At 64.0% G+C, this 54,735-nt stretch carries 55 protein-coding genes, 2 tRNA genes and 1 pseudogene (2 of these 58 cut by a window edge); 16 read left to right on the top strand and 42 right to left on the bottom strand.

Annotated elements, in window-relative coordinates; all coding sequences use genetic code 11:
* The 9 genes from ACVW1C_RS39270 to ACVW1C_RS39230 all read right to left on the bottom strand — a co-directional run.
* On the bottom strand, positions 1-1,093 hold the 5' portion of the coding sequence (locus ACVW1C_RS39270) for a lipoprotein-releasing ABC transporter permease subunit (RefSeq protein WP_092114619.1). Its footprint begins 188 nt before the window's first position; the window shows 1,093 of its 1,281 coding nt (coding positions 1-1,093); the start codon lies at positions 1,091-1,093; its stop codon lies beyond the left edge, outside the window.
* A 72-nt stretch (positions 1,094-1,165) separates the two neighbouring features.
* On the bottom strand, positions 1,166-2,485 hold the full coding sequence (proS, locus tag ACVW1C_RS39265; RefSeq protein WP_456762797.1) for a proline--tRNA ligase: 1,320 nt from the start codon (positions 2,483-2,485) through the stop codon (positions 1,166-1,168).
* 164 nt (positions 2,486-2,649) lie between these two features.
* A complete protein-coding gene (locus ACVW1C_RS39260) occupies positions 2,650-4,227 on the bottom strand; it encodes a copper resistance CopC/CopD family protein (RefSeq protein WP_456762796.1) in 1,578 nt (525 codons plus the stop codon).
* A gap of 3 nt (positions 4,228-4,230) precedes the next feature.
* Positions 4,231-4,758: a YcnI family copper-binding membrane protein gene (locus ACVW1C_RS39255; RefSeq protein WP_456762795.1), complete on the bottom strand. Its 528-nt coding sequence runs from the start codon at positions 4,756-4,758 to the stop codon at positions 4,231-4,233.
* 7 nt (positions 4,759-4,765) lie between these two features.
* Entirely contained in the window at positions 4,766-5,290 is a 525-nt protein-coding gene (locus ACVW1C_RS39250; RefSeq protein ID WP_456762794.1) for a copper chaperone PCu(A)C, read from the bottom strand.
* 34 nt (positions 5,291-5,324) lie between these two features.
* On the bottom strand, positions 5,325-5,822 hold the full coding sequence (locus ACVW1C_RS39245; RefSeq protein WP_456762793.1) for a TlpA family protein disulfide reductase: 498 nt from the start codon (positions 5,820-5,822) through the stop codon (positions 5,325-5,327).
* The gene (locus tag ACVW1C_RS39240; RefSeq protein ID WP_456762792.1) at positions 5,819-7,045 is read right to left on the bottom strand and encodes a sialidase family protein; all 1,227 of its coding nucleotides are present in this window, start codon (positions 7,043-7,045) and stop codon (positions 5,819-5,821) included. The genes ACVW1C_RS39245 and ACVW1C_RS39240 overlap by 4 nt, the downstream gene beginning before the upstream one ends.
* A gap of 11 nt (positions 7,046-7,056) precedes the next feature.
* On the bottom strand, positions 7,057-9,375 hold the full coding sequence (locus ACVW1C_RS39235) for a TonB-dependent receptor family protein (RefSeq protein WP_456762791.1): 2,319 nt from the start codon (positions 9,373-9,375) through the stop codon (positions 7,057-7,059).
* 144 nt (positions 9,376-9,519) lie between these two features.
* The gene (locus ACVW1C_RS39230) at positions 9,520-10,140 is read right to left on the bottom strand and encodes a DUF2946 domain-containing protein (RefSeq protein WP_456762790.1); all 621 of its coding nucleotides are present in this window, start codon (positions 10,138-10,140) and stop codon (positions 9,520-9,522) included.
* A 209-nt stretch (positions 10,141-10,349) separates the two neighbouring features.
* On the opposite strand from ACVW1C_RS39230, the gene ACVW1C_RS39225 reads away from it, so the two are divergent.
* The 4 genes from ACVW1C_RS39225 to ACVW1C_RS39210 all read left to right on the top strand — a co-directional run bounded on the left by ACVW1C_RS39225 (position 10,350) and on the right by ACVW1C_RS39210 (position 14,457).
* Positions 10,350-10,748 carry a globin gene (locus ACVW1C_RS39225; RefSeq protein ID WP_456762789.1) on the top strand — a complete coding sequence of 133 codons (399 nt, stop codon included), beginning with the start codon at positions 10,350-10,352 and terminating at the stop codon, positions 10,746-10,748.
* A 115-nt stretch (positions 10,749-10,863) separates the two neighbouring features.
* Entirely contained in the window at positions 10,864-11,898 is a 1,035-nt protein-coding gene (locus tag ACVW1C_RS39220; protein WP_420964200.1) for a sugar ABC transporter substrate-binding protein, read from the top strand.
* Positions 11,899-11,907: 9 nt separating this feature from the next.
* Positions 11,908-13,410, top strand: coding sequence for a sugar ABC transporter ATP-binding protein (locus ACVW1C_RS39215; protein WP_456762788.1), 1,503 nt, complete (start codon positions 11,908-11,910; stop codon positions 13,408-13,410).
* A gap of 12 nt (positions 13,411-13,422) precedes the next feature.
* Complete coding sequence (locus tag ACVW1C_RS39210) at positions 13,423-14,457, top strand: ABC transporter permease (protein WP_456762787.1); 1,035 nt, start codon at positions 13,423-13,425, stop codon at positions 14,455-14,457.
* Positions 14,458-14,799: 342 nt separating this feature from the next.
* Here ACVW1C_RS39210 and mtnK read toward each other — a convergent pair whose 3' ends face one another.
* The 21 genes from mtnK to ACVW1C_RS39105 all read right to left on the bottom strand — a co-directional run bounded on the left by mtnK (position 14,800) and on the right by ACVW1C_RS39105 (position 34,925).
* Positions 14,800-16,104: an S-methyl-5-thioribose kinase gene (gene mtnK, locus ACVW1C_RS39205; RefSeq protein ID WP_456762786.1), complete on the bottom strand. Its 1,305-nt coding sequence runs from the start codon at positions 16,102-16,104 to the stop codon at positions 14,800-14,802.
* Between the two features lie 76 nt (positions 16,105-16,180).
* A complete protein-coding gene (locus ACVW1C_RS39200) occupies positions 16,181-16,465 on the bottom strand; it encodes a DUF1467 family protein (protein ID WP_456762785.1) in 285 nt (94 codons plus the stop codon).
* Between the two features lie 6 nt (positions 16,466-16,471).
* Positions 16,472-16,876, bottom strand: a complete 405-nt coding sequence (mce, locus tag ACVW1C_RS39195) for a methylmalonyl-CoA epimerase (protein ID WP_456762784.1) — start codon at positions 16,874-16,876, stop codon at positions 16,472-16,474.
* A gap of 42 nt (positions 16,877-16,918) precedes the next feature.
* A complete protein-coding gene (locus tag ACVW1C_RS39190) occupies positions 16,919-18,589 on the bottom strand; it encodes a ribonuclease J (RefSeq protein WP_456762783.1) in 1,671 nt (556 codons plus the stop codon).
* Positions 18,589-19,395 (bottom strand): biotin--[acetyl-CoA-carboxylase] ligase, encoded by an 807-nt coding sequence (locus ACVW1C_RS39185; protein WP_456762782.1) that lies wholly within the window; start codon positions 19,393-19,395, stop codon positions 18,589-18,591. The genes ACVW1C_RS39190 and ACVW1C_RS39185 overlap by 1 nt, the downstream gene beginning before the upstream one ends.
* A gap of 144 nt (positions 19,396-19,539) precedes the next feature.
* Positions 19,540-20,976 (bottom strand): NADH-quinone oxidoreductase subunit NuoN, encoded by a 1,437-nt coding sequence (gene nuoN / locus ACVW1C_RS39180; RefSeq protein ID WP_456762781.1) that lies wholly within the window; start codon positions 20,974-20,976, stop codon positions 19,540-19,542.
* Between the two features lie 11 nt (positions 20,977-20,987).
* Complete coding sequence (locus ACVW1C_RS39175) at positions 20,988-22,502, bottom strand: NADH-quinone oxidoreductase subunit M (protein ID WP_456762780.1); 1,515 nt, start codon at positions 22,500-22,502, stop codon at positions 20,988-20,990.
* A complete protein-coding gene (gene nuoL, locus ACVW1C_RS39170) occupies positions 22,503-24,590 on the bottom strand; it encodes an NADH-quinone oxidoreductase subunit L (protein ID WP_456762779.1) in 2,088 nt (695 codons plus the stop codon).
* Between the two features lie 7 nt (positions 24,591-24,597).
* Positions 24,598-24,906, bottom strand: coding sequence for an NADH-quinone oxidoreductase subunit NuoK (gene nuoK, locus ACVW1C_RS39165; protein WP_027537255.1), 309 nt, complete (start codon positions 24,904-24,906; stop codon positions 24,598-24,600).
* Complete coding sequence (locus ACVW1C_RS39160) at positions 24,903-25,541, bottom strand: NADH-quinone oxidoreductase subunit J (RefSeq protein ID WP_456762778.1); 639 nt, start codon at positions 25,539-25,541, stop codon at positions 24,903-24,905. Before ACVW1C_RS39160 ends, nuoK begins: the two co-directional genes overlap by 4 nt.
* A 9-nt stretch (positions 25,542-25,550) precedes the next feature.
* A complete protein-coding gene (nuoI, locus tag ACVW1C_RS39155) occupies positions 25,551-26,045 on the bottom strand; it encodes an NADH-quinone oxidoreductase subunit NuoI (protein WP_097673576.1) in 495 nt (164 codons plus the stop codon).
* A 7-nt stretch (positions 26,046-26,052) separates the two neighbouring features.
* A complete protein-coding gene (nuoH, locus tag ACVW1C_RS39150; RefSeq protein WP_456762777.1) occupies positions 26,053-27,123 on the bottom strand; it encodes an NADH-quinone oxidoreductase subunit NuoH in 1,071 nt (356 codons plus the stop codon).
* 10 nt (positions 27,124-27,133) lie between these two features.
* Positions 27,134-29,209, bottom strand: coding sequence for an NADH-quinone oxidoreductase subunit NuoG (nuoG, locus tag ACVW1C_RS39145; protein WP_456762776.1), 2,076 nt, complete (start codon positions 29,207-29,209; stop codon positions 27,134-27,136).
* A 9-nt stretch (positions 29,210-29,218) separates the two neighbouring features.
* Positions 29,219-30,544 carry an NADH-quinone oxidoreductase subunit NuoF gene (gene nuoF, locus ACVW1C_RS39140; protein WP_456762775.1) on the bottom strand — a complete coding sequence of 442 codons (1,326 nt, stop codon included), beginning with the start codon at positions 30,542-30,544 and terminating at the stop codon, positions 29,219-29,221.
* A 19-nt stretch (positions 30,545-30,563) separates the two neighbouring features.
* Positions 30,564-30,776, bottom strand: a complete 213-nt coding sequence (locus ACVW1C_RS39135; protein WP_456762774.1) for a hypothetical protein — start codon at positions 30,774-30,776, stop codon at positions 30,564-30,566.
* Complete coding sequence (nuoE, locus tag ACVW1C_RS39130; RefSeq protein ID WP_029080758.1) at positions 30,776-31,387, bottom strand: NADH-quinone oxidoreductase subunit NuoE; 612 nt, start codon at positions 31,385-31,387, stop codon at positions 30,776-30,778. The genes ACVW1C_RS39135 and nuoE overlap by 1 nt, the downstream gene beginning before the upstream one ends.
* A 41-nt stretch (positions 31,388-31,428) precedes the next feature.
* Complete coding sequence (locus tag ACVW1C_RS39125; RefSeq protein WP_456762773.1) at positions 31,429-32,619, bottom strand: NADH-quinone oxidoreductase subunit D; 1,191 nt, start codon at positions 32,617-32,619, stop codon at positions 31,429-31,431.
* Between the two features lie 2 nt (positions 32,620-32,621).
* Complete coding sequence (locus tag ACVW1C_RS39120) at positions 32,622-33,239, bottom strand: NADH-quinone oxidoreductase subunit C (protein WP_456762772.1); 618 nt, start codon at positions 33,237-33,239, stop codon at positions 32,622-32,624.
* A gap of 10 nt (positions 33,240-33,249) precedes the next feature.
* Positions 33,250-33,840, bottom strand: coding sequence for a NuoB/complex I 20 kDa subunit family protein (locus ACVW1C_RS39115; protein WP_050402390.1), 591 nt, complete (start codon positions 33,838-33,840; stop codon positions 33,250-33,252).
* Positions 33,831-34,196 carry an NADH-quinone oxidoreductase subunit A gene (locus ACVW1C_RS39110; RefSeq protein WP_018271860.1) on the bottom strand — a complete coding sequence of 122 codons (366 nt, stop codon included), beginning with the start codon at positions 34,194-34,196 and terminating at the stop codon, positions 33,831-33,833. Before ACVW1C_RS39110 ends, ACVW1C_RS39115 begins: the two co-directional genes overlap by 10 nt.
* A 213-nt stretch (positions 34,197-34,409) precedes the next feature.
* A complete protein-coding gene (locus ACVW1C_RS39105) occupies positions 34,410-34,925 on the bottom strand; it encodes a MarR family winged helix-turn-helix transcriptional regulator (protein ID WP_456762771.1) in 516 nt (171 codons plus the stop codon).
* A gap of 132 nt (positions 34,926-35,057) precedes the next feature.
* On the opposite strand from ACVW1C_RS39105, the gene ACVW1C_RS39100 reads away from it, so the two are divergent.
* Positions 35,058-36,248, top strand: a complete 1,191-nt coding sequence (locus ACVW1C_RS39100; protein WP_456762770.1) for a Rieske 2Fe-2S domain-containing protein — start codon at positions 35,058-35,060, stop codon at positions 36,246-36,248.
* Positions 36,249-36,301: 53 nt separating this feature from the next.
* Entirely contained in the window at positions 36,302-37,594 is a 1,293-nt protein-coding gene (locus ACVW1C_RS39095) for a spinster family MFS transporter (protein ID WP_456762769.1), read from the top strand.
* On the opposite strand, the gene ACVW1C_RS39090 is transcribed toward ACVW1C_RS39095, so the two are convergent.
* Together ACVW1C_RS39090 and ACVW1C_RS39085 are read right to left on the bottom strand one after the other, a co-directional pair.
* Positions 37,591-38,409 carry an alpha/beta fold hydrolase gene (locus tag ACVW1C_RS39090; RefSeq protein ID WP_456762768.1) on the bottom strand — a complete coding sequence of 273 codons (819 nt, stop codon included), beginning with the start codon at positions 38,407-38,409 and terminating at the stop codon, positions 37,591-37,593. The genes ACVW1C_RS39095 and ACVW1C_RS39090 overlap by 4 nt on opposite strands.
* Before the next feature lie 139 nt (positions 38,410-38,548).
* A pseudogene (locus ACVW1C_RS39085) lies at positions 38,549-39,641 on the bottom strand (autotransporter outer membrane beta-barrel domain-containing protein); the annotation flags it as partial.
* Between ACVW1C_RS39085 and ACVW1C_RS39080 the strand changes: the two are divergent.
* Positions 39,608-39,964, top strand: a complete 357-nt coding sequence (locus tag ACVW1C_RS39080) for an autotransporter-associated beta strand repeat-containing protein (RefSeq protein WP_456763285.1) — start codon at positions 39,608-39,610, stop codon at positions 39,962-39,964. The pseudogene ACVW1C_RS39085 and the gene ACVW1C_RS39080 overlap by 34 nt on opposite strands.
* Before the next feature lie 37 nt (positions 39,965-40,001).
* On the opposite strand, the gene ACVW1C_RS39075 is transcribed toward ACVW1C_RS39080, so the two are convergent.
* Positions 40,002-40,958 carry a TRAP transporter substrate-binding protein gene (locus ACVW1C_RS39075; RefSeq protein ID WP_456763284.1) on the bottom strand — a complete coding sequence of 319 codons (957 nt, stop codon included), beginning with the start codon at positions 40,956-40,958 and terminating at the stop codon, positions 40,002-40,004.
* 256 nt (positions 40,959-41,214) lie between these two features.
* On the opposite strand from ACVW1C_RS39075, the gene ACVW1C_RS39070 reads away from it, so the two are divergent.
* The 5 genes from ACVW1C_RS39070 (at position 41,215) to ACVW1C_RS39050 (ending at position 43,693) form a co-directional block, all read left to right on the top strand.
* Positions 41,215-41,418: a hypothetical protein gene (locus tag ACVW1C_RS39070; RefSeq protein ID WP_173642773.1), complete on the top strand. Its 204-nt coding sequence runs from the start codon at positions 41,215-41,217 to the stop codon at positions 41,416-41,418.
* 162 nt (positions 41,419-41,580) lie between these two features.
* Positions 41,581-41,721, top strand: coding sequence for a hypothetical protein (locus ACVW1C_RS39065; RefSeq protein WP_456762767.1), 141 nt, complete (start codon positions 41,581-41,583; stop codon positions 41,719-41,721).
* A 99-nt stretch (positions 41,722-41,820) separates the two neighbouring features.
* A complete protein-coding gene (locus tag ACVW1C_RS39060) occupies positions 41,821-42,021 on the top strand; it encodes a hypothetical protein (protein ID WP_050405629.1) in 201 nt (66 codons plus the stop codon).
* 38 nt (positions 42,022-42,059) lie between these two features.
* A complete protein-coding gene (locus tag ACVW1C_RS39055; protein WP_456762766.1) occupies positions 42,060-42,227 on the top strand; it encodes a hypothetical protein in 168 nt (55 codons plus the stop codon).
* Between the two features lie 164 nt (positions 42,228-42,391).
* Complete coding sequence (locus tag ACVW1C_RS39050; RefSeq protein ID WP_456762765.1) at positions 42,392-43,693, top strand: hypothetical protein; 1,302 nt, start codon at positions 42,392-42,394, stop codon at positions 43,691-43,693.
* Positions 43,694-43,776: 83 nt separating this feature from the next.
* On the opposite strand, the gene ACVW1C_RS39045 is transcribed toward ACVW1C_RS39050, so the two are convergent.
* Together ACVW1C_RS39045 and ACVW1C_RS39040 are read right to left on the bottom strand one after the other, a co-directional pair.
* Positions 43,777-44,655, bottom strand: a complete 879-nt coding sequence (locus ACVW1C_RS39045; RefSeq protein ID WP_456763283.1) for a class I SAM-dependent methyltransferase — start codon at positions 44,653-44,655, stop codon at positions 43,777-43,779.
* 464 nt (positions 44,656-45,119) lie between these two features.
* Positions 45,120-45,196 (bottom strand) — tRNA-Asp (locus ACVW1C_RS39040).
* A 307-nt stretch (positions 45,197-45,503) separates the two neighbouring features.
* Here ACVW1C_RS39040 and ACVW1C_RS39035 point away from each other — a divergent pair.
* On the top strand, positions 45,504-45,827 hold the full coding sequence (locus ACVW1C_RS39035) for an HU family DNA-binding protein (RefSeq protein ID WP_456763282.1): 324 nt from the start codon (positions 45,504-45,506) through the stop codon (positions 45,825-45,827).
* 162 nt (positions 45,828-45,989) lie between these two features.
* Positions 45,990-47,246 (top strand): peptidase T, encoded by a 1,257-nt coding sequence (gene pepT / locus ACVW1C_RS39030; protein WP_456762764.1) that lies wholly within the window; start codon positions 45,990-45,992, stop codon positions 47,244-47,246.
* A gap of 131 nt (positions 47,247-47,377) precedes the next feature.
* Here the strand turns inward: pepT and ACVW1C_RS39025 are convergent, their stop codons facing one another.
* From ACVW1C_RS39025 to ACVW1C_RS39005, 5 genes are all read right to left on the bottom strand, one after another.
* Complete coding sequence (locus ACVW1C_RS39025) at positions 47,378-48,229, bottom strand: class I SAM-dependent methyltransferase (RefSeq protein ID WP_456762763.1); 852 nt, start codon at positions 48,227-48,229, stop codon at positions 47,378-47,380.
* A 34-nt stretch (positions 48,230-48,263) separates the two neighbouring features.
* Positions 48,264-48,569: a YciI family protein gene (locus tag ACVW1C_RS39020; protein ID WP_456762762.1), complete on the bottom strand. Its 306-nt coding sequence runs from the start codon at positions 48,567-48,569 to the stop codon at positions 48,264-48,266.
* Between the two features lie 22 nt (positions 48,570-48,591).
* Positions 48,592-48,888 (bottom strand): hypothetical protein, encoded by a 297-nt coding sequence (locus ACVW1C_RS39015; RefSeq protein WP_456762761.1) that lies wholly within the window; start codon positions 48,886-48,888, stop codon positions 48,592-48,594.
* 261 nt (positions 48,889-49,149) lie between these two features.
* A tRNA-Val gene (locus ACVW1C_RS39010) sits at positions 49,150-49,226 on the bottom strand.
* A gap of 92 nt (positions 49,227-49,318) precedes the next feature.
* Positions 49,319-49,723 (bottom strand): GFA family protein, encoded by a 405-nt coding sequence (locus ACVW1C_RS39005; RefSeq protein WP_456762760.1) that lies wholly within the window; start codon positions 49,721-49,723, stop codon positions 49,319-49,321.
* Positions 49,724-49,913: 190 nt separating this feature from the next.
* Here ACVW1C_RS39005 and ACVW1C_RS39000 point away from each other — a divergent pair, with 190 nt between their 5' ends.
* Both ACVW1C_RS39000 and ACVW1C_RS38995 read left to right on the top strand, forming a co-directional pair.
* Complete coding sequence (locus ACVW1C_RS39000) at positions 49,914-50,582, top strand: GntR family transcriptional regulator (protein WP_456762759.1); 669 nt, start codon at positions 49,914-49,916, stop codon at positions 50,580-50,582.
* 1 nt (position 50,583) lies between these two features.
* Entirely contained in the window at positions 50,584-51,795 is a 1,212-nt protein-coding gene (locus ACVW1C_RS38995; RefSeq protein ID WP_456762758.1) for an MFS transporter, read from the top strand.
* Between the two features lie 78 nt (positions 51,796-51,873).
* Here the strand turns inward: ACVW1C_RS38995 and lon are convergent, their stop codons facing one another.
* Positions 51,874-54,303 carry an endopeptidase La gene (lon, locus tag ACVW1C_RS38990; protein ID WP_176530994.1) on the bottom strand — a complete coding sequence of 810 codons (2,430 nt, stop codon included), beginning with the start codon at positions 54,301-54,303 and terminating at the stop codon, positions 51,874-51,876.
* Positions 54,304-54,622: 319 nt separating this feature from the next.
* A protein-coding gene (gene clpX / locus ACVW1C_RS38985) for an ATP-dependent Clp protease ATP-binding subunit ClpX (RefSeq protein WP_018271869.1) crosses the window boundary here: on the bottom strand, positions 54,623-54,735 show its 3' portion. 1,162 nt of this gene lie beyond the right edge of the window; only the last 113 of its 1,275 coding nucleotides appear in the window; its start codon lies off the right edge, out of view; it ends in the stop codon at positions 54,623-54,625.

The following is a 54,735-nucleotide window of genomic DNA, read 5'->3' as shown; positions in this document are numbered from 1 at the left end:
ACAGGAACTGCCTGATCGATTCGATGTTCAGGCAGATCAGCATGCCGACCGCAAAGCCGGTCAGCGTTCCCACCACGCCGATCGAGGCCCCCGTGATCAGGAATATCCGCATGATCGAGCCTTGCGAGGCGCCCATGGTACGCAGGATCGCGATATCCTGTCCCTTGTCCTTCACCAGCATGATCAGCCCGGAGACGATGTTGAGCGCCGCGACCAGCACGATCATGGTCAGGATCAGGAACATCACGTTGCGTTCGACCTGCAGCGCGTTGAAGAACGTCGAATTGCGCTGCCGCCAATCGACCAGGAAGACCGGGCGCCCGGCCGCCTCCGTCACCAGCTTGCGGTAGGTGTCGATCTTGTCCGGATTGGTGGTGAACACCTCGATCGAGGACACGTCGTTGTTGCGGTTGAAATAGGCCTGCGCCTCGGCCAGCGGCATGAACACGAAGGTCGAGTCGTATTCCGACATGCCGATCTCGAACACCGCCGTGATCTTGTAGGGCTTGATGCGCGGCGTCGTGCCCATCGGCGTCACCGCGCCCTTCGGCGAAACCAGCGTGATCATGTCACCGGCATGCAGCGAGAGCTGATCGGCAAGCCGGCGGCCAATCGCAACCCCCTGCCCCTCGTCGAAGCCTTCGAGCGTGCCCTGCTTGATGTTCTTGGCGATCGAGGTGAGGTTGTTGAGATCGTCGGCGCGAATACCGCGGATGAAGACGCCGGCCGCGTTGAACGGCGATGAGCCGAGCCCCTGTCCGTCCACGACGGGCGCGGCCAGACGGATGCCCTGCACCTGGCTGATGCGGTCGGCGACGTCTTTCCAGTCGGTCAGCGGCGATTCCAATGGCTGCACCAGAAGGTGGCCGTTGAGGCCGAGGATCTTGTCGAGCAGTTCCTTGCGGAAGCCGTTCATGACGGCCATCACCACGATCAGCGTGGCAACGCCGAGCATGATACCGAGGAACGAGAAGCCGGCGATGACCGAGATGAACCCTTCCTTGCGGCGCGCGCGCAGATAGCGTCCGGACAGCAGCCATTCGAATGGCGCAAAAGGCGGGGTACGGACTGGCTCGTTCATGGTCTCATCCATCTCTCGATAATCCCATGATTCGGGTCAAATGTGGCCGGATTACCCCGCCGATAGATACGGCGTGAATAAACTTTAACCCGCGAGCTTCGCGACCACGTCCGCAGGGCTCATGTTCTCGCGTGAACCGTCGCTGCGGCGCTTCACCTCGACCTTGCCTTCCGCGAGCCCCTTGGGCCCAACGAGAATCTGCCAGGGGATACCGATCAGATCGGCCGCGGCGAACTTGGCGCCGGCGCGCTGATCGGTGTCGTCGTAGAGCACATCGACGCCCTTCGCCGAGAGCTCGCGATAAAGCTGCTCGCAGGCACCGTCGACCGCGGCATCGCCCTGCTTGAGGTTGAGGATCGCAGCGCGGAACGGCGCGACCGCCTCGGGCCACTTGATGCCCGCGTCATCGTGACAGGCTTCGATGATCGCACCAACCAGGCGCGACACGCCGACACCGTAGGAGCCGCCATGGATCGGCACGTCGACGCCGTCGGGCCCCGCCACCATCGCCTTCATGGTGTCGGAATATTTGGTGCCGAAATAGAAGATCTGGCCGACCTCGATGCCGCGGGTGTTCAGCCGTTTTGCTTCCGGCACTTCCTGCTCGAAGCGCGCAGCCTCGTGGACGTCCTCGGTCGCCGCATAGACCGAGGTCCACTGCTTGATGATCGGCGTGAGATCGCCATCATAGTCGACGTCCTCGCCCGGCACCGGCAGGTCCAGCACGTCGCGGTTGATGTAGACGCCGGACTCGCCGGTCTCCGCCAGCACGATGAATTCGTGGCTGAGGTCGCCGCCGATCGGGCCGGTCTCGGCCCGCATCGGGATTGCCTTCAGGCCCATCCGCGCAAAGGTGCGCAGATAAGCCACGAACATCTTGTTGTAGGAGCGCCGCGCGCCGGCCTCGTCGAGGTCGAACGAATAGGCGTCCTTCATCAGGAATTCGCGGCCGCGCATCACGCCGAAACGCGGACGCTGCTCGTCGCGGAACTTCCACTGGATGTGGTAGAGGTTGAGCGGCAGGTTCTTGTAGGACTTGACGTAGGAGCGGAAGATCTCCGTGATCATTTCCTCGTTGGTCGGTCCGTACAACAGCTCGCGCTTGTGACGATCGAGGATGCGCAGCATCTCGGGGCCATAGGCGTCGTAGCGGCCGCTTTCACGCCAGAGATCGGCAAGCTGCAGCGTCGGCATCAAGAGCTCGAGCGCACCGGCACGGTCCTGCTCCTCGCGAACGATCTGCTCGATCTTCTTCAGCACCCGGAAGCCGAGCGGCAGCCAGGCATAGATGCCGGCCGCCTCCTGCCGCATCATGCCCGCGCGCAGCATCAGCCGATGCGAGACAATCTCCGCCTCTTTCGGGTTTTCTTTCAGGATGGGCAGGAAAAACCGCGACAATCGCATGGCGTTACTCGGGAATCAGGAAATCGTGGGAAGAGCAGCAGTGAAACCGGATCGGCTGTGAAAACACAAGGCCGCCAAATGACAAAAGCCCTTCAAATCAGGCTATTTTCCGCCATTTGAGCGATTTGCGTCCCGCCGACGTGCCCGGCGCGCTGATCGTGCGTTTACCTGACCTCGAAATCGTCTTCCAGCGTCACTTTCCTGAAATCGGTCACCAGGGCGTCGATCTGCATGTGCCAGCGGCCCGGGACCGGCAACGGCACCTTCTTCACGTGCCAATAGCCGTCGGGACCCAGCGCGGCGCTGCGTTCCAAGGGCTCGATGCCGCGATCCGGCAGGCTCAACGTCAGTGTCGCCTCCTTGGCCGCGAACGGGCTGGCATCGCCGTTCATCAGCTGCAGCACGAAGTCATTCTGCCCGACCTTGCCCGGCGCGATCAGCACCTGGAACATCGCGGCATCGGTATGGATGTGGACCGCGAGCGGAACGTCGTCTGACATTGCCAGCGCGCGCGGCGGCGGCGTGAAGCGCCACAGCGCGACGAGACCGAGGATTGCGATCATCAGCACGAACTCGAGCGCGATCGAGCGCTGGAGCGGCCGCGTGCGGTGAAATTCGTGCGCGATGGCCGGCGTGAACACCAGCCGGTTCAGCGCAGCGAGCGTGAGCAACAGCGACACCAGCGCAAGTTTCGCGAGGAGGATGTTGCCGTATCCGGTGTCGATCAGTGCGCCAAAGCTTTCGAGCTGAACGACAGCGAGTACCAGGCCGGACAAGGCGATCAACGCGACGACCGGCACGGCAAGCGTCGAAAAGCGCCCGAGCACCCGCAGCAGCGAGTCCTTGCGCTGCCAGGCCAGCACGGCCAGCGGCGCGAGCGCACCCATCCAGAAGGCGAGGCCAACGCCATGGATGAACAGCGCGGTCCGCGTCAGCCATTGCGGTGACGCGGTGGCGGCATGGCCGCTGACCGAAAGCGACAGCCCGACACAGATCATTGCGATCGCGGTACCGATCAAGGCCGCGCTGAACGACGGACTGCGCCAGCCGATCGCCGCGATCAACATCGCAGCGATCGCGAGCAGCAGTGCAGGAAACAGGCCGGTGCCGGCCGCGCTGGCCCACGCTGCCCATGTCAGGACGCCCGTGATCGGCAGGTTCAGCAGGTCGACGCCCTGCAAGCCGAGCGAGGCAATCGCGCCGATGAGGCCGATCGCCAGCGACCACATGATCAGCCGTTCGCCAGCCGGGCCCTGCCCGATCCAGGCGGCAAAGAACACACCGCCGACGCCGGCAAACAGCCCGAGATAGAGCCCGAGCCGTGCCAGCCAGATCAGCGCATGCAGCACGCCATCACCGGCCGGCGCCGCCGAGCCGGTGACGACGCCGATCGAGAACAAGAGCGAACCCGCAACCGGATGGCCGTCCTGCGACACCACGCGATAGCTGACCACCTGCGTGCCCTGAGGCAAGTCGGCCGGCAGGGTCACCATCACGGATTGATCGACGGCGCGGATCGTGACGTCGCGCGGCTTGCCCGCAGCGTCGAGCAGGCTGACCGCGGTCGGCGCCACCGCTTCGTTGAAGCGGAGCACCACCGTTTTCGGTGCCTCCGTCACCACGCTGCCATCCGCAGGTTCCGCTCCGATCAGGACGGCATGTGCATGGGCCGAGGTCGCAAGGCACAGCGCCAACAGCAGCGTAACCAGGCCTGTTACAACAAGGCTTGCGACCGCCCGCACGGCTTACGACTTCGGCAGCAGCTTGACGCCGGGCGCCGGCGTCTTGCTGCCATGGTCGTGCCCGCCGCCCTCCCCCTCGGCCGGAACATCGATCCAGCGGCTGACACCCTGTTCGCATTCCTGCACGACGGGAAAATACAACGTGGTGTTCGGCTTCAGCGTATCGGTGAGAAACGTCTGCATCACGAACTCGTCGTAGTTCTGGTCGGAGAGCTTGCCACCGCTCCAGGCCACTTCCTTCACGCCCTCGGCGAGCTTGGCACCGTGATAGTCGTATTGGGCCGTATATTTGCCGGTGACCGTATCGAGGGTCCAGCCGGGCTTCGGCATCGGCTTCACCCCGATCACGCCTTCCGGAATCTGCACGCGGATCTTGATCGTCGCCGATCCCGCGCAGCCATGCGGCACGGCGAACACCGCCTTGTAGTACGATCCGACCGGCGCCTGTTTTCCCTCAAGCGTGATGTGAGCGACCGCCGGCGACGCTGCGAGCAGCGCCACCGTGGCAATGAGGAGGGTGTGTGACCGCATGGCTCCCTCACATCTTCTTCATGTCCATGTGACCGGAATGGTCGCCATGGCCGGAGTGATCGCCGCCACCCGGCGCCTGCGCACCGACAGCCTGGACGTCCAGCAAGACCGAGACCTTGCCGGCCTTCTCGAATTCGAGCGTGACCGGCACCTTGTCGCCCTGTTTCAGCGGGTGCTTCAGGTCGAACATCATCAGGTGATAGCCGCCGGGTGCGAGCTTCACGGTCTTGCCCGGCTCGATGGTCAGTCCCTTGTCGAGCGCACGCATCTTCATCACGCCGTTATCCATCGACATTTCGTGGACCTCGATCTTGCCGGCGACGTCGGCCGAGCCGGAGATCAGCCGGTCGGGCGAAGTCCCCTTGTTCTCGATCGTCAGATAGCCGCCGCCGATCTTGGCGCCGTTCGGCGTGGCGCGCGTCCACGCCTGGGTGATCATGAGGTCGCCGGCTTTGACGTCCTCGGCGCGCACGGAGGTGGACATGACCGCAGCCAGCGCTGCGAGAGCAAGGATACGGGAGAGCGTCTTCATGGTGGCGGCTTCCTTTCAGGTTGAAGTGGTCGTGCTATCGGATTGCTGCGGCCTGGGCGTCAGACCATTTGTTCAGATCGGCGAGTTCGGCCGATCCTTCGATCGTCGTGATGGTGCCGTCACGGGCAATCAGCATGGTTCGCGGGATATCACCCTGCCAGGCCGGATCGATCTCAAATCGCAATCGTTCGGCGAAGCCATCGCCGAAAATCCAGTTCTCGGCTGATGCGAGCCCTGCCTTATCCAGCATCGATCGGGTCGCGTCCGGTAGGTTCGGCACCAGATCGGCGCTGATCGTTACGACGTCGATACCGGGATGATCCTTCATGAACTGGCCAAGCTGCGGAAGCTCGACCTTGCAGGGTCCGCAGGTCACACCCCAGAAATGCACCAGGGTCGGATGGCCGGCGTGCGCATGCAGCAGCTTTTGCCAGCTGCCGCGTTCGAACGGCTTGGGTGCGCCCGCTTCGACCGCCAGCGCGGGCGACAACGCTGCGAGCAGGATCAAAGTCGCGAGGAAATGGCGCTTCACGGTTCGCCCTCGATCGCTTGAAAATGATAGCCGTCCGCCTTCGTCATCCACGACAGGTAGGTCTGCCGGCTGTCCGAGACCAGCAGCGGATGATCGGAACTGTCGCTGGTGTCAGCAATGACAGCAGGTTTCGACCAGCTCGCTCCGTCGTCGCGCGAGGTCATCAGGTTGATCGATGTCTTTTCGCCGTCGAACTCCTTCCACGCCATCACCAGCCCCTGCGGGCCTGCGATGACCTGCGGCCGTGACGGGCTCCTGTTCGGCTGACCAATCGGAAGCGGATCGGAGAAGGTTTTGCCGCCGTCGCGTGACCGCGCGTAGAACAATCCCTTGCGCGCCTTGCCGTTGGTGTACCACGTCACGTGATAGGTTCCTTCGCGCGAAATGGTCAGGCTCGGACCGTGATGCGGACATGCGGCGATCTGCCAGTCGTCGCGGCTCACCCGATGCACCTCGCCGGGTGTGCCCAGATCGGTAAACGTCACGATCGCATGGTCGCGCACACCGCCTTCGAAGATGTTTCGAAACACCACCACGGGATGGCCTGCGCCATCGAATGCCAGGGCGAGACGGCAGCACTCGCAGGTGTTGTCGGCGGCCAGCCGCGCATCGGAATAGGTCGCGCCACCATCCTTCGACGACGCGAAGAACAATCCGGCACCGTCATACTTCTCGCCACGCTGTTGCGCCGGCACGCGGTTGCGCTTGTCGAGCCAGACCGCGAACACGGCACCGCCTGGATCGAAGCCGATCGCCTCGAAGCGTTGGCTCTCATTGTTCGCGGTGATCGGCTTCGGCGGATCAAAGCTGCGTCCACCGTCGGTCGAACGCGAGGTCAGCACCTGGCCGTTGAAGGCCTGATCGCGAAAGATCGAGAATGCCAGCGCGATGTCTCCCTTGGCGTCGATCGCAAGCTTCGGGCGCGCATCCGGGCCCCAATCAAGGTTGAGCCGGTCCCGGGTCACCTGCACGGGCGCGGAAAAGCTCTTGCCCTGGTCCTTCGAGCTCGCGACGGAGATTTGACCTCCGGCCATCCATATCAGCCACAGTGTCCCGTCCGGCGCGAAGGCCGGAGTGACCTTGCTCGCGCAACGCAAGACGGTGTCCTCGCACGCCGCTTCCGAGGCGTGCTGGTGGTTCATCTGCGCGCAGGCGAAATCAGGCAAAGCCCCGAGCAGGATCGTCGCCAGCACGATCCGAGCCGCAGTCTTGCGAGACGTCATCGATGCGCTCCTCATTTGAACGCGATCTTCATGCCCGCGACGAACGCCCGCGGCGATCCGGCATAGATCGAGCCGGTGGTGTTCGCCAGTACGCTCGCAGGATTTTGAACGCCCGCCGCCGTCACCGAATCGGCGATGTTGTTGGCCGAGGCGATGTAGGTTCGATCGAACACGTTCCGCACCTCGAGATACAGATTCAGCGACTTGAAATAGTCGGAGATCAGATCGGTCTTGTAGTGAACGTTGAGGTTGACCAGCTCGTAACCCGGCGCCCGCAGCAGATTGGCGTTGTCCATGTAGAAGCCATCCTTCCACTGGACTTCGACGAAGCCGCCAAGCCCCTGCAACGGACCCGACGGCTGGTCGTAGCCAAGCCGTGCCGTCAGCTCGTTCGGCGAAATGCCGGGAATCTTGTTGCCGACCCGATTGAATGTGAAGCGGCTGATGCTTTCCGTGTAGTCGGTATATACTTCGTCTAGATAGGTGTAGGCCGCCGTGAGCCGCCACCCCTGATAAAAGCCCCATTGAGCGGCGAGCTCAACGCCGCGATGTTCCGAGCGCGGTGCGTTGAAGGTGTATGTAACTCCCGCCACAGGCGTCGCCTGAGAAACAAGTTCATTGTTGAAGAATTCGTAGAAGGCGGTGGCGCTGACCTTCACGCTCTTGTTGGGCGACCAATCCGCGCCGAGGTCGTAACCGAGGTTGGTCTGGGTTTTGAGCGACGTGTTGTTGCCCGATGACCCACTCGGCAGAACGAACAGATTGCTGACCTGCGGCGTGCCGTAGCCGGTCGCCACGCGAGCACGTAGCTGCCATTCGTTGTCCGGCTTGTAGACGAGCGCGAACTCCGGCGCAGTGTTGGTGAACACAGGTGCCGCTTGCGTCACGGTCGCTCCCACGATTGCGGGATTGTTGATGACCGGATAGGACAGCGCAGTGTTGACACCGTTTAGTGTGGTCGTTTCCCAACCGATCCCAGCGATCGCCGTCACCGATGGAATCAGCTTGATTTCTTCCCGCGCCCGGACGCCATAGTTGGTTGTCGATTGGTACAGCCTGCTCTGTGGCAGTCCGAGTGTCGCATTGCCTGCGGACGAAACGTTCCAGGTCGTACCGGTCGTCGTGAGGGTGTTGTACCAACCCCCGACCATCGTGGTCGAATCCATTCCGAACAATTCGCCGCGCTTGGTCAAATCGCTCATGAAATTGTACGACGGATAGTCACCCAGCGCGCTAGTCGATCCCGTCGGCTGATTGATGTTCCGGTCGTCGAAGACGAATTGGTTGCGCCACGTAGTCGTGTTGTCGAAATCGTGTTCCCAGCGGCCCCCAACGATCGTCCGGCGGTCATCTCGGCCGAGGCCAGCTTGAAGCGCAGTCTCGGTGGATTTGGTTCCGTTAAAGCCGTTGTTGAACAGAGAGACGGTTCCGCATCCCGCCGCGGCCGTAGCGCCGGTGGTGCAGCCCTGCTGGAACGGATTCTGGTAGAACTGATTGAGCGACGAGCGGATCGGCAGGCGCGTCGTCAGATCGTTGTTGATCAGTTTGAACGTGAAACGGTCGTCCGGCGTCGCCTGCAGGGTGCCGAGGAAATTGACTGTCTGGGTATTGAACCAGCTGTTGCCGATATAGCCGTCGCCACGCGCGTCGCTGGCGAACAGCGAGCCCTCGAAGTTCCCGACCTTCTTGCCTGCGGCCAGATAGTTGTTGAGATAACCGAAGCTGCCGCCGTCGACGCCGTATTCGACGCCGTCGATCGTGCCGCCCGGCCGGGTCCGGAAATTCAGCGCGCCGCCGGTCGCATAGTTGCCGTAGAGCGCCGATGATGGCCCGCGGATCACGTCGATCGCGCCATAGGCGCGCGGATCGATCAGGTCGCTGCGAGACAGGCCGTCCGGCTGAGTGACCGGAAAGCCGTCGTCGAAGATCACGAGATTCCGGATGCCGAAGCCATTGCGTGCATTCGACCCGCGGATCGAGATGCCGAAATCGCGCGGGCCGTTGCCCTGCTTGATCGAGATGCCCGGACTGTCGCGCAATACGTCCGCCACCGAGAAGGCCGGCCGATTCTCGAACTGGCTGCGGTCGATGGTGGTTTGCGTCTGACCGGCGGGCGCCTGGTTCAGCCTGTCCCGCGCCGCGCTGGGCGTGATGCGCTGCGCACGGCCGGCCGCCGCCACGGCCAAGGGCGCCAGCGGCCTTGCGGGCCGCCGGGCGGCAACCGCGTGGATCTTCGGCTTGGACCTTGCCGGTTTCGGTCGCGCGGCCTGCGGCGCATCGACCGTGACGGACGGCAGGGTCGTCTGGGCCTCTGCCCAACTTGTTAGCATGGAAAGCCCGACGCCCAGCGTAAGCGCACTGGCTCCGGCCCGCGGATGAAATCGAAACATGAATGAATCCTGACACCGGCTCTGCGGCCGGCTTGCTCTAAGGCACTCGCCGGCGCGCGACGCGCACCGGCAGCGAAAACGTCGTCAGGAAAAAACCGGCGGCGCGCGGGCTTGCGCGGAGAGGCGCGCCTGCCAACGATCGAATTCGCCCGCGAAATCAAGCCAGGCGATGCGCGTTGAAGGCCGCTCGACGGCCTGAGCCGTCGTCTCCGGATGATCAACGGGCGCACCGGTCTGCAGCACGCTGCATGCCGAGCAGCAGCCGTCATGGGCATCATGACCGGTCTGGTCACCCTGCCCGCCTCCGGAGCCGGCATTGCCATGGCAGATGGTGGCGGCCGCGAGCGGATCTGACGCAGCAAGGCTCGTCGCCCAGCAGGCCCCGATCGGTGCGAAAATCTGCACCAGCAGGGCAACCAGAACTATGGGCAGAAGAATCTTCAGCCGCCGGCGCATCGCAAAACCCATCCCGGACGGAACTAACCACCTCAGCCGTCGGAAGTCGAGATCATCGACATCCCTCGTTTCTTCCGGCTGACGGAAATTGCCGGGCGTGATACTTGCGTCACGGCCGCTCCACAGGCCTTTGTATCCCCTTACCCCGTCACGTGTTTTCGGCTCACTTTCGCAACCGCCGGTGGCACCATCCCAATCATTTCGCAGATTGCTCGAAATTTGAACGATCGTTGCCGAAAATGATGACAAGGCTGGAAAGATAGTCTACCAATTCGGGCTCAGGCCAGCCGCGAGGTGTGTCCTGGTGGTCCAAGTCTCGGGAGGAGCCCGACGCGCACAAGCAGCGTCACCCCATCAATCAAGATCAAACCGAATTTTTGGGGCAAATAGGGTCGACACAATTTTTGGAGCAGGGCTTAGAGCCCTGCTCTTTTTTTGTGTGATGATCGCGAAGCACTATGACTCCATCATCGAATCCAATCGAGCGCAGTTTTGAACTCGCAGCAGCGGCTTGCGATGATCTGACGCCGTTGGTGTACCAGCGCTTGTTTCGCGAACATCCCGAGGCGCAGGCGATGTTTCGCACCGAAGGCAGCGAGCCGGTGAAAGGCTCGATGCTGGCGCTCGCGATCGAAGCGATCCTCGATTTCGCGGGCGAGCGCCGCGGACATTTTCGCCTGATCGAATCCGAGGTGTTCTCGCATGATGCCTGCGGCACGCCGCGCGAATTGTTCGTCGCATTCTTTGCCGTGATCGCGGACTGCTTGCGCGACATTCTCGGTGAGCAATGGTCTGACGCGATCGATGCTGCGTGGCACAAGCTGCTCCGCGACATCGAGGCCATCGTGCTGCAATAGAAGCATCTCGTGGACGCGAAGGCGTAGCGTCACCGTTCCGATTGTGACACACTCCCTTTATCCGCGGCGCGTGCAACTGACGCCGACGGTCAGAAAAACGAAGAGGGAGCAAACAATGCCAGGGACCGACAAGGGGATGGACAAGGCGTCGACGACGCGGCGCGACCTTCTGCAATTGGCGGCGGCAGGCGGAGCCGCGGCCGGCCTGTTCGGTGGAATGGGCGTGACGTCCGCGCTCGCGGCCGAAATGGGACGTTCGGAAAAGCCGCTGAAGGCCGCGTTCTCCAACGCCGGACTGCAGGCGACGTGGTGCGCACAGGGCAAGCAGGCCGCCGAGTTCTGGGGCAAGCTGTTCAATGTCGAGGTGACCTGGTTCGACGGCCAGCTCGATGCCGTCAAGCAGCGCGCCGCGATCGACAACATGGCCTCGCAGAAATGGGACTTCGTCGCGATCCAGGCGTTCGGCATCGGCACGCTGACCCAGCCGGTGCAGAAGATGATCGACGCCGGCACCCCCGTGATCGACATGGACACGCTGATCGCGCCGCTCGACCAGATCAACGTCCATTCGTTCCTCGCCCCCGACAACGAGTTCATGGGCGCCTCGGTGACGCAGGCGCTGTGCAACGCGATCGGCGGCAAGGGCAAGGTCATCATGACCCAGGGCGCGCTCGGCCACACCGGCGCGCAGGGCCGCGCCAAGGGCTTCAACTCCGTCGTCAAGCAGTTCCCGAACATCGAGGTGCTGGATACCCAGCCCGCCGACTGGGACGTCTCCAAGACCGCCCGGCTCTGGGAAACCTATCTGACGAAGTATCCGCAGATCGACGCGGCGTTCTTCCACAATGACGACATGGCGCTTGCCGCCGCCAACATCATGAAGGCGCACAACCGCACCAACATCCTGATCGGCGGCGTCGACGCCATGCCGCCGGCGATCCAGGCGGTCAGCGAAGGCCGCATGTTCGCAACCGTACGCAATCCGTCCTGCCGCATCCATGGCGGCGCGATCGTGGCGGGCGTCGCGGCCGTGGTCGGCGGCGAGAAGAGCGGCCAGGGCATTCCGAAGAACGTCGTGACCGATGGTCCCGTCGTGACCAAGGCCAATGCTGCCGGCATGCAATGGATGGAGGATCACTTCCTGATCTGAGCGGTCTCCATGTCGCAGGGACGCTCCCCGATCCTCGAATTGAACCAGATCACGAAGGCCTTCGGCGGTGTCGAAGCCCTTCGTGGGGTCGACTTCGCGCTGCACGCCGGCGAGATCCACGGTCTCGTCGGCGAGAACGGCGCCGGAAAAAGCACGCTAATGAAGATCATCGCCGGCGTGCACCCGGAGTACTCCGGCCGCTTCGTGCTCGACGGCAAGGAAACCCGCTTCCGCTCCACCCGCGACGCCCACGCCGCGGGTATCGGCATGGTGCACCAGGAGCTCAGCGTCGCGCCTGATCTCACCGTCGCCGAGAACGTCTTCCTCGGCAACCAGCCGACCAACCGCCTCGGCTTCGTGCAATGGCGGCGGATGGCCCGCGAGGCCGGCGAGCAGCTGTCCCGGTTTGGCATCGACGTCGATCCGATGACGCGGCTCGGCGACCTGCCGATCGGGCTGCAGCAGCTGATCGAGATCGCCCGCGTGCTGTTCTCCGGCGCGCGCATCATCATCCTCGACGAGCCCACCTCCGCCCTCTCCCCGCCCGAGGTCGAGCGCCTGTTCACGACGCTGCACAGGCTCCGGGACGAAGGCACCAGCATCGTCTTCATCTCGCATTTCATCGAGGACATCCTGCGGGTCTCCGACGTGGTCACAGTTTTCCGCAACGGGCGGAAGATCGCCGAGACCGCATCCACGGACACCACCAAGGGCGCGCTGATCGAGGCCATGATCGGCCGCGGCGGCGAGGCGCTGGAGCACAGCTACACCGATGACCTGATGCTCCCGCAGCCGGGTGGCGGTTCGACGGTGCTGAAGGTCGATCAGCTCTCGCTCCGCCGCAGCCTGCAGGAGGTCTCGTTCGAGGCTCGCGCCGGCGAAGTGCTCGGCATCTACGGCTTCATGGGCTGCGGCCAACTAGAGCTGTCGCGCATCCTGTTCGGCAAGCTCCGACCGGACGGCGGAACGCTTGTCGTCGATGGTGCAGCCAAAACCTTCCGCAGCACCGCGGCGGCGCGCCGGGCCGGCGTTGCGCTGGTGCCGGAGAGCCGCCGCGCCATGCTGTTCCACCAGGAGCCGGTCTACAAGAATATCTCGATCAGCATCCTCGAGCGGATCTCGGCGCTGCTTCTCAAGCCGGTGCGCGAGCGCGCCATCGCCCAGCGCCAGGTCGAGCAGTTGCAGATCAGGCCGCCGGTGGTCGGCCTCGATCTCGGCATGCTCTCCGGTGGTAACCAGCAGAAGGTGGCGCTGGCGAAATGGCTCACCTACCCGCCGCGCCTCCTGGTGCTGTGCGAGCCGACCCGCGGCATGGATGTCGGCGCCAAGAACGACGTGATCAACATCGTGCGCGACCTCCGCGCCAAGGGACTGGCGATCATCGTGCTGTCGACCGAGCCGGAAACGGTGCTGTCGCTGGCCGACCGGATCCTGGTGCTCAAGCGCGGTGCGGTGGTGCGCGAATTCGCCGGCGAAGCGGTCAGCAAGGATCGGCTGCTCGAGGCGGCCTAATGGAGTAGCATGATGGCAAGCAGTGACAGCGCGACGAGCCCGGCCGATCACCAGCGGCCGCGCGGGCTGGCGCCGTTCCTGCGCTCGCAGATGCGCAACATCGCGCCGTTCCTGACGCTGATCTTTCTCAGCGGCTTCTTCGCGATCGCAAGCCCGTCCTTTGCGACCATCGACAATCTGGGCAATATCCTGACGCAGGTGTCGGTCACCGGCATCATCGCGGTCGGCCTTACCTTCGTGATCCTGTGTGCCGAGATCGACCTGTCGATCGCCAGCATCGCCAACGTCACCGGCATTGCCGTGGCCTATTTCACGTTGCAGGAATCCTACGTCAACATCGCCAATATCCCGATGCCGGGCTTTGCCGCAATCCTGCTGGCGCTGGCGCTGTGCGCGCTGCTCGGCCTCGTCAACGCGCTGGGCCTGACCGTGATCGGCATCCCCTCCTTCATCATGACGCTGGCCATGATGCAGATCGCGGCCGGCGTCTCGGCGCTGCTGGTCCGCGGCCAGATCGCCTACAAGGTGCCGCCGCTGATCACGACGCTCGGCTCGGGCTCGATCGGCGGCATCCCCTGGATCGTGATCGTCGCCGCGGTGATGCTGCTCAGCGGCCATCTGGTGCTGACCTACACGCGGTTCGGCCGCTACGTCTACATGGTCGGCGGCAACCGCGAGGCCGCCGAATTTGCCGGTCTCAACGTCAAGCTCATTCTCGGCAGCGTGATGGTGATCTCGGCGGTGTGCTCGGGGATCGGCGGCATGCTCGGCGTCGCGCATTTCGGCAGCGCGCAACAGAACGAATTCGATACTTACCTGCTGGATTCGATCGCGGCCGTGGTGGTCGGCGGCACCAGCCTGTTCGGCGGCCGCGGCGGCATCGGCAACACCATCGTCGGCCTGTTCGTGCTCGGCGTGCTCAACAACGGCCTCGACCACGTCAACATCGACAGCTTCCTGAAGATTCTGATCCGCGGCCTGATCCTGCTCGCGGCGCTGATCATCAACGTCTACGCGCAGCGGCTTCGGGAGCAGACGGCGGAGTGAGCTTGCCGAGGCCAGCTCAGATGGTGATGGAGGCGCTCATCCTCTCCAGTTGTCGATATCGTGGCAGATCCACCGCTGTCGTCCTGGCGAAAGCCAGGACCCATACTCCGCAGCAGGAGTTGTGAATGGGATTCGTCGTTCCAGCGTCACACAAAACGATCATTTGGGGTAATGGGTCCCCTGGCTTTCACCAGGACGACGATGAGTGTGGGGAGGCAGCTTCGCGTTCTCGCAGCAGCGCAGCGTAACCCGCCAATGTTGCTCCGAACGCGGCTCATCGACTGGTGATGGATCGGCGGCGGGTTACGCCTTCGGCTAACCCCCTACATTCCGCGCGTCCAACTACCTGGCAAAATCCGGCTGCCAGTGACGCAGCTCGCGCGCGGCGTAGGTAACGGTGCCGATCGTCGTGCAGGACGCTGCTTCCAGCATCATGTTGCGCGCGAGCTTGAGGGCCCGTGCCTCGCAGGTCGCGCGCTGCTTGTCGTCCGCGATCCATTCGAAATCGATGTTGTGCGCGAGGCCAAGGATGCGCCGGATGGTCTTGGCCGCAGCAAAGCCGACCGTGTCCTGGAACAGCTGCGCCATGTAGGCCTGCCTTTCGGCTTCCAGCCGCGCGGCGCCGGCCTCGCCCGCGAACAGCGACACCGGATAGCCGTCGCCCTTCGCCTCGCTGCGCCACAGCGCGAGAAACTTGCGCGAGAACTCGGTCCAGACGCCCTCGATGGTTTCGAGCACCCAGGCCTCGAATGTTGCGCGCTCGCCCGGCGTGCGTTCATGGCCGGCGGAGGCCAGATAGGCCATCAGGAGATTGCCGATTACGGCGCCGATGTCGAAGCCCATCGGGCCATAGAAGGCAAACTCGGGATCGATCACCTTGGTCTCGCCGTCGGTCACCATAATCGAGCCGGTGTGCAGGTCGCCGTGCAGCAACGCCTCGGGGCTCGCCATGAATTTCAGCTTGAGCCTGGAGATCGCGACATGGAGGTCGAGATCCTCGCGAAACGCCGCCGCCGTCGCGTCGAGATATGGCGCGGTCCAGCGGTTCTGCTCGGCGATGCGATAGGGATCGGTGAAGATCAGGTCCTCGGTGATCTTGCAGAGCGCGTGGTTGCCGGCGAAATCGGCAATCCCCTGTTTCTTCTCCGCGGCCGACAACGCGAGATCGGACGTGAAGAACAGCGTCTGCGCCAGGAAGGTCGAGATATCCTCGACAAAGCGCGGATAACGCGTGGCGCCGATCAAGCCCCTGCGCATGATGATGTGCGGCTCGAGCAATTGCATCGCGGTGAGCGCAAGCGGCGCGTCATGATGCAGCACCTCCGGCACAAGCTTTGGCGCCAGCCGCGCCTGATGCACCAGCGCCAGATGCTCATAATGCGCCCGCGACAGCGGCAGCGGCCAGCTCTCGCCGACCAACCGCACGTAAGGCAGCGCTTGCTTGACGGCGATGCCGCCCATGCTGCCCTTGACGATGAAGACAAGGTTGAGATTGCCGTCACCGACCTCACTTATCGACCAGTCGGCCGGCGCCGCGCCAAGCTGCGTGACGATGGCCGGAAGGCCCGCGAGATAGTCGCGCAGATCGGCCTCGCGTAGGATTCGATAGGCGCTCTGCCCGGAGCCTGGTTGGGCCTGCAGGTTCATCGTCGTCTCCTCCGCCTGTTGGCGAGGCGAGGTTGATCCCCGCTCCCGCTATCGGGCCTTTGCGGCCTCTTCTGCGTCAGTTGTGGAACTCCGGCATCCCCATCAGCCTCGAGAGCCGATCGACCGAGAGGTAGCCGGCATAGTAGGCCCACATCCCGATCGTGAAGAATACGGCGGACAGCAGCGTGGTCCACAGCAGCTTGCGGCCCATACGCGCCAGGATCGGCGCGCCGGGATCGGTGCCGGGCGCGCCGACGCCGTCCTCGTGCTGGCTGCGAATGCCGAACGGCAGCGTCAAGAACAGCACGAGCCACCAAAGGACGAAGTAGATCGCAAGCCCGGTGGAGATCTGGTACGCCATGTGGGCTCAGGCCTGTTCGATCTCGACCAAGGCGCCGGAAAAGTCCTTGGGGTGGAAGAACAGCACCGGCTTGCCGTGCGCGCCGATCTTCGGCTGGCCGTCGCCCAGCACCCGCGCGCCCTCGGCGATCATGCGGTCGCGGGCCGCGATGATGTCGGGCACGTCGTAGCAGACATGGTGGATGCCGCCGTCGGCGTTGCGCTCGACGAACTTCGCGATCGGCGAGGCCTCGCCGAGCGGCTCGATGAACTCGATCTTGGTGTTGGGGAGCGTCACGAACACGGTGATGACGCCATGCTCCGGCAGCGGCACCGCATCGGAAATCTCGGCATTGAAGGCCGCGCCGTAGATCTTGGCGGCCTGCCTGGCGTCCTTGACCGCGATGGCGACGTGATTGAGGCGGCCCAGCATATCTCTCTCCCTTTGTCGTTGCGCACGCCTTGAAGGTGTATGTCAGACCGTCAGTACGTGCACGACGCAGATCGGCTTCTTGCCCCACTGCTCGTTCAGCGCGGCCCGCACCGCACGGCGCACCGATTCCCCGAGTGCGTCCGGATCGCGGCGCCGCGGCCGGGGCAGGCCCTCGATCGTCGATACCACGACATCGAACACGATGTCGTCGAACAATTCGCCCGCGGCATTTTTCTCCGGCATGCCGACGAGATCAACCTCGGGATCGTCGACCATCTCGCCCTGCGCGGTCATGGCGATTGCGACGAAGGCGCAGCCGGCAAAACCCATCCGCCGCCGCTCGACCACGGCGCGCGACTTGGAATCCTCAAGAATGGTTCCGTCCTTGTAGAGCCGTCCCGACGGCACTTCGCCGACGATGCCGGGATCGCCGGGCCCGAGCTTGACGAGGTCGCCGTTGCGGCAGGTCAGGACCTTGGGGACGCCCGCGGCACGTGCCAGCTTGGCGTGCTCGGCGAGATGCAGCGCCTCGCCATGCACCGGAATCAGGAGCTGCGGCCGCACCCAGGAGATCATGTCGCGCAGCTCGTCACGGCGTGGATGGCCGGAGACGTGCACCAGATGCTCGCGGTCGGTGATGATTTCGACGCCCTGCGTCACCAGCCCGTTGATGATGCCGCCGACCGCCTTCTCGTTGCCGGGAATGGTGCGGGAGGAGAAGATCACGGTGTCCCCCCGGTTCAGGGTCACCTGCGGATGGTCGTCATTAGCGATCCGCGCCAACGCGGCTCGGGGTTCGCCCTGGCTGCCGGTGCACAGCGCCAGCACCTTGTCGGCCGGGAAATGGCCGTAATAGTCTGCGCTGCGGAACTTGTGCGAGCCGTCGAGATAGCCGCATTCGCGCGCGACCTGCACCACGCGCTCCATGGCGCGGCCGACCACGACGACCTCGCGATCGGCAGCGTTCGCGGCGTCCGCCACCGCCCTCACGCGGGCGACATTGGAGGCGAAGGTGGTGACTGCGACCCGGCCCTTGGCTGCCTTGACGAGCTTCTTGATCGTCGCGGCAACCTCGGTCTCCGAGGGCGAGCGCCCGTCACGCACCGCGTTGGTGGAATCGCCGACCAGCGCCAGCACGCCTTCGTCACCGAGCTCGCGCAGCCGCCGCTCGTCGGTCGGCAGGCCGATGATCGGGGTCGGATCGATCTTCCAGTCGCCGGTATGCAGCACGGTGCCGACATCGGTCTTGATCGCCAGCGCGTGCGATTCCGGAATCGAATGCGCGACCGGGATGAACTCGACATTGAACGGGCCGATATCGACGCGCCCGCCGGACGGGATCACCGTGATCGGGATCTTCGGCGGATTGCGCTCGGCGGCGCATTTGGCCTCGAACAGCGCCGCGCTGAACTGCGTCGCGTAGATCTTGCAGCCGAGCTTCGGCCAGAGATCCATGATCGCGCCGAAATGGTCCTCATGGGCGTGCGTCAGCACGAGGCCCATCAGATTGTTGCGCTCCTTCTCCAGGAAGCGGACATCCGGCATGATCAGGTCGATGCCCGGCAGATGCTCTTCGTCGCCAAAGGAGACGCCGAGATCGACCGCGAGGAACGAGCGCTGGTGCCGGTTGCCGAGCCCATAGATCGACAAATTCATGCCGATCTCGCCGACGCCGCCGAGCGGTGCAAAGGTAAGCTCGTCAGGTCGCGCCATCAGTTGGCCCTCACTGTGGCTGCGGTGCCGAAATAGACCTCGCCGGCCGTTACGGGCAAGCGCTGCCCGGCCGCGGTGCGGACGATCAGGCAGCCGGTGTCGTCGATGGTGTCAAAGGTACCTTCAACGGTCGCCATGCCGGTCTGGACCGCGACCTTGTCGCCGAGGCCGGCTGCGCGCTCCAGCCACAGCCTGCGGATATCCGGAAAGCCGCGGCCATCGTCCCAGATGCCGCGAAACTCGACCCAAGCATCTGACAACGCCACAAACAGCTCTTCCGCACCGATCTGGATGCCGAGCGCAGCGAGCGATACCGCTGGCGTCGGCGTACCCTCGGGCGCCGCAATGACGTTGGTGCCGATGCCGACGACGACTGCAAGCCGGTCGCCGACCGCCTCGGCCTCCAGCAGGATGCCCGAGAGCTTCCTGCCGTTGGCCAGGACGTCGTTCGGCCATTTCAGGGTGAATTTCGGGCTGTCCGGCCCGAGCCGCAGCGCCGCCTCGATGCCGACCTTCCGCAACGCGGCTTCGAGCGACAGCCCAGCGGCAAAGCCGAGCGTCGCGGCAACCGCAGGTTGAACGTCGGTCACCTCGAGAATGCTGCTGGCGAGATTGCCGCGCGGTGCGACCCAGACCCGCTGACGGCGTCCGCGGCCGGCAGTCTGCTCCGGCGTCACGAACCACATCGGCCCGCGTTCGCCATCGCGGGCGCGCAGCATCGCCTCGGCATTGGTCGAGCCGATCTGATCGAAGGCGGCGAGCTTATAGCCCGCCGCAATGGCCCGAGGTCCGAGCGTGAAGTTCATGTTAAGGTTATGCGCATGATCCGGTCCGAAAGCCAGCCTCCGTGTCCGGAATCATACGCGTCAGGGCCGCGTGATGCGGCCCTGAGTTGTTTTTTTGACGCGTTTTCTTCACGCGAACCGGTGTCCACTTCGCACGAAAACACTTTAGAACAACGACTTCGCCGCCGCCGTGGCCACGCTCACCAGCGGTCCCGGATAGGCGAAGAAGAAGATATTGAAGATGCCTGCGACCGCCAGCACGGTGCGCAGCTCGACGCGGACCGGGTCGAGCTTGCCGAGCGGCTGGTCGAAATACATCACCTTGACGATCGACAGATAATAGAACGCGCCCACCACGCTGGTCAGCACGCCGATCACCGCGAGCGTGAAAAGATTGGCCTTGATCGCGGCGACGAACACGTACCATTTGCCGAAGAAGCCGGCGAGCGGCGGCACGCCGGCGAGCGAGAACAGCAGCATCGCGAAAATGAAGGCGATCAGTGGGTTGGTGCGGGACAGGCCGGCGAAATCACTGATCTGCTCCAGCGCCTGGCCGTTCCGCTTCATGGCAAGGATGATTGAGAAGGTGCCGAGCGTCATCGCCACATAGATCGCGATGTAGATCAAGACGCCCTGCGCGCCCTCGACCGTGCCGGAGGCGAGGCCGACCAGCGCAAAGCCCATATGGCCGATCGACGAATAGGCCATCAGCCGCTTGATGTTGGACTGGCCGATCGCCGCGAACGAGCCCAGCGCCATCGAGGCGATCGCCACGAACACCAGGATCTGCTGCCACTGGGTGACGATGCCCGGGAACGCGGTCAGCGTCGCACGGGTGAACACGGCGAGCGCGGCGACCTTCGGCGCCGAGGCGAAGAACGCCGTCACCGGCGTCGGTGCGCCCTCATAGACGTCGGGCGTCCACATATGGAACGGCACCGCCGAGACCTTGAAGCAGAGGCCGGCGAGCAGGAACACCAGGCCGAACACGATGCCGATGCTGCCTGATGTCGCGGCCGCCGCGATGCCGGCGAAGCTGACGGTGCCGGTGAAGCCGTAGATCAGCGAGGCGCCGTAGAGCAGCATGCCCGAGGACAACGCACCGAGCACGAAATACTTCAGGCCGGCCTCGCTCGACTTGGCATTGTCGCGCTGGCTGGCGGCGACGACGTAGAGCGCAAGGCTCATCAGTTCGAGGCCGAGATAGAGCGAAATCAGGTCGCCGGCCGAGATCAGCACCATCATGCCGAGCGTCGACAGCAGCACCAGGATCGAAAACTCGAAATTGCGGGTCGACGGCTGGGACAGGTACTCGGTCGACAGGATCAGCGTTGCCGCCGAGGCGATCAAGGCGAGGGTCTTCAGGAAGCGGGCGAAATCGTCGACGATGAAGCTGCCGCCGAAGGTGACGAGCTTGCCGGCCGGCAGCCAGAGTTCCAGCACGCCGGTCAGGACCAGGAGACACACCGCGAGCGCGGTGATCAGCCGGGTCGTGCCCTGCCCGCGATAGGCTCCGATCATCAACAGCACCATGGCGCCGACCGCCAGCACCAGCTCCGGCAGTACCGGCTGCAACTGATAACCTGCACTGGAAAAGCTCATGGGCTAAGGCCTTACTGCGTAACCAGCGCGGCTGCCTTCACGGCAGTCACGGCGGTGTTGTAATTGTTGACGAGCTGCTGGACCGAGGCGGCCGACATGTCGAGCACCGGCTTCGGATAGACGCCGAACAGGATGGTCAGCGCGATCAGCGGGAACAGCGTCACGCATTCGCGGAAGGTCAGATCCTTGATCGACATCAGCGACGGCTTGACCAGCGCGCCGAACACCACCTTGCGGTAGAGCCAGAGCGCGTAGCAGGCCGACAGGATCACGCCCGTGGTGGCGAAGAACGCCGTCGGCAGCGAGATCTTGAAAGTGCCGAGCAAGGTCATGAACTCGCCGACGAATCCGCTCGTGCCGGGCAGACCGACATTGGCCATGGTGAAGACCATGAAGGTCATCGCATAGAGCGGCATCCGGTTGACGAGGCCGCCATAGGCCGCGATTTCGCGGGTGTGCATGCGGTCGTAGACAATGCCGACGCAGAGGAACAGCGCGCCGGAGACGATGCCGTGCGAGATCATCTGGAACATGCCGCCGGCGACGCCCTGCGTGGTCACCGCGAAGATGCCCATGGTGACGAAGCCCATATGCGCGACGGACGAGTACGCGATCAGCTTCTTCATGTCCTCCTGCATCATCGCCACCAGCGAGGTGTAGATGATGGCGATGACCGACAGCGTAAACACAAACGGCGCGAAGTCGTGCGAGGCCAGCGGGAACATCGGCAGCGAGAAGCGCAGGAAGCCGTAGCCGCCCATCTTCAGCAGGATCGCGGCCAGGATCACCGAGCCCGCCGTCGGCGCCTCGACATGCGCATCAGGCAGCCAGGTGTGCACCGGCCACATCGGCATCTTCACCGCGAACGAGGCGAAGAAGGCGAGCCACGCCCAGGTCTGCATCGAGCGCGGAACCGCGGTGTGCATCAGGGTCGGGATGTCCGTGGTGCCGGCGTTCCAGTACAGCGCCATGATGGCGAGCAGCATCAAGACCGAGCCGAGGAACGTGTAGAGGAAGAACTTGAACGAAGCGTAGACCCGGCGCGGGCCGCCCCAGACGCCGATGATCAGGAACATCGGGATCAGGCCGCCCTCGAAGAACAGATAGAACAGCACGAGGTCGAGCGCCGAGAAGGTGCCGACCATCAGCGTTTCCAGGATCAGGAACGCCATCATGTATTCGCCGACGCGCTGCGTCACCGACTTCCAGCTCGCGATGATGCAGAGCGGCATGATCGCGGTGGTCAGGATGATCAGCGGCAGCGAGATGCCGTCGATGCCCATGTGATAGGTGATGCCGGTGGCGAGCCAGGATGTCTTTTCGACGAACTGGAAGTCGGTCTGCGCGGGATCGAAACGCACGACCAGGATCAGCGACACCGCGAAGGTGATCAGCGTGGTCCACAGCGCGATCCAGCGCGCCGTGCGGCTCGCGGTCTCGTCGCCGCCCCGCGCCAAGAAGTAGACCAGGATCGCGCCGACCACCGGCAGGAAGGTCGTGACGGAAAGGATGGGCCAGGTTGTCATTTACTGGCCTCCCAAGCCGAACATGAACCAGGTGATCAATCCGGCGGCCCCGATCAGCATCGCGAACGCGTAGTGATAGAGGTAGCCGGTCTGCAATTTCACGACGTTGCGGGTAACGTCGAGTACGCGGGCCGAGACGCCGTCCGGACCGAAGCCGTCGATGACGAAGCCATCGCCCTTCTTCCACAGCGTATAGCCGAGCCACTTTGCCGGGCGCACGAACATCCAGTCGTACAGCTCGTCGAAGTACCATTTGTTGAGCAGGAACTGGTACAGCATCGGCTGCTGGTTCGCGAGCTCGACCGGCAGATACGGCCTGCGGACGTAGAACAGGTACGAGACGAACAGGCCGAGCGCCATCATCACGGTGGGCAGCGGCGCGAGCCAGCTCGGCATGTGCTCCATATCCTCGAGGATATGCGGGTTCATCTTGATGGACTCGCGGAAGAACTCCTCGACGCCGTGCGGGCTGGCGAACACTTCCTTGAACGGAAGGCCCGCGAGGATCGAGCCGGCGGCGAGCACGCCGATCGGCACCAGCATCCACACCGGGCTCTCATGCGCGGCCTCATAGTGCTTCTGGTCGTGCGGCTCGCCGAAGAACGTCTTGAAGATCAGACGCCAGGAGTAGAACGAGGTCAGGCCGGCAGCCACGATGGTCAAGAGATACGCGTAGGTCGCGAACGGATTATGCGCCGCGTAAGCCGCCTCGATGATCGCGTCCTTGGAGAAGTAGCCGGCGAACAGCGGAAAGCCGGTCAGCGCCAGCGTGCCGATGCACATCACCGCGAACGTGTACGGGATCTTGCGCCACAGGCCGCCCATGTTGCGGATGTCCTGCTCGTGGTGCATCGCGTAGATCACCGAGCCTGACCCTAAGAACAGCAGCGCCTTGAAGAAGGCGTGCGTGAACAGATGGAACATGCCGACCGAATAGGCCCCCGCTCCCATCGCCACGAACATGTAGCCGAGCTGCGAACAGGTCGAATAGGCGACGATGCGCTTGATGTCGTTCTGCACGAGGCCGATCGTCGCGGCGAAGAACGCCGTGGTCGCGCCGAAGAACATCACCACCGCCTGCGCGGTCGGCGACAGCTCGAACAGCGGCGACAGCCGCGCCACCATGAAGACGCCGGCGGTGACCATGGTCGCGGCATGGATCAGCGCCGACACCGGGGTCGGGCCTTCCATCGCGTCCGGCAACCAGGTGTGCAGCAGGAACTGGGCCGACTTGCCCATCGCGCCCATGAACAGGAACAGACAGGTCAGCGTCAGCGCGTCAGGGTGCCAGCCGAAGAAGTCGATGGTCTTGCCGGTCAGCCCAGGCGCGGCATGGAAGATGGTCTCGAAGTCGGTCGAGCCGACCAGCGCGAAGATCGCGAAGATGCCGAGCGCGAAGCCGAAGTCGCCGACGCGGTTGACCACGAACGCCTTGATCGCCGCCGCATTGGCCGACGGCTTCTGGTACCAGAACCCGATCAGCAGATAGCTCGCCAGACCAACGCCCTCCCAGCCGAAGAACAGCTGCACCAGGTTGTCCGACGTCACCAGCATCAGCATCGCGAAGGTGAACAGTGAGAGATAACCGAAGAAGCGCGGCCGGTTCGGGTCCTCGTCCATGTAGCCGATGGAATAGAGGTGGACCAGCGCGGACACGGTGTTGACCACGACCAGCATCACCGCCGTCAGGGTATCGACGCGCAGAGTCCAGGCCACCTGCAGGTCGCCCGAGGTGATCCAGGGCAGCAGCACGACGCGCGCGTCATGATGCATGAAGCCGACATCGACCAGCGTGAACCAGGACAGCGCTGCCGAGACGAACAGCAAGCCCGTGGTGATCAGCTCGGCCAGCCGGGAGCCCGCCGCCGCCGGCTCGGCGACATGGTGGTCGTCATGGCCATGGTCGTCATGGCCGTGATCGTCACCACCTTGATCATTATGGGCCGCCGACGCATGGGCGTCGCCATGCGCGTCGTCGTGATGGTCGACGGTGTCGCCGCTCGGGCAGCGCGCATGCGCGCCGACCAGCGAGATGATCCCCGCGAGAATGGCTCCCAGCAGAGGCAGAAATACGATTGCCTGTATCATCGCCGGATTAGCCCTTCATCAGATTGACGTCTTCAACCGCGATCGAACCGCGGTTGCGGAAATACACCACCAGCACGGCGAGGCCGATCGCGGCCTCGGCGGCGGCCACCGTCAGCACCAGCAGCGCGAACACCTGGCCGACGATGTCGCCGAGGAAGGTCGAGAACGCCACCAGGTTGATGTTGACCGAGAGCAGGATCAGCTCGATCGACATCAGGATGACGATGATGTTCTTGCGGTTCAGGAAGATGCCGAGGATCCCGAGCGTGAACAGGATCGCGCCGACCGCCAGATAGTGCCCCAGCCCGATCGTCATTTCACCCACTCCGCCGCGTCCGCATCTTGCAGGCCCTGCCCCGACGCCACCTTGCGCATCGCCATCGCCATGTCGGGCGTGCGTGCATTCTGCACGTTGATGTTCTGCCGTTTGACGTTCGCCTTGTGGCGCAGCGTCAGCACGATGGCGCCGATCATCGCGACCAAGAGCACCATGCCGGCGAGCTGGAAGTAATGGATGTACTTGGTGTAGAGCACGAGGCCGAGCGCCTCGGTGTTGCTGACATTGGTCGGGATCGCTGCCGTGATCGTCTTGGTCACGGAGGGGTTGATCACCCAGGCGCCGACCACCAGCAGCAGCTCGAACAGGAAGATGCCGCCGATCACTATGCCGACCGGCAGGTACTGCATGAAGCCCTCGCGCAGCTCGACGAAGTCGACGTCGAGCATCATGATCACGAACAGGAACAGCACCGCGACCGCGCCGACATAGACGACGATCAGCATCATCCCGAGGAACTCGGCGCCCATCAGGATGAACAGGCCCGAGGCGTTGACGAACGCCAGGATCAGGAACAGCACGGAGTGCACAGGATTGCGCGAGACAATCACCATGACCGCCGAGGCCACGCAGGCCGCGGCAAACAGATAGAAGAACAGCGCCGGAAGGATCATGCCCTCACCTCACCGGTACGGCGCGTCGAGCGCGATCGACTTCGCAATCTCGCGCTCCCAGCGGTCGCCATTGGCGAGCAGCTTCGCCTTGTCATAGTAGAGTTCCTCGCGGGTCTCGGTCGCGAACTCGAAGTTCGGCCCCTCGACGATGGCATCGACCGGGCATGCCTCCTGGCAGAGGCCGCAATAGATGCACTTCACCATGTCGATGTCGTAACGCACCGTGCGGCGGGTGCCGTCGTTGCGGCGCGGGCCGGCCTCGATCGTGATCGCCTGCGCCGGGCAGATCGCCTCGCACAGCTTGCAGGCGATGCAGCGTTCTTCGCCGTTCGGATAGCGGCGCAGTGCGTGCTCGCCGCGGAAGCGGGGCGAGATCGGCCCCTTCTCGAAGGGATAATTCAGCGTCGGCTTCGGCTTGAAGAAATAGCGCATGGCGAGAACAAACGCCGAGACGAATTCCGAGAGCAGAAGCGAGCGGGCTGTTGCGTTGACGTTGACACTCATGACGGCCTCACTTCGGCGCGATGCCGGCGAATTGCAGCACACCGGCCACGATCACCACCATCGCCAGCGACAGCGGCAGGAACACCTTCCAGCCGAGCCGCATCAGTTGATCGTAGCGGTAGCGCGGCACGATCGCCTTCGCCATCGCGAACATGAAGAACATGAAGAACACTTTGAGGGCGAACCAGACGATGCCCGGAATCCAGGTGAACGGCGGCAGGTCGACCGGCGGCAGCCAGCCGCCCAGGAACAGGATCGACGCCAGCGCGCACATCGTGGTGATCGCGACATACTCGCCGAGCATGAACAGGAGATACGGGGTCGAGCCGTATTCGGTCATGAAGCCGGCGACCAGTTCGGACTCCGCTTCGACCAGGTCGAACGGTGGACGGTTGGTCTCCGCAAGCGCCGAGACGTAGAACACCACGAACATCGGGAACAGCGGCCACACATACCAGTTCAGGATGGTGAGTTGCGGCAGGCCGATCAGGTGCGCGAGTCCGCGGCTGTTCTGAGCCTCGACCACGGCCGACAGATTCAGCGAGCCGACGCAGAGCAACACGGTGATGATGACGAAGCCGATCGAGACTTCATAGGAAACCATCTGCGCCGCCGAGCGCAGCGCGGCCAGGAACGGGTACTTCGAGTTCGACGACCAGCCGGCCATGATGATGCCGTAGATCGACAGCGACGAGATCGCGAAGATGTAGAGAATGCCGACATTGATGTCGGAGATCACCCAGCCGAGATTGAACGGGATCACGGCCCAGGCGGCCAGCGCCAGGATGCACGAGACCAGCGGCGCCAGCAGGAACACGCCCTTGTTGGAGCCGGACGGAATCACCGGCTCCTTCAGCACGAACTTCAAGAGGTCGGCGAAGGATTGCAGCAATCCGAACGGGCCGACCACGTTGGGGCCGCGGCGGATCTGCACCGCCGCCCATATCTTGCGGTCGGCGAGCAGGATGTAGGCGATCGCGATCAGCAGCACGACGAGCAGCAACAGGCTTTCCGCGACCATGATGATCAGCGGCCAGAGGAAGCCGGTCCAGAACGCGCTTGCGAAGAATTCAGCCATCAGGTCACGCTCACTCCGCTGCCGTCAGCATTCGGCCCGACGCCAGCCGCGAGCATTCCGCCATCACGGCAGAGGCCCGCGCGATCGGGTTGGTCAGATAGAAATCCTCGACGGTCGGCTTGAATGTCGCCTTGTCGACGCTGCCGCCCTTGCCGACCAGCGCCTTGACGTCGTCGGCCTTGCCGGCCTCGATCTGGTCGAGCCGCATCAGATGCGGGTAGGTCTTGAACATCGCCTGGCGCAGCGCCTGCAGCGAGTCGAACGGCAGCTTCTTGCCGAGCACATCGGACAGCGCGCGGATGATCGCCCAGTCCTCGCGGGCTTCACCCGGCGGGAACGCGGCGCGGTTGGCGATCTGCGCCCGGCCCTCGGTGTTGACGTAAATGCCCGACTTCTCGGTATAGGCGGCGCCCGGCAGGATGACGTCGGCGCGGTGCGCGCCCTGGTCGCCATGGGTGCCGAGATAGACGACGAAGGTGCCATCCGGGACCTTGATCTCGTCGGCGCCGAGCAGGAACAGCACGTCGAGGGTCCCGAAGGTCGTCATCTGCGCAGTGGTCAAGCCACCGGCCGAAGGCGAGAAGCCGATATCGAGCGCCCCGGCGCGCGAGGCGGTGTCCTGCAGCACGGCAAAGCCGTTCCAGCCGTCCTTCAGCGCGCCGACATCGGCGGCGAGCTTGGCGGCCAGGGCCAGCACCGCGGCGCCGTCATGCCTTGTGTAGGCACCGGGGCCGACCAGGATGATCGGGTTCTTGGCGTTCTTCAGCACGTCGGCAAAGGAGTGCTTGCCGGCCACGAGGTCCGCGAGCGTGTCGGTGCCCGCACCGAGATAGTCGTGCTCATAGGTGAAATCGGCCTTGGCGCCGATCATGCCGACCTTGAGCCCGCCGGTGCGCCAGCGCTTGCGGATCCGCGCGTTCAGCACGGCAGCTTCCTTGCGCGGATGCGAGCCGATGATCAGGATTGCGTCGGCCTGGTCGATGCCGGCAATCGTCGGGTTGAAGATATAGGAGCCGCGGCCGGCCTTGGCGTCGAACGCGTCGCCGCCCTGCACTGCCAGGTTGACCGAGCCGAACTTCGCGAGCAGCTCCTTGAGCGCATACATCTCATCGACCGCGGCGAGATCGCCCGCGATCGCGCCGATCCGCTTGCCGTCGGTCCGGCCGGCCTTGGCGGCGATCGCGGCAAAGGCTTCCTGCCAGGTCGCCGGCTTGAGCTGGCCGTTCTCGCGCACATACGGACGGTCGAGGCGCTGCGTGCGCAGGCCATCGACGACGTGGCGGGTCTTGTCGGAGATCCACTCCTCGTTCACCGACTCGTTGATGCGCGGCAGGATGCGCATCACCTCGCGGCCGCGGGTGTCGACGCGGATCGCCGAGCCGACGCCGTCCATGACGTCGACCGACTGCGTCTTGCCGAGCTCCCAAGGGCGCGCCGCGAAGGCATAGGGCTTCGAGGTCAGCGCACCGACCGGGCAGATATCGACGAGATTGCCCTGTAGCTCCGAGCTCAGCGCCTGCTCGAGATAGGTGGTGATCTCCATGTCCTCGCCGCGCCCGGTCGCGCCCATTTCCGGCGCGCCGCAGACTTCGGCGGAAAAGCGGACGCAGCGCGTGCACTGGATGCAGCGGTTCATCGAGGTCTTGACCAGCGCGCCGAGATACTTGTCCTCGACCGCGCGCTTGTTCTCGGCGAAACGGCTGGTGTCGACGCCGTAGCCCATCGCCTGGTCCTGCAGATCGCACTCGCCGCCCTGGTCGCAGATCGGGCAGTCCAGCGGATGGTTGATCAGCAGGAATTCCATCACGCCTTCGCGCGCCTTCTTGACCATCGGCGAACGGGTCGAAATCTCCGGCGGCTCACCCTTCGGTCCCGGACGGCAGTCGCGCACGGCCCAGGCGCAGCTCGCGACCGGCTTCGGGCCGCCCTTCACCTCGACCAGGCACATCCGGCAATTGCCGGCGATCGACAACCGCTCGTGATAGCAGAAGCGCGGAATCTCGGCGCCCGCCGCCTCGCACGCCTGCAACAGCGTGTACTCCGGCGGCACATCGATCTCTTTGCCATCGACGATGATCTTGCTCATGTCTCTTCTCTACTCCGCCGCGACCATGTGGACGGGATCACGAACGCCCTGATCGTCGAGATCGGCCTTGTGCGAATACTGATCGATGCGCTCTTCGATCTCGTGACGGAAATGCGCGATCAGACCCTGGATCGGCCAGGCTGCTGCGTCGCCGAGCGCGCAGATGGTGTGGCCCTCGACCTGCTTGGTGACTTCGAGCAGCATGTCGATCTCGCGCTTGTGGGCGCGGCCGTCCGCCATGCGGGTCAAGACGCGCCACATCCAGCCGGTGCCCTCGCGGCACGGCGTGCACTGGCCGCAGCTCTCGTGCTTGTAGAAATAGGAGATGCGCGCGATCGCCCGGATCAGGTCGGTCGACTTGTCCATCACGATCACGGCCGCGGTGCCGAGGCCCGAGCGCAGCTTGCTCAAGCTGTCGAAATCCATCGGCGTGTCGATGATCTGCTCGGCCGGCACCATGCGCACCGACGAGCCGCCCGGGATGACGGCCTTCAGATTGTCCCAGCCGCCGCGAATGCCGCCGCAATGCTTCTCGATCAGCTCGCGGAACGGAATCCCCATCGCCTCTTCGACGTTGCAGGGGCGCTCGACATGGCCGGAGATGCAGAACAGCTTGGTGCCGACATTGTTCGGCCGGCCGATGGCGGCGAACCAGGCCGCGCCGCGGCGCAGGATGTCGGGCGCGACCGCAATCGACTCGACGTTGTTGACGGTGGTCGGGCAGCCATAGAGGCCGACATTGGCCGGGAACGGCGGCTTCAGCCGCGGCTGGCCCTTCTTGCCCTCGAGGCTCTCGAGCAGCGCGGTCTCCTCGCCGCAGATATAGGCGCCGGCGCCGTGCGCGACGTAGATGTCGAACGGCCAGCCGTTGATGTTGTCCTTGCCGACCAGCTTGGCCTCATAGGCCTGGTCGATCGCCGCCTGCAGCCGCTCGCGCTCGCGGATGAACTCGCCGCGGATGTAGATGTAGCAGGCATGCGCGCCCATCGCGAAGCTCGCGAGCAGGCAGCCTTCGACCAGCAGATGCGGATCGTGCCGCATGATCTCGCGGTCCTTGCAGGTGCCGGGCTCCGACTCGTCCGCATTGACGACGAGATAGCTCGGACGGCCGTCCTTGGACTCCTTCGGCATGAAGGACCACTTCATGCCGGTCGGGAAGCCCGCACCGCCGCGGCCGCGCAGGCCCGAGGCCTTCATCTCGTTGATGATCCAGTCGCGGCCCTTGTCGATGATCCCCTTGGTGCCATCCCAGGCGCCTCTGCGGCGCGCGCCCTCGAGGCCCCAATCATGGAGGCCGTAGAGGTTCTTGAAGATGCGGTCCTTGTCGTCGAGCATGCTCAAAACTTTCCGAACATCACCGATTAGCTTGCGAATAAGCGAGCCCGGCAGCGCAGCCACCGAACACGATGGCCCACAACAGGCTGGATTCCAGCGTTGCGCTCAGCCCGTAGCGTTGCAGCAGGAACATGAAGCCGGCCGCGACGGCGGCATGCAGGGCGATCGTGCGCCAGGCCTTCATCGCAGCGCCCCTTCCCGTCTCGTTTGCCTGCACCTGAAACCCCTGCATCAGGTGGTTTCCTTCAGCGTCGTCGGCCCGCCTGCGGGCGCCGAGAACTGACGGTCGACCTGCGGGCCCGGCTTCGGCGGATTGCCGGCGGCAAAGCCGTCGAGCACCTTGCCGAAGCTTTCCTTGGTCAGGTCCTCATAGGTGTCCTTCCAAATCAGCACCATCGGCGCGTTCACGCAGGCGCCTAGGCACTCGACCTCTTCCCACGAGAAGTTGCCGTCCTTCGACAGCTGGAACGGATCGTGATGGATGCGATGCTGGCACACCTCGATCAGGTCGGCGGCGCCGCGCAGCCGGCACGGCGTGGTGCCGCAGACCTGGACATGCGCCTTTTTGCCGACCGGCGAGAGCTGGAACATGGTGTAGAAGGTCGCGATCTCCAGCATGCGGATATGCGGCATCTCGAGCAGGTCGGCGACGGCGCGGATCGCGGCTTCCGAGACCCAGCCGTCATGCTGCTCCTGCACGCGCCACAGAATCGCGATCGCAGCTGAAGCCTGACGGCCCGGCGGATATTTCTCGATCTGCTTCTTGGCCCAGGCGAGATTCTCGTCCGTGAACGTGAAGCTCGCGGGCTGCAATTCCTTCGGGGCAAGGCGGCGGACGGACATCGATCAAACTCTCGTTGCGGGCGGTGCGGATGCGGACATCATCACCGGTCGACCTCGCCGAACACGATGTCCAGCGAGCCAAGGATGGCGGAAACGTCGGCCAGCAGATGGCCCTTGCAGATGTGATCCATCGCCTGCAGATGGGCGAAGCCCGGCGCGCGGATCTTGCACTTGTAGGGCTTGTTGGTGCCGTCGGCGACGAGATAGACGCCGAACTCGCCCTTCGGTGCCTCGACCGCGGCGTAGACCTCGCCGGCCGGCACGTGCACGCCCTCGGTGTAGAGCTTGAAGTGATGGATCAGCGCTTCCATCGAGCGCTTCATCTCGCCCCGGCGGGGCGGCGCGATCTTGTTGTCCTCGACCACGACCGGGCCCTGCCCGTCCGCAGCCTTCAACTTCTGGATGCACTGCTTCATGATGCGCACCGACTGGCGCATCTCTTCCATGCGGATCAGGTAGCGGTCGTAGCAGTCGCCGTTCTTGCCGATCGGAATGTCGAAATCCATCTCGGCGTAGCACTCGTAGGGCTGCGACTTGCGCAGGTCCCAGGCCGCGCCCGAGCCGCGCACCATCACGCCGGAGAATCCCCACTCCCAGGCCTCCTTCAGCGACACCACGCCGATATCGACGTTGCGCTGCTTGAAGATGCGGTTGCCGGTCAACAGCGTGTCGAGGTCGTCGACGACCTTGAGGAATGGATCGCACCACGCCTCGATATCGTCGATCAGCTTCGGTGGCAGGTCCTGGTGCACGCCGCCGACGCGGAAGAACGCCGCGTGCATGCGCGAGCCCGAGGCACGCTCGTAGAACACCATCAGCTTTTCGCGCTCTTCGAAGCCCCACAGCGGCGGGGTCAGCGCGCCGACGTCCATCGCCTGCGTGGTGACGTTGAGCAGATGCGAGAGGATGCGGCCGATCTCGCAATACAGCACGCGGATCAGCTGGCCGCGGCGCGGCACCGTGATGCCGAGCAGCTTTTCGGCCGCGAGGCAGAACGCATGCTCCTGATTCATCGGGGCGACATAGTCGAGCCGGTCGAAATACGGAATCGCCTGCAGATAGGTCTTGTGCTCGATCAGCTTCTCGGTGCCGCGGTGAAGCAGGCCGATATGCGGATCGACACGTTCAACGACCTCGCCGTCGAGCTCCAGCACGAGACGCAAAACGCCGTGAGCGGCCGGGTGCTGCGGTCCAAAGTTGATGGTGAAATTACGAAGATTCTGTTCGTTCATGATCAGGCCTTCGGTTCCGCCTTCGCCTTTTCGTCACCCGGCAAGGGGTAATCGGCCCCCTCCCACGGCGACAGAAAATCGAACTTGCGGAATTCCTGGTTGAGCCGGACCGGCTCGTACAGCACCCGCTTCTCCTGGTCGTCGTAGCGCACCTCGACGAAGCCGGTGAGCGGAAAGTCCTTGCGCAGCGGATGGCCGTCGAAGCCGTAATCCGTCAGCAGGCGGCGCATGTCCGGATGCCCGATGAAGATCACGCCGTAGAGATCGTAGGTCTCGCGCTCGAACCAGTCGGCGCCGGGGAAGACGCCGATGATCGACGGCACCTGCGTGGTCTCGTCGGCCTGCCCGCGTACTCGGATGCGCGTGTTCAGCGTCGGCGACAGCAGATGATAGACGATATCGAAGCGCTTTTCGCGGCTCGGATAGTCGACCGCGGTCGCGTCGGTGAAGTTGACGAAGCGGCAGTTCGGATCGTCACGCAGAAAAGTGACGACGTTCACGATTCTGCCAATCTCGACGTCGATAGTGAGTTGATTGAACGCGACCGAGTGCGCCGTGGCGGCGCCCGGAAGCGCGCTCACGATCGTCTGCCCAAGGGCGTCGAGCTTGCCGTCGTCCATGCCTGAAACCTTAGCGTTCGATAGTGCCGATACGGCGGATCTTCTTCTGCAGCAGCAGCACGCCGTAGAGCAGCGCTTCCGCCGTGGGCGGACAGCCCGGCACATAGATGTCGATCGGCACGATGCGGTCGCAACCACGCACCACCGAGTACGAATAGTGGTAGTAGCCGCCGCCGTTGGCGCAGGAGCCCATCGAGATGACGTAGCGCGGCTCCGGCATCTGGTCGTAGACCTTGCGCAGCGCGGGCGCCATCTTGTTGGTCAGCGTGCCCGCAACGATCATCACGTCGGACTGCCGCGGCGAGGCGCGCGGCGCAAAGCCGAAGCGCTCGACGTCGTAACGCGGCATCGAGACCTGCATCATCTCGACCGCACAGCAGGCGAGACCGAAGGTCATCCACATCAGCGAGCCGGTGCGCGCCCAGGTGATGAGATCGTCGGCCGCCGCGACGAAGAAGCCCTTGTCGGACAGTTCGTGATTGACCTCGAGGAAAAACGGATCATTGGCGCCGACCGGCTTACCGGTCGACGGATCGAGAATGCCTCTCGGAGCTTGCGCAATCGCCGGCTGCGAGGATGCGGCGGTGGGGCTCAATCCCATTCGAGCGCGCCTTTCTTCCATTCATACGCGAACCCGACCGTCAGTACGGCCAGGAACACCATCATCGACCAGAAGCCGGTCGCGCCCAGTTTTCCGAACGCCACTGCCCACGGGAACAGGAACGCCACTTCGAGATCGAAGATGATGAAGAGGATCGCCACCAGATAGAAGCGGACGTCGAACTTCATGCGGGCGTCGTCAAAAGCGTTGAATCCGCATTCATAGGCTGACAGCTTTTCCGGATCCGGCGACTGGAACGCGACCAGGAACGGCGCGATCAGGAGCGCCAGCCCGATCAGGCTCGCGACCCCGATAAAGACCACAAGTGGGAGATAATTCTGCAGGATGCCGGTCATCGGCGAGGCCTTCTTGCTGCGGTTTCGGACGTGCCGCAGATTCGTTGATTGGAATTGTTCTTGAGGCTTTAGCGCAGCGCAACAGGGGGCGCAAGACAAGCTATTTTGACGCTTTTACCGCCCCTTCCCGCGGGCTGATGGCCTCATCGGGCGGATGCGCTGCCTCACGGGTAACGCTGCGCCGGCCACCCGGTGCCCTGCGCTCTCGCCATATCAGCCCAGCTCCCTTTCGGCAGCGAGCATCTCGGCCGCGGCCAGCGTCAGGCGGTCGAGATGTCCGAGCAGCAGCTCAAGATCCTGTGGACCAAGCTGTTCCAGCAGGCGCCGGTTTCGCTCCTGCGCCCCGGCCACGATGGCGTCATGGGCGGCGAGCCCGGCCTTGGTGAGGGAGACAAGTGTTTCTCGATTGTCACGCGGGTTGGCGGCCTTGGCGACCAGCTTGCGCGCGACGAGCTCGGCAAGCGCCCGGCTGATCTGGCCCTTGTCCATGCCGACGGCTTCGGCAAGCCGCACCACGCTCATCGGCGGCCGCCGACCGAGCGAGGCGACCAGGCCGAACTCGACCGAGGACAGGCCGGTCAGCCGCTTGTAGCGCAGCAGCGCACCGCGCCTGAGCAGATTCGCCAGCACCATCAGCCGCGACGACATCATCGCGGTGATCGGCGCCAGCTCGGCATCAACCACCGCCTCCGGCGGCAAGGCCCTCGCAGTCCTGAGCTTCTCGGTCATCGCCAACCTCTGCCAACAAAGCCTGTCGCTGCCAAGTTAATCGAGATCGTTGACATTGTCATCGATCTATCATTGACTTCGTCAACGACACAGCGACCGTCGGCAAGAATCCGGCGGCGGGAGGAAACCAGTATGACCATCACCCAGCGGGACCGCGATCTCGGCACTGCCTATGCGATGAAGCCGTCCACCACCCGGACCGAGTTCACCTCGGTCGTCCGCGGCACATCGATGGGCGAGCTGCTGCGCCGCTACTGGCACCCGATCGGCCTCGGCGGCGACGCCACCGATATCCCCAGAAAAGTCCGCGCGCTCGGCGAAGACCTGATCCTGTTCCGCGACCGGCACGGCCGACCCGGCCTGCTGCATGCGCGCTGCTGCCATCGCGGCACCACACTCTATTACGGCAAGGTCGAGGAAGACGGCATCCGCTGCTGCTATCACGGCTGGAAGTTCGACACCGAGGGCCGCTGCCTTGAACAGCCCTGCGAGCTCGAAGGCGGCCTGTTCAAGGACAAGGTGCGCCAGCCCTGGTATCCGGTGCAGGAACGCTACGGCCTGATCTTCGCCTATATGGGCCCAGCGGATAAGAAGCCGGTGCTGCCGCGCTACGAGTGCCTGGAGAATATGGACGACGGCGAATTCGTCGAGGCCGACGATTCCTCGATCGGCGGCGGCGGGCCCGCCGTGATCCCGTGCAACTGGCTGCAGCATTTCGAGAACGTCGCCGACCCCTATCATGTGCCGGTGCTGCACGGCTCGTTCTCGGGGCCGCAATTCACCACCATGATGGCCTCGATGCCCGAGGTGAAGTTCGAGATGTCGCCGCGCGGCGTCGCGGTGCGCTCGATCCGCAAGCAGGACGACGGCAAGGTGTTCTATCGCGTCACCGAGGCCGCCCTCCCCACGCTCCGCGTCGTGCCCAATCCGCGGGTCGCGCAATTCGCCCGCGTCGAATCGATCGGCTGGACCTTGCCGATCGACGACACCTCGTTCCGCATCTATGTCGCCGGCCGCGTCAAGCAGTCAGGCGATATCGGCCGCATGCGCTCGAAGTTCAACGGCAAGTTCTGGTGGGACATGACGGAGCAGGAGCACCAGCAATTCCCCGGCGACTACGAGGCCCAGGTCGGCCAGGGGCCGGTGACGGTTCATTCGGAAGAGCATTTCGGCCAGAGCGACCGCGGCGTCCTGATGATCCGCCGGATGCTCTCTGACCAGATCGAGGCCATGGCCGCTGGCCGCGACCCGATCGGCGTGTCGTTCGATGCCAGTGCCGGGCCGGTTGAATTCGAGGCGGGGAATTACATCCGCGAGGCATAAGGCCCGCGCGCAAGCAAACAAGAAGAACAAAAAGATCATCGGGGGAGGAAGTCATGGTCGATGTCGCACCGCAAGCGGCTGCAGCCACACGGGCCGCTGCCACGCCCTCCGCGCGCCGCTATTACGTTCTCGGTCTGCTCACCATCATCTACGCCCTCAACTTTCTCGACCGTACGATCTTCAACGTCCTGATCGAGCCCATCAAGAAGGAGTTCGCGCTCAGCGACACCACGATGGGCCTGCTCGCCGGGTTCGGCTTCGTGCTGTTCTACTCGCTGCTCGGCATTCCCATTGCGCGGATGGCCGATCGCCTCAACCGCCGCAACATCGTAGCATTGGCCTTCGCGTTCTGGAGCGCGATGACCTATCTCTGCGGCATGGCCTCCAGCGTCGCGACGCTGGCACTGGCGCGGGTCGGCGTCGGCATCGGGGAATCCGCAGGCACGCCAGCCTCGCAATCGATGATCGCCGATCTCTTCGACAAGAACGAACGTCCGCGCGCGCTCGGCATCTACGCGATCGGCACCTATCTCGGTGTCTTCCTCGGCTATTTCATCGGCGGCTATGTCAACCAGCACTATGGCTGGCGGATGGCCTTTTTCACCGCCGGCCTGCCCGGCATCGCGCTCGCCGCGGTGCTGTGGCTGACGATCTCCGAGCCGACGCGAGGTGCGATGGCAGAGACCTTCAAGGCCGAGCCGATCGGGCCGACGCTGGGCTTCCTGATCTCGCAGCCGAGCTTCGTCATCGTGCTGGCGGGCTTCTGTCTCACGACCTACACCAACTACGCCACCGCGGTGTGGATCCCGCCGTTCCTGGCGCGCATCCATCATCTGACCAGCGCCGAGATCGGCACCTATGCCGGCACCTTCAAGGGTCTCGCCGGCATGGCGGGCACGCTGATCGGCGGCCTCGTGGTGGCGCAGATCGGCCGCCGCGACCACCGCTGGAAGCTGTGGGCACCCGCGATCATGTCCGGCCTCGCCGGTCCCGTCTTTGCGCTGTGCATGCTGACGGAAAGCTTCACGCTGATGGTTGCGACGCTGGCGCTGACCTCGTTCATGGTCGGCTTCCATCTCGGCCCGATCTTTGCGATCGCGCAGACGGTCGCAAGGCCCAGCATGCGGGCGCTGGCCTCGGCCATCGTGCTGCTCACCGCGACCTGCTTCGGCCAGGGCGTCGGCCCCCTCGCCGTCGGCATGATCAATGACGCCCTGAAGGGCGCGTACGGCACGGATGCGGTTCGCTACTCGCTGCTGTCGGCCGCGGTGACGACGACGCTGGGCGCGCTGCTGTTCGCCTGGGCGGCGCGCTGGATCCGTGCCGATATCGCGCGCACCAGCTAAGCGTCCATGAAGGCTAGCAGGTCGGCCATCAGGCGCGCACTGTGCGTCAGCGGCAAAGCGTGCGGCGCGCCTTCATAGACGGCGAGCTTGCTGCCTTTGATCAGCGCCGCCGTCTTCGCGCCGGTCAGCTCGAGCGGCGCGCTGGCATCCTTGTCGCCGTGCACAATCAGCATCGGGCGATCGATGCTTTGGGCCGCGGCGCGCAGGTCGGCAAAGGAGATCGTCTTGCGGCAGGCCAGCGCCACCGGCAGCGGCACGCTCAGCATCATCTCCCTGATCCAGGCCCGCGTGGCCTCGGGCGTGTCGGGCATGAAGAACGGCGCCTCGTTCTCGCCCATCCATTTTGGGAAGTCCTGCGCGATCGCGGCATTCTGCGCCTCGACCATCGCCCTCGGCACCGCGATCGGATTGTCCTCGGTCTGGACGATGAACGGCGTGGTCGGCGCCACCAGCACCAGCCGCGCGATACGGTCCGCGCTGTGACGAGCCAAATAGTTCACCGCCTCGATCGATCCCATCGAATGCGCGACGATCGTGACGTCGTGCAGATCGTGTTGCTCGATCACGGCAGCGACGTCATCGGTCAGCGTATCGAGATCGTACCCTGTCATCGGCATGTCGGAACGGCCGTGGCCGCGCCGGTCTGGCGCGACGCAACGAAAACCCTTGGCGTTCAGCGCCACGATCTGGCTGCCCCAGACGCTGGAATTGAACGTCCAGGCGGCAAGCAGCAGCACCGGCTTACCCGCGCCCCAATCCTGCACGAACAGTTTTGTGCCGTCGCTCGCGGTCGCATAAAGCGGTTGGCTGGCCATGATATGTTTCCCTTTGCGGATCGATCGGCAACATCGCCGCCGATGCACCGACCATCGCAAAGGGAGATCGCGCGCGCGATTACGCCTCAGGTAATCACGCGCGTGATACCAAGTTTACGGAAGCGAAAACGCTTCCGTCTCACCGCTGATAGCGCACAACGCCCTTGCCGGCGTAGCTCGAGGTGACGTTGGAGAACTCGCCTTCGAAGGTCGCGGCGGCCGACCAGCCGTTTCGCCAGTTCATCTCGACCGATGCCGTGGTCAGCGCGGAGTCGCTTGCCTGCGCCGCGCCGTTGACGACGAAGCTGGTGCCCGGCAGCGCCTGGAAGGTCGCGGCAGCCGAGCGGTTGGGGTCGTAGTCATGGGCCCAGGCGAAGCGCGTGCGCAGCGTCAGGATGCCGTCCTGCACCGGGAAGGACTTGTCGGCGCGGAGGCCGAGCTCGCTGCGCGTATCGGTCAGGCTCTTGCCGCCATAGGTCAGCGCAAACGTCGACAGGCCCGAGATCACCCGCTCGGCGTAACCAGGCAGTTCGAAAGTCGTGAACTGGCTGGCGGCGTAAGGCGTGATGCCGACACCGCCGATCCACGGCGCGACGAAACGATAGCCGCCCTCGAGCCGCCCCGAATAAGGCGTTGGCGTTGAACTCGGCGCGAAGCTTGTCGACGCCAGCGGCCGTTACGGTGCGATTGGTGGTGATGTCCTGCCAGCCATAGGCGAGCGCGGCGGAGATATAGGCCGGACCTTCGCTGTGGCGGACATAGGCGCCGGCCTGGAACAGATCGGACCGCCCGCTGCCGCTGCCCGCGACCGAGAAGCTGGTGCCGCCGCCGGCGATCGCAAAGCCCGCAATGGTGTTCGGCGAGAACAGATAATCGGCCCCGACCGCCGTGCCATAGACGCTGCTGGTGGTGTCGTTCGATCCGACAACGGCGTTGCCGCTGGTCGATTGCGAACCGCCGAAGCCGGCGGCCCAGACGTTCCAGCGCGGCACGAACGGCACCGGCGGCGCCTTGGTGAACATCGCGAACGCATCGGTCTTCCGGGTCGCGACATAGGCGCTCGCTTCGGCCTCTTCCGCATAGCCCGTTGCGGCCGGAATCGCCCCCGCTCCGCCCGTGCGGTTCATGAAGGGATCGGTGAGCAGCCCCATGAACAGATTCATGGCATCGAACGTCGTCTGCTGCGAGCCGCTCGCCAATTCGCCGGACGCCTGGGACGCTGACCCTGACGGCGGCGGAAAGCTATTCCGGCGCGACGACCATCAATTCCGGCGCAACGCTGGCGCTGTCGATCGGCGGCAGCATCTCGAATTCGACCGTCGTGACCGTGAATCCCACATTTGATATTTCGGCAACATCGTTCTTCCTCAACAGGATCACAACGCTCGCGGGCGATGGATCGGTTGCAGCGAGACTGGAGCGACGACGGATTTCCGCGGCTGGCGACGCACCCGTGAGGTCCCGAAATGACCCGTCGGCGATTTGCAGGTCGACCGGAAGCCTTGCTCCGGTTCATTTGAACGTCGCGAAGCGAGTTCGCGCGCGAGAGGGATAAGTGGAGCGCGACGCCAGAGATCGCCGCGCTCACACCGTCAGGTTAGCTTGCCGGTGTATTTCTCCAGCGCCGCCCAGGCGTCCGCGCCATAGGTCTTCTGCCATTGCGTGTAGAAGCCGGCCTTCACCAGCGCGGCTCTGAACTGCACGGGATCGGGCTTGTTGAAGGTCATGCCCTTCCCGGTCAGCTCGGCCTGCAACGAGCGGTCCATCTCGACCAGATCGGCGCGCTCCTTCACCGCCGCCGCGTCGAATGCCGCATTGATGAGCTCGAGCAGATCGGGCGGCAGAGCCGCCATCGCGCGGCGGTTGCCGAGGATCCAGTAGCCGCTCCAGCAATGGTTCGACAGCGCGCAGTATTTCTGCACCTCGTACAGCTTTCCGGTCGAGACCTGCGCCAGCGGATTCTCCTGCCCTTCGACGATGTGGGTCTGCAGCGCCGAATAGAGTTCACTGTAGGAGATGCTCGACGGCAGCGCGCCAAGTCCTGAGAACAGCGACGTCAGCAATGCCGTCACCGGCACGCGAATTTTGAAACCCTTGAGATCGTCGACGCTGTTGAGCTGCCGGCTCGACGACGAGGTGATCTGGCGGAAGCCGTTGTCCCAGACCTTCTTCAGCGGCACGACGCCGGTCCTGGCGATCGCATCGCGGACGATATCGCCGACGCCGCCGTCCATCGCCGGCCAGACCTGGTCGTAGGACTGGAACGCAAAACCGATGCTGGGCAGGCCCGACAACGGCACCAGCGTCGACAAGGTCATGCTCGGTGCCGCCAATAGCTCGATACCGCCGGCGCGGACCTGCGACAGCATCTCCGGATCGCCGCCGAGCTGGCTGTTGGCGAACACCGTGATGTTGACCCGGCCGGACGATTGCGTGCCGACCAGCCTCGCCGCCTCGGCCAGACGGATTGTTAGCGGATGGGTTTCCGGAGTGTTTACGCCGAGCTTGAAGTCGAACTCGGCCGCGGCAAGAGACGGCTTACCAAACATCGCGGCGGCGAGTGCCACGGAGCCGGTTCCCAGCATCCGCCGACGCGTCATATTCCTTGTTTTCATTATTGTTTTTCTCCCAAGCGCAGTCCGCGCCCATGGCCAGTTTCAGCCCTCTCCCTCTGTGATGCAAGGCACGGTGAAACCAATCCGCCCGTGGCACGAAACCATTTCCGGGAACTCACGAAACGATCCGGAAACAGATGGCGCTTACCACTACCTGCCATAGACGGCGCAGAGACGCCCGGAGGCGACCATGAACCACTCGATCCATTCAGCCGATCGCGCGACCCACCTCAAAATTGTGGTTGTTGCCCTCGTTGCGGCCATCGGGATTGCGGCTTTCGGTATTTCGGCCCGGAACAACGCGGAGTTCACCCAGACCGCCCAGACCAACCAGGTCATCAAGGCCGGGAAGCCCGTCGCTATCACCTCCTCGGGCACCTCGACAGTCCGCTAAGACGTATTCAGGCTACGGCAGACAAAGCGGCCGCCTTCGGGCGGCTTTTTTGTTGGGCCTGATCGTCTCACGCTCCGATCAAGGCGGTGCGGGCGTTCGCCAGGTTGGGCTACGGCGATTGCAGGATCACCGAGATCGGGGCGCGCGAGATCGCTGCCGCTGGTGCTCAACCTCGACGGCACCCTGAACAAGGACGACCTGCTCTATCTGAACCTGCACTCGATCCTGCGTCGCAATCCGCTGCTCGTTGTTGCATGTGCGGTCTGGCTGACGCGCGATCGCGCAGCCGTGGCGAAATCTTAACCGCCTCCTAACGCGGTTGTTCGATTGCAATCCGCTCCGCGACCCCAGTTTTAAAGATCGTTCGGTTAAGGTCGGCGTCAGCGGAGGCGCAGGCCCACAATGAATTTGCAGCAGCAAGTAATTTCGACCGGCTTCAAGATCATCTGCACGGATTGCGGCAGCCTGGCGATCAAGGTCGCCGATCCCGCGCACGCGTCCGGCGACACCATCATCGAATGCCGCCGCTGCAACGCCGTTCGCGGCACGGTGGCGGACCTGCACACCCTGGCGCGGCGCGGCCGCGACCTGTTCGAATTCTAGCCCCGGCGCCGCCGATGCTGTCAGAACCGAACGCGACCATGCAGAGCGACATTCCCCTGGATACGGTCTGGTCGATCCTCGAGGCCGCCAACGAACTGGGCGATACCCACACGGTTGACGCTTGCCGCCGTATCATCGACGCGAATCTGCGCGGCGACACCCCGGGACAATCCGACCTCAACGCGGTCGCCGCATTCTTTGCCTGATCAAGGCGGCGGGTTGCGGTTTGTGAATTCAATGCGGCGCGGCGGTGACAGATCGCCCGGCGGAAACACAACAATACAGACCGAGACGTCATTTAACCTTGCTTGACTTGATCAGCCCGAGGTCGATCGGCTAGCTGTCGCACAGCTTTCGATCGGACGGGCTGATGCAATTGACGCGCGAAGACCTGGTTGTCGGGGTCACAATCCCCGGGTTCTTCGTCCTCGGCACCGCCTCGATGATCGCCTGCGGGCACGCGTTCCCGGCGATGCATGTCTGGCGCTCCGGCATTACTGCCGAGGCCATCCTCGGCACCGCCATCATGGCCGTCTTCATCCCGGCGTTCGTCGCGGGCCGCTTCAGCTTCGGTTATCTGGTGAGCTTCGCGCTGCTGTCAGCGGTGTTCGGCTTCGTCTGGCTCAGCTTCTTCAGCGCGTTCGATTATCCGCATGCCATCGCCCGCTGGGCCATCATCGCCGCGCTGGCCGCCGCGATGATCCCCCTGATGTTCCAGAATATGCCGGTTTGGCGGCCCGACCTGTCCGAAACGGCGATCAAACGCATAGCGCTGCTGCTGCTGGCGTCGTCCTTGGCCGTGCTGATCGCCGACATCTCGTACGGCGCCAATCTCGGCAGTCCCTATGGCGCAGCCCGCAACGCCGTCACACGGCCGGCGCTGTTGAATTATCTCACCGGGATCATGATCGGCGCGGTCCTGCCCTATCTGTTCGCGCATTTCGCGTCGCGCAGGCAAAGGGTGCAGGCCGCTTGCGTGTTGCTGTTTGCGCTTTGCTTCTATCCGGTCGTCAACAACAAGACCGTGCTGCTGTTGCCGATCTGGCTGCCGTTTCTGTTCTGGCTGTTCGGCCGGTTCACCCCGCGGCTGGCCACGGTGCTCGCGTTCCTCATTCCGATGATCATTGGGCTGACGGCGTTCGCGGTGCTCGGCGCCGACAGGGACTACGTCGTGTTCAGCGCCATCAATCTGCGTTTCCTCGCAATCCCGTCGCTCGCCCTTGATCAATATGCCGACTTCTTCGCGCACCGCGACCTGACCCGCTTCTGCCAGATATCGATCGTGCGACAGGTGACCACCTGCCCGTATGGCGAGCTCGGCCCCGCGCTCGGAGCGATCTATCGGGACGGCAATTTCAACGCCTCCTTCCTCGCAACCGAGGGCATCGCGTCGGTCGGTCTTGCGCTCACGCCGGTTTCGGCACTCGTATGCGGCCTGATCCTGTCGGTGGGGTCGATGGTCTCACGGCACCTGTCACCGCGCTTCATCGCAGTGTCGTCGGGCATCGCGGTTCAGGCCATCATGAACGTGCCGCTCACGACAGGCCTGATGTCGAACGGGATCGCGCTGCTGTTCCTGCTGTGGTGGCTGACGCCCGAATGGCGAGCGGAAGCTTCGCAGCATCAGCAACAGTCAACGCGACCCGTCGATGCCGTCGGTGTCGCGGCCTGATGTCTTGCGCCCTACCGCGGCACGACGTTGCGGCCTAAGCGATCGGCGGCGCTACCAAGCAACGCCGATACGCCCCTGTGGCCTCACTTCTTTCGGAGAACGATGATGCTCTGATACGGTGAGATCCCGTTCATGCCGACGTCAACGAGATCAAACCGGTCGGTCCAGTGCGTCTCGATGTACCGCTTGCTGATGATCGTCTCGCCGTAGGTCATTTCGCCATCGACCGGATAGCTTTGCGGATAGAAGTAGAATCCGTCCCGCGCCACAGTCTCGGCGATCTTTTGCTGATCCCAGCCAGGCAATTTGGAAATCGGCTCATAGAATGCGTATGCCGGCGGTCGAACGGTCAGAAGAAAGAGACCGCGATTCTCCAGAGAGTCGTGAACCGCGGTCAGGCATGTCTCGCTTGCGGCAGGCGAGAGGTGCGTCCAGATCGATAACGCGTAAGCGACATCGAATTTCTGGTTGAATGGCAGACGTCTCGGCAGGCTGTCCGACAACACGATATCGGCGCGCGGGTTGGAGCGTTGCGCGACCTGGATGATGCCCTTGTGCGGATCACACCCATGCAGATTGCGCAGTGGCACATCCTTCATGAAGTACCGGAGCACACTGCCCCAGCCGCAGCCATAGTCCAGCACCGCGCATTCGGCGAAAGGCTTATCCAGGTGACGTCTGAGCTTTTCGTGCAACAGGCGATAGGTTTCGATGACGGCGGCGCCGAGCTCCATCCCGGAACGACCGCTCCAGTTTTTCTGGGTGCCGGCATCCGGCGGATCGGGAATGGCGGCCTGGATCGCCTTGAAGCCATCATATTCCTTCCAGAGCAGCACGTTCCACAGATACGGATCGTCGATCCATTTGAGTGCGTCGTATACGGACTCTCCCCTTCGGCAGGCAGCGTCAGCTCTTTCCAGTTCGTCGTTGTAGTATTCGTTCAGCCACGAACTCCAGTTCATCGGCACGCCTCCGTGTCAGGTTCGCTTCATCAGCCCTCGCCCACGCTCGCGTCGTTTGAATGTCCTGAACTGTCTTCGCTTACTCCGGCAACTTTAAGACCCATCGAACGCGTGCGAGTTCCGCAAGGTGGTGGAACCGCTGATGTCGTTTTTGCGCCATGGACGAGCGACCGCCGTCGCCAGGAGTAGCAGCGACAGACCTCAACCGTCGCGGGAACCAGTTGATGGCCGCTGTCGAGGGTGACACCGGGGGCGCGACGGGGAGGATCGACAAGATAGCAAACATGATCGATCACAACGAGAGGGTGCGCGAAACTTGCAGTTCGGCAAACGTCGGGAGCACCCGCCGTTTCGACCACGCCCAGCTCATCAGGACGGACCTGCCCGAAGCTCAAAACGCATTCCGGCAACCTCCCAAGAAATACTCTTGGGAACCGACATCTCTGCTAAGTCATTGAAATAAATGGCGCGAGAGACGGGACTCGAACCCGCGGCCTCCGCCGTGACAGGGCGGCGCTCTAACCAACTGAGCTACTCCCGCGGATGCCGATCATCGGATTGATCCGCGCAGGATCGAGGGCATAAAGGCCCGCATCCCGATAGTCAAGCACGTTGCGGAGCCCTGCACAGCGCGGACATTTGCGCGCCACGGGCGCGAGTTGTCGCCTGTTTTCAGCGGAAACGGCGTAGTCAGCAAAGCCCCGAATCAAATAAGGCCTGATACGTCTGGGTTTCCTGTGGCCGGGCCCGGCGCTGCCCGTGCCCGGAACCCGCGGTCTCAGGACTTTTCCGGACGCATTTTCCCGACGCGAACGGCGCGCCATTCGCGTGAAAGCAGCAATCCAGCCATTCAGCAACGAGGAAGGCCACACATGGCGAAGAAAGCAGCGACCCCGGCGACGATCACGCTGAAGCACCTGGCGGCGGCCATCGCCGAAGAGCAGGAGCTGTCCAAGAAGCAGGCCGAGGCGATCCTGACCGACATGGTCACCCGGATCACCAAGCACCTCAAGAAGGGTGAGCGGATTCGCATCGTCGGCCTCGGCATCCTCCAGGTTCGCAAGCGCGCCGCCCGCATGGGCCGCAACCCGGCGACCGGCGAGCAGATCCACATCAAGGCGAGCAAGAAGGTCGCCTTCCGCGCCGCCAAGGAGCTGAAGGAAGCCGTCTAAGGCTTTAGCCTTCCCGGTTTGATACCAAGGCGCCATTCCGGCTCGTGACGCGGCCCCGGAATGGCGCTTTTCTGTTGTAGACTTGTCTCTCGATGCGCTTTGCTGCCCGAACCAACGTCGCCTGAGCGTCTTATTCCCGTTCTCCATCCCTGCGCGGTCTTCATGCTGGCACCGGCTCTCGACTTCAAGCACACCGTCACCGAGCGCTTCCTGCGCTATGTCGTGATCGACACCCAATCCGACCCGGATTCACCGACCACGCCCTCCACCGAGAAGCAGAAGAATCTCGGCCGCCTGCTGGTCACCGAGCTGCAGGCGATGGGCATATCCGACGCGCATCTCGATCCACACGGATACGTCTATGCGACCATCCCGGCCAACACCGACAAGACGGTGCCCGTGATCTGCTTCTGCTCGCACATGGACACCTCACCCGACTGCACCGGCAAGAATGTCAAGCCGCAGTTCGTGAAGAATTATCGCGGCGGCGACATTGTGCTCCCGGCCGATGCCTCGCAGGTGATCCGCGCCTCCGAGCACGAAGCGCTGGCCGACCAGATCGGCAACGACATCATCACGACCGACGGCACCACCCTGCTCGGCGCCGACAACAAGGCCGGCCTCGCCGAGATCATGGACGCTGCGCATTTCCTGATGACCAATCCGCAGGTGAAGCACGGCACCATCAAGATCCTGTTCACGCCCGACGAGGAGATCGGCCGCGGCGTCGACAAGGTCGACATCAAGAAGCTCGGGGCCGATTTCGGCTACACCATGGACGGCGAGACCGCGGGCCACATCGAGGACGAGACCTTCTCCGCCGACGGCGCCAGCATCATCATCGAAGGCGTCGCGACCCATCCGGGCTTCGCCAAGGGCAAGATGGAACACGCAATCAAGATCGCGGCCGCGATCGTCGATCGCCTGCCGAAGGACGTCTGCTCGCCCGAGACCACCGAAGGCAAGGAAGGCTTTCTGCATCCGGTCGCAATCTCTGGGGCGCTGGAGAATGCGCGGATCGACTTCATCGTCCGCGATTTCACCGAGCAAGGCCTGAAGCAGAAGGAAGCGCTGCTCGAGAAGATCGTGCAGGACGTCATGAAGGGATACCCGCGCTCGACCTACCGCATGGAGGTCAAGCAGCAATACCGCAACATGAAAGAGGTGATCGATCGCCACCCCCGGATCGTCGCCTATGCGATCGAGGCGATCGAGCGCGCCGGGCTATCGCCGGTGAAGACCTCGATACGTGGCGGCACGGATGGCTCGCGGCTTTCGTTCATGGGACTGCCCTGCCCCAACATCTTCGCCGGCGAGCACGCATTCCATTCGCGGCTCGAATGGGTCAGCCGCCAGGACATGGAGAAGGCCGTGCAGACCATCGTCCACCTGGCGATGATCTGGGAAGAAAGGGCGTAAAGCCTCGCACAGTCCGCTTACGTCATTGCGAGCGAAGCGAAGCAATCCATATCTGCGCGCGCGGCAAAAATGGATTGCTTCGTCGCCATGCTCCTCGCAATGACGGCACCGCCAATGCGCTCTGCCTTCAGCTAGGCCCGCGCCGTCACGATCCAGATCGCGCCCGGCAGCGGCACGGAATCGCCCTTGACGAACGGCGCCAGCGCCTCGCGCATCGACGCGATGGCGGCGGAGCGAACCTCATCCGGGTGCCCTTCCAGCGCGCGGCTGGCCGGCCCGATCTCGAGCACGCCCTGGATCGCCGCATCGATGCCGCGCCCGGTCGCAACATCGAGTTCGACCCGGCACGGCTCCATGGCAACGTCGGAGAAGCCGGCTTCACCGAGGATCCGCTTCACCCGGACTTCGGACGCAAATGAGAACGGACCGGGGTCTTCGGGACCAAGCTGCGGCAGCTTCGGCACGTGCTTGTAGACCGCCTGCAACGGCGCCATGAAGAACGGATTTTCGCGCGGCTCCTGCCAGCAGGCGAAGGCGAGCCGGCCCGACGGCTTCAGCGCCTTGTGCAGATTGGCGAACGACACCGCCGGATCGGCAAAGAACATCACGCCGAAGCGCGACGCCAGGAGATCGAAGCTTGCGGGATCGAACGGATAGACCGTGGCGTCGGCCAGCGCATAGGTGACCGGCGCGTCCTTCGGCGTGCTTTGCCGTGCCCGCTCCAGCATCGGTCCGGAGACGTCCACGCCGAACACATGGCCTGACGGCCCCACCTTGGCCGCAAACGCATTCGTCGAGGCGCCGCTGCCGCAGCCGACATCGACGATGCGCTCGCCGGCCTTCGGCGCCGCGCGATCGATCAGCAGGTCGAGCACCGGCTGCAGCACGATGTCCTGCGCGGCCTGCCGCGTGGCCCAGCGCTGACCGCCCGGCCCGTTCCAATATGCAATCTGATCGGCGTTTTGCGGGTGGCCTGCGTCCATGTGAACAAAACCTCGTTGAGAGATGGCGCCGATCCTAGCAAGTCTCGCGCGTCGCAGCGCGCAACATCGGCGTGACCTGATAGGTGAATCCGGCATTCGCCTTGCTGACGGGATCGTTGGCGACGATCTCGTTGGGATCGGCATCATCTGATAGTTGCAGCACGCCCAGTCCCCAGACGCCGGCGGGATCGGCCACCGGCCCGAAGATCAGCGCCTTGCCGGCTTGCAGCAGTTCGCCGCAATAGGCGACGTGCGCCTGCATGATCGCGGCTTCCTGCGGCGTCATGTCCTGCGGAAAGGTGGGACGCGGTCCGGTCAATTTGCAGACGTAGTACTTCATCGACCGGGTCCGCGCTTGGGGGTTACTTGGCGGCTGCGCTCGTGGGCTTGGCCTGCTTCGGCGCAGCGGTTGTCTTGGCGGCATTCGCCTTGGGGGGTCCCTGCCCGTCACCGGGGCGCGCAATGCCCCACGGGTCGGTCGGCTTCTGGTCCGGCACACCGCTGAGCGCACGCTGATAGGCGCGCTGCTGCCGCGCCTCGTTGGCCAAATCCGCCGGCGACTTCTCGACCTCTTCGCGATAGCGCTGAACATGGTCCTGCTGCGCCAATACAGGCCCGCCAATCATGGTGAGCAGAAAAATCGCGGCGAGTTTGCGCATGTATCAAGTTCCCGGTTAGGCGGAGAGAATAGCATCGCAGCGGTGTCGGCATCAAACCTGAGCGGCAAGATTAGCGTGCACGGGAATCATACTTTGGTCCGCCTCCGCTCGTAGCTCGCGGGGAACAGCGATGGGATTGTGAACCAGTCCGCCTTCGCTCTTCGAGCTTCGGCGCGACAGCCTTCGCCCTGCGGACCGAACAAGCGGATAAGTTGATCCGCAAAGGCGGGCTTGCCGAGCCGTAGCCCGCAGCGCGAAGGCTGGTAGGCGGCGAGAGATTCGAACTCCCGACCCTCTCGGTGTAAACGAGATGCTCTAACCAGCTGAGCTAGCCGCCCTTACCTGCGCGCCTCTTTAGCCTCGCCCGCCCCTCGGGCGCAAGGTCGCCAAGGCCGCTAAGCCTCAATCGATAGGCTTCAATCCTTGGGCTTCAATCCTTGGGCCGCGCCGGCAATTCCTTGAGATCATTGATCCAGGGCGCGGCGGAGCGGCACCAGACCTGGCGTCGCGGGGTCAATTCGCCGCGCTGGCGAATGCTGCCCCAGCGGATACCCCAATCGTCGGGACCGCCGTCCTCGCCGCTCGTGAACAAGGGGGAACCACAGTCGCCGCAAAAATGCTGGAAGCGGATTCGGCCGTTATCGCCCTTCTTGCCATACACTTTCGGTGCCCGTCCGGTCAGCCGGACCTGCTCGGCGGCGCAGATCACCGTGACGCGATAGGGTGAACCAGTCAGCGCCTGACAGTCCGTACAATGGCAGATCGACACCCGTTCGGGATCGATCTCGGCCTGATAGGTCACGGCCCCGCAATGACATTGCCCGTCGATCCGCATCTGCGTTCTCCCAATTCGGCGTCGTTCAATAAGGCGGTCGCCAAGAGGTCGTTCCCGGGGGTGCGGCCCGCAAGGTATCCGGAACACGGTCGGGTGCCCGTTGGGACAATACTGGCATCCCAAAACGGGATTGTTTGGGATACCAATTCGGGATACGTCAGCAAGACCGTCCTCCCACCGGCAGACCGCCATGTCGCAGATGCTTCAGATCCACGACCAGCTCCGGGAGATGATCCTCTCTCTCGACCTTGGCCCCGGCGAGCGCCTGACCGAGCGCTGGCTCGAGAGCCGGTTCGAGGGATCGCGCACGCCGATCCGCGCCGCGCTGGTGCGGCTCGAAGGCGAAGAGCTGGTCCGCCGCGACGGGCGCAACTGGATCGTCGCACCGATCGACCTCGGTGAGCTGGAGGCGCTGGCCGAGTTCAGGATTCCCTTGGAGACGACGGCCGTCCGCCTCGCCTGCGCGCGGGCGAGCGCTGCCGACATCGCCGGCGTCGAAGCGATGCTGGATGCCTGCCAGTCCGGCGCGCCGCGCGAGGAATGGCACCGCGTCGGCACCGATTTCCATGTCGAGATCGCACGCCTGTCCGGCAATCCCTTCATCGTCAAGGCGATTGCGGGCGCCATGACACGGCTGTCGCGGGCGCGCTGGCTCGAAGTGTGGACCGAGCCCTCGCGCGAGCAGGCCTGGCGCGAGCACCGGCGCATCCTCGGCTTCATCAAGGCCAACGATCCGGAAGCCGCCGCGCGCGAGGCCGCCGATCACATCACCGACACCCGCGATCGCCTGCTCCGTTCGCTGAACGAGGATCGCCGCGGCCTGCGGGCGCGCGGCTTCGCCGTCATCGGGCTGCGCTGACATGAACATGGAGATCGATCGCGAAGCGGCCCTCGACGCCGGCCCCTGGAAGCGCAACCTCATCGTCTGCGTGCTCGGCTCCTTCACCACCATCGTGGGAATGACGCTGCTGCTGCCGCTCCTGCCGCTCTATGTCGAGCAGCTCGGCGTGACCGACCATGCCGCCATCGTGCAATGGTCGGGCGTGGCCTATGGCGCAACCTTCTTCAGCGCGGCGCTGACGGCGCCGCTATGGGGACGGCTCGCGGACCGCTATGGCCGCAAGCTGATGCTGATCCGCGCGAGCCTCGGCATGGCGGTTGCCATGTCGCTGATCGGCATGGCGCACAACGTCTATGAGCTGGTCGGCCTACGGCTGTTGACCGGCCTGCTCGGCGGCTACGCCTCGGGCTCGACCGTGCTGGTCGCGTCGCAGACGCCGAAGGCGCGGTCCGGCTGGGCGATCGGCGTGCTTTCGGCCGGCATCATGGCCGGCAGCCTGGTCGGTCCTTTGATTGGCGGCGTGCTGCCGGGCCTGATCGGCATCCGCGCGACCTTCTTCCTGATCGGCGGCGTCATCTTCATCACCTTCCTCTGCACGACCTTCCTGATCCGCGAGGAGGCGCGTCCGAAGACGGCGAAAGGCGCCAAGGCGCGCGGCGGCTGGTCGCTGGTTCCGGACAAGCGACCTGTGATCGCGATGTGGGGCACCGGCCTGCTCTTGATGATCGCCAACATGTCGATCGAGCCGATCATCACGGTCTACGTTGCGCAGCTGGTCGAGGCGCCGCAGGTGACGTTCGTCGCCGGCCTCGTGATGTCGGCGGCGGCGTTCGGCAGCCTGCTGTCGTCGTCGCATCTCGGCAAGCTGGCCGATCGCGTCGGCCATTGGCGGATCATCACCATCTGCCTGGCGGCCTCGGCGCTGCTGCTGATCCCGCAGGCCTTCGTGATCAGCGGCTGGCAGCTGATCCTGCTCCGCTTCCTGATGGGGCTCGCGCTCGGCGGCCTTTTGCCCTGCATCGCAAGCGTGATTCGGCACAACGTGCCCGACACGGTCACCGGCAGCATGCTGGGCTATTCGATCTCGGCGCAATATGCCGGCCAGGTGATCGGCCCGCTCGCCGGCGGATTCATCGGCGGCCATATCGGCATGCGCGCCGTGTTCCTCGGCACCAGCGTGCTGATGGCGCTCGGGGCGATCGGCAATTTCGTCATCGAGAAGAAAGAGTAGTCGCCTGCCCGGCTCCTCGTGACCAGAACAAAAACGGCGCCCGAAGGCGCCGTTTGATGTTTCAGATTGAAGACTGCTTCAGTGCGCCGTCAGGCCACCGGACGCCTCATCCGAAGCGTCAGGCTTGACGTCGACCTTGCTGGTCTCCTCTTCCCACACGATCGGTACAGGCACGCGGGTCAGCGCCTTGGCAACGACCTCATCCAGCCGCGAGACCGGAATGATCTCCATGCCGCCCTTGATCGCATCGGAAATCTCCGTGAGATCCTTGGCGTTGTCCTCGGGGATCAGCACAGTCTTGATGCCACCGCGCGCGGCAGCCAGCAGCTTCTCCTTCAGACCGCCGATCGGCAGCACGCGGCCGCGCAGCGTGATCTCGCCGGTCATCGCGACATCGTGGCGGACCGGAATGCCGGTCATGACCGAGATGATCGCGGTGGCCATCGCGACACCGGCGGACGGACCGTCCTTCGGGGTTGCGCCCTCCGGCACGTGAACGTGGATGTCGCGGCGGTCGAACATCGGCGGTTCGATGCCGTAGACGATCGCGCGCGAGCGGACGTAGGACGCCGCCGCCGAGATCGACTCCTTCATCACGTCGCGCAGATTGCCCGTGACGGTCATCTTGCCCTTGCCGGGCATCATGACGCCTTCGATGGTGAGCAGCTCGCCGCCGACATCGGTCCACGCCAGACCGGTGACGATACCGACCTGATCCTCGTCATCGATCTCGCCGAAGCGATACTTCGGAACGCCGAGGAACTCTTCGATGTTCGCCTCGGTGACCTTCACCGACTTCTTCTTGGAGATCATCAGCTCCTTCACCGCCTTGCGGGCGAGTGTGGAGAGCTCGCGCTCCAGGTTACGCACGCCCGCTTCGCGGGTGTAGCGGCGGATCATCAAGAGCAAGGCCGCGTCATCGATCGACCATTCCTTGGAGTCCAGACCATGCTTGGAGAGCGCGCTCGGGATCAGATGCTTGCGCGCGATCTCGACCTTCTCGTTCTCGGTGTAGCCGGCGATCCGGATGATCTCCATGCGGTCCATCAGCGGGCCCGGAATATTCAGCGTATTCGCGGTCGTGATGAACATCACGTTGGACAGGTCGTAGTCGACCTCCAGGTAATGGTCGTTGAAGGTCGAGTTCTGCTCGGGGTCCAGGACCTCGAGCAGCGCCGACGACGGATCGCCGCGGAAATCGGCGCCCATCTTGTCGATCTCGTCCAGCAGGAACAGCGGGTTCGAGGTCTTCGCCTTGCGCATCGACTGGATGATCTTGCCGGGCATCGAACCGATATAGGTGCGGCGGTGACCGCGAATCTCGGCCTCGTCACGCACGCCGCCGAGCGACACGCGCACGAACTCGCGCCCCGTGGCCTTCGCGATCGACTTGCCGAGCGAGGTCTTGCCGACGCCGGGAGGGCCGACCAGGCACAGGATCGGCCCGGTCAGCTTGTTGGCGCGCGACTGCACCGCGAGATACTCGACGATACGGTCCTTGACCTTCTCGAGCCCGTAGTGATCGGAGTCCAGCACCGCCTGCGCGGCCTCGAGGTCCTTCTTGACCTTGGACTTCTTGCCCCACGGGATCGACAGCAGCCAATCCAGGTAGTTGCGCACGACGGTCGCTTCCGCGGACATCGGCGACATCTGGCGCAGCTTCTTCAGCTCGTGCTGGGCCTTCTCGCGCGCTTCCTTGGAAAGCTTGGTCTTGGAGATCTTCTCCTCCAGATCGGCCAGCTCGTCGCGACCTTCGTCGTCGCCGAGTTCCTTCTGGATCGCCTTCATCTGCTCGTTCAGGTAATACTCGCGCTGGGTCTTCTCCATCTGGCGCTTGACGCGCGAGCGGATGCGCTTCTCGACCTGCAGCACCGAGATCTCGCTCTCCATCAGGCCCAGCACCTTCTCCAGGCGCTGCGTGACGGACAACGTCTCCAGGATCGCCTGCCGATCGGCAATCTTAACCGCGAGATGCGAGGCAACGGTGTCGCCGAGCTTGGCGAAATCGGTGATCGCCTGAACCACGCCGACAACTTCGGCGGAGATCTTCTTGTTCAGCTTCACATAGCTTTCGAAGTCGGACACGACCGAACGCGCCAGCGCCTCGGCTTCTACCGAGTTGGCGTCAGTGTCGGCGAGCGCGACGGCGGTCGCCTCGTAATACTCGCTGCGGTCGGAATACTTCTCGACACGCGCGCGCTCGAGGCCCTCGACCAGTACCTTGACTGTGCCGTCGGGCAGTTTCAGGAGCTGCAGAACGCTGGCAAGCGTACCGGTCTCGTAGATTGAATCGGGAGCCGGATCGTCATCGGACGCATTCTTCTGCGTCGCGAGCATGATCAGCGCATCGTTCTTCATCACCTCTTCGAGCGCGCGGATCGATTTCTCGCGGCCGACGAAGAGCGGCACGATCATGTGCGGGAAGACGACGATGTCACGGAGCGGCAGCACCGGATAGGAATGGCTTTCGCCGTGGACGATCGTTGGCCGGGGTTTTGAGGTCGTCATGGCCTTATCCTTTTGTTTTGCCCCCTTGCTCGCAGTCCGCCTGTTTGCGCAACCGCCACAAGGTGCCTTGGTGATCCGGAATTAGATTGCCGTCAGCAGCCGCATATTCCGCATCGTAAAGCGACGAATCTCAACGCATGAGATCCCTCACCGATAGCATTAGGTGGCTATCAGGCGGTGGGGTGTCAAGTCTGAGAAGTGCCGGGAAATGTAGGCTAAACAGGCATTTACTGCGACGCGAAAATGGCCTGCTGCTGCGCCGCAACGGCCGCCGGATCGCCCGGCAGCCGCATGAATTGCGACGACAGAAAGTTGCGCCCTAGGCGCTCGCGCTGCTCTCGACGGCGCGGTCGGAACGATCCGCGTAGATGTAGAGCGGACGCGCCGTGCCCTCGACGACCTCGCGCGAGATCACGACCTCCTCGACACCTT

The sequence above is a fragment of the Bradyrhizobium sp. USDA 4011 genome, from assembly GCF_054063415.1.
Note: the sequence above shows the minus strand (reverse complement) of the source record. Positions and strands in the feature narration are given on the sequence as shown.

What these genes read in the sequence shown, in the direction of transcription:
- proS (WP_456762797.1), bottom strand. Translation starts at nt 2,485, where the DNA reads ATGCGATTGTCGCGGTTTTTCCTGCCCATCCTGAAAGAAAACCCGAAA.
- ACVW1C_RS39255 (WP_456762795.1), bottom strand. Translation starts at nt 4,758, where the DNA reads ATGCGGTCACACACCCTCCTCATTGCCACGGTGGCGCTGCTCGCAGCG.
- ACVW1C_RS39250 (WP_456762794.1), bottom strand. Translation starts at nt 5,290, where the DNA reads ATGAAGACGCTCTCCCGTATCCTTGCTCTCGCAGCGCTGGCTGCGGTC.
- ACVW1C_RS39240 (WP_456762792.1), bottom strand. Translation starts at nt 7,045, where the DNA reads ATGACGTCTCGCAAGACTGCGGCTCGGATCGTGCTGGCGACGATCCTG.
- ACVW1C_RS39235 (WP_456762791.1), bottom strand. Translation starts at nt 9,375, where the DNA reads ATGCTAACAAGTTGGGCAGAGGCCCAGACGACCCTGCCGTCCGTCACG.
- ACVW1C_RS39225 (WP_456762789.1), top strand. Translation starts at nt 10,350, where the DNA reads ATGACTCCATCATCGAATCCAATCGAGCGCAGTTTTGAACTCGCAGCA.
- ACVW1C_RS39220 (WP_420964200.1), top strand. Translation starts at nt 10,864, where the DNA reads ATGCCAGGGACCGACAAGGGGATGGACAAGGCGTCGACGACGCGGCGC.
- ACVW1C_RS39215 (WP_456762788.1), top strand. Translation starts at nt 11,908, where the DNA reads ATGTCGCAGGGACGCTCCCCGATCCTCGAATTGAACCAGATCACGAAG.
- ACVW1C_RS39210 (WP_456762787.1), top strand. Translation starts at nt 13,423, where the DNA reads ATGGCAAGCAGTGACAGCGCGACGAGCCCGGCCGATCACCAGCGGCCG.
- mtnK (WP_456762786.1), bottom strand. Translation starts at nt 16,104, where the DNA reads ATGAACCTGCAGGCCCAACCAGGCTCCGGGCAGAGCGCCTATCGAATC.
- ACVW1C_RS39200 (WP_456762785.1), bottom strand. Translation starts at nt 16,465, where the DNA reads ATGGCGTACCAGATCTCCACCGGGCTTGCGATCTACTTCGTCCTTTGG.
- mce (WP_456762784.1), bottom strand. Translation starts at nt 16,876, where the DNA reads ATGCTGGGCCGCCTCAATCACGTCGCCATCGCGGTCAAGGACGCCAGG.
- ACVW1C_RS39190 (WP_456762783.1), bottom strand. Translation starts at nt 18,589, where the DNA reads ATGGCGCGACCTGACGAGCTTACCTTTGCACCGCTCGGCGGCGTCGGC.
- ACVW1C_RS39185 (WP_456762782.1), bottom strand. Translation starts at nt 19,395, where the DNA reads ATGAACTTCACGCTCGGACCTCGGGCCATTGCGGCGGGCTATAAGCTC.
- nuoN (WP_456762781.1), bottom strand. Translation starts at nt 20,976, where the DNA reads ATGAGCTTTTCCAGTGCAGGTTATCAGTTGCAGCCGGTACTGCCGGAG.
- ACVW1C_RS39175 (WP_456762780.1), bottom strand. Translation starts at nt 22,502, where the DNA reads ATGACAACCTGGCCCATCCTTTCCGTCACGACCTTCCTGCCGGTGGTC.
- nuoL (WP_456762779.1), bottom strand. Translation starts at nt 24,590, where the DNA reads ATGATACAGGCAATCGTATTTCTGCCTCTGCTGGGAGCCATTCTCGCG.
- nuoK (WP_027537255.1), bottom strand. Translation starts at nt 24,906, where the DNA reads ATGACGATCGGGCTGGGGCACTATCTGGCGGTCGGCGCGATCCTGTTC.
- ACVW1C_RS39160 (WP_456762778.1), bottom strand. Translation starts at nt 25,541, where the DNA reads ATGATCCTTCCGGCGCTGTTCTTCTATCTGTTTGCCGCGGCCTGCGTG.
- nuoI (WP_097673576.1), bottom strand. Translation starts at nt 26,045, where the DNA reads ATGAGTGTCAACGTCAACGCAACAGCCCGCTCGCTTCTGCTCTCGGAA.
- nuoH (WP_456762777.1), bottom strand. Translation starts at nt 27,123, where the DNA reads ATGGCTGAATTCTTCGCAAGCGCGTTCTGGACCGGCTTCCTCTGGCCG.
- nuoG (WP_456762776.1), bottom strand. Translation starts at nt 29,209, where the DNA reads ATGAGCAAGATCATCGTCGATGGCAAAGAGATCGATGTGCCGCCGGAG.
- nuoF (WP_456762775.1), bottom strand. Translation starts at nt 30,544, where the DNA reads ATGCTCGACGACAAGGACCGCATCTTCAAGAACCTCTACGGCCTCCAT.
- ACVW1C_RS39135 (WP_456762774.1), bottom strand. Translation starts at nt 30,776, where the DNA reads ATGCAGGGGTTTCAGGTGCAGGCAAACGAGACGGGAAGGGGCGCTGCG.
- nuoE (WP_029080758.1), bottom strand. Translation starts at nt 31,387, where the DNA reads ATGTCCGTCCGCCGCCTTGCCCCGAAGGAATTGCAGCCCGCGAGCTTC.
- ACVW1C_RS39125 (WP_456762773.1), bottom strand. Translation starts at nt 32,619, where the DNA reads ATGAACGAACAGAATCTTCGTAATTTCACCATCAACTTTGGACCGCAG.
- ACVW1C_RS39120 (WP_456762772.1), bottom strand. Translation starts at nt 33,239, where the DNA reads ATGGACGACGGCAAGCTCGACGCCCTTGGGCAGACGATCGTGAGCGCG.
- ACVW1C_RS39115 (WP_050402390.1), bottom strand. Translation starts at nt 33,840, where the DNA reads ATGGGATTGAGCCCCACCGCCGCATCCTCGCAGCCGGCGATTGCGCAA.
- ACVW1C_RS39110 (WP_018271860.1), bottom strand. Translation starts at nt 34,196, where the DNA reads ATGACCGGCATCCTGCAGAATTATCTCCCACTTGTGGTCTTTATCGGG.
- ACVW1C_RS39105 (WP_456762771.1), bottom strand. Translation starts at nt 34,925, where the DNA reads ATGACCGAGAAGCTCAGGACTGCGAGGGCCTTGCCGCCGGAGGCGGTG.
- ACVW1C_RS39100 (WP_456762770.1), top strand. Translation starts at nt 35,058, where the DNA reads ATGACCATCACCCAGCGGGACCGCGATCTCGGCACTGCCTATGCGATG.
- ACVW1C_RS39095 (WP_456762769.1), top strand. Translation starts at nt 36,302, where the DNA reads ATGGTCGATGTCGCACCGCAAGCGGCTGCAGCCACACGGGCCGCTGCC.
- ACVW1C_RS39090 (WP_456762768.1), bottom strand. Translation starts at nt 38,409, where the DNA reads ATGGCCAGCCAACCGCTTTATGCGACCGCGAGCGACGGCACAAAACTG.
- ACVW1C_RS39075 (WP_456763284.1), bottom strand. Translation starts at nt 40,958, where the DNA reads ATGTTTGGTAAGCCGTCTCTTGCCGCGGCCGAGTTCGACTTCAAGCTC.
- ACVW1C_RS39070 (WP_173642773.1), top strand. Translation starts at nt 41,215, where the DNA reads ATGAACCACTCGATCCATTCAGCCGATCGCGCGACCCACCTCAAAATT.
- ACVW1C_RS39060 (WP_050405629.1), top strand. Translation starts at nt 41,821, where the DNA reads ATGAATTTGCAGCAGCAAGTAATTTCGACCGGCTTCAAGATCATCTGC.
- ACVW1C_RS39055 (WP_456762766.1), top strand. Translation starts at nt 42,060, where the DNA reads ATGCAGAGCGACATTCCCCTGGATACGGTCTGGTCGATCCTCGAGGCC.
- ACVW1C_RS39050 (WP_456762765.1), top strand. Translation starts at nt 42,392, where the DNA reads ATGCAATTGACGCGCGAAGACCTGGTTGTCGGGGTCACAATCCCCGGG.
- ACVW1C_RS39045 (WP_456763283.1), bottom strand. Translation starts at nt 44,655, where the DNA reads ATGAACTGGAGTTCGTGGCTGAACGAATACTACAACGACGAACTGGAA.
- pepT (WP_456762764.1), top strand. Translation starts at nt 45,990, where the DNA reads ATGCTGGCACCGGCTCTCGACTTCAAGCACACCGTCACCGAGCGCTTC.
- ACVW1C_RS39025 (WP_456762763.1), bottom strand. Translation starts at nt 48,229, where the DNA reads ATGGACGCAGGCCACCCGCAAAACGCCGATCAGATTGCATATTGGAAC.
- ACVW1C_RS39020 (WP_456762762.1), bottom strand. Translation starts at nt 48,569, where the DNA reads ATGAAGTACTACGTCTGCAAATTGACCGGACCGCGTCCCACCTTTCCG.
- ACVW1C_RS39015 (WP_456762761.1), bottom strand. Translation starts at nt 48,888, where the DNA reads ATGCGCAAACTCGCCGCGATTTTTCTGCTCACCATGATTGGCGGGCCT.
- ACVW1C_RS39005 (WP_456762760.1), bottom strand. Translation starts at nt 49,723, where the DNA reads ATGCGGATCGACGGGCAATGTCATTGCGGGGCCGTGACCTATCAGGCC.
- ACVW1C_RS39000 (WP_456762759.1), top strand. Translation starts at nt 49,914, where the DNA reads ATGTCGCAGATGCTTCAGATCCACGACCAGCTCCGGGAGATGATCCTC.
- ACVW1C_RS38995 (WP_456762758.1), top strand. Translation starts at nt 50,584, where the DNA reads ATGAACATGGAGATCGATCGCGAAGCGGCCCTCGACGCCGGCCCCTGG.
- lon (WP_176530994.1), bottom strand. Translation starts at nt 54,303, where the DNA reads ATGACGACCTCAAAACCCCGGCCAACGATCGTCCACGGCGAAAGCCAT.